The 56,110-nt window shown below is 64.4% G+C and carries 58 protein-coding genes (1 of these 58 cut by a window edge); 49 read left to right on the top strand and 9 right to left on the bottom strand.

Annotated features, from left to right (window positions below):
• The 39 genes from nusG to DI041_RS15040 all read left to right on the top strand — a co-directional run.
• Positions 1-66 carry the final stretch of a transcription termination/antitermination protein NusG gene (gene nusG, locus DI041_RS15240; protein ID WP_004145203.1) on the top strand. The gene continues 495 nt to the left of window position 1, outside the view, so the window shows 66 of its 561 coding nt (coding positions 496-561); its start codon lies off the left edge, out of view; its stop codon occupies positions 64-66.
• Positions 67-363: 297 nt separating this feature from the next.
• On the top strand, positions 364-792 hold the full coding sequence (gene rplK, locus DI041_RS15235; protein ID WP_004145248.1) for a 50S ribosomal protein L11: 429 nt from the start codon (positions 364-366) through the stop codon (positions 790-792).
• Between the two features lie 4 nt (positions 793-796).
• Positions 797-1,495, top strand: a complete 699-nt coding sequence (gene rplA, locus DI041_RS15230) for a 50S ribosomal protein L1 (RefSeq protein WP_004145250.1) — start codon at positions 797-799, stop codon at positions 1,493-1,495.
• Between the two features lie 384 nt (positions 1,496-1,879).
• Entirely contained in the window at positions 1,880-2,416 is a 537-nt protein-coding gene (gene rplJ / locus DI041_RS15220; protein WP_004145252.1) for a 50S ribosomal protein L10, read from the top strand.
• A 63-nt stretch (positions 2,417-2,479) separates the two neighbouring features.
• Entirely contained in the window at positions 2,480-2,848 is a 369-nt protein-coding gene (gene rplL, locus DI041_RS15215; RefSeq protein ID WP_004145253.1) for a 50S ribosomal protein L7/L12, read from the top strand.
• A gap of 364 nt (positions 2,849-3,212) precedes the next feature.
• Positions 3,213-7,367 (top strand): DNA-directed RNA polymerase subunit beta, encoded by a 4,155-nt coding sequence (rpoB, locus tag DI041_RS15210; RefSeq protein ID WP_046988086.1) that lies wholly within the window; start codon positions 3,213-3,215, stop codon positions 7,365-7,367.
• 87 nt (positions 7,368-7,454) lie between these two features.
• Positions 7,455-11,678 carry a DNA-directed RNA polymerase subunit beta' gene (rpoC, locus tag DI041_RS15205; RefSeq protein WP_046988087.1) on the top strand — a complete coding sequence of 1,408 codons (4,224 nt, stop codon included), beginning with the start codon at positions 7,455-7,457 and terminating at the stop codon, positions 11,676-11,678.
• A gap of 283 nt (positions 11,679-11,961) precedes the next feature.
• Complete coding sequence (gene rpsL, locus DI041_RS15200) at positions 11,962-12,336, top strand: 30S ribosomal protein S12 (RefSeq protein WP_004145320.1); 375 nt, start codon at positions 11,962-11,964, stop codon at positions 12,334-12,336.
• An 11-nt stretch (positions 12,337-12,347) separates the two neighbouring features.
• Entirely contained in the window at positions 12,348-12,821 is a 474-nt protein-coding gene (rpsG, locus tag DI041_RS15195) for a 30S ribosomal protein S7 (protein ID WP_004145321.1), read from the top strand.
• A gap of 138 nt (positions 12,822-12,959) precedes the next feature.
• Entirely contained in the window at positions 12,960-15,101 is a 2,142-nt protein-coding gene (gene fusA / locus DI041_RS15190) for an elongation factor G (protein WP_065722846.1), read from the top strand.
• Between the two features lie 51 nt (positions 15,102-15,152).
• Positions 15,153-16,343, top strand: coding sequence for an elongation factor Tu (gene tuf, locus DI041_RS15185; protein WP_012510154.1), 1,191 nt, complete (start codon positions 15,153-15,155; stop codon positions 16,341-16,343).
• A gap of 333 nt (positions 16,344-16,676) precedes the next feature.
• On the top strand, positions 16,677-16,988 hold the full coding sequence (gene rpsJ, locus DI041_RS15180; protein ID WP_005408208.1) for a 30S ribosomal protein S10: 312 nt from the start codon (positions 16,677-16,679) through the stop codon (positions 16,986-16,988).
• 11 nt (positions 16,989-16,999) lie between these two features.
• Entirely contained in the window at positions 17,000-17,650 is a 651-nt protein-coding gene (gene rplC, locus DI041_RS15175) for a 50S ribosomal protein L3 (protein ID WP_004145336.1), read from the top strand.
• Between the two features lie 12 nt (positions 17,651-17,662).
• Positions 17,663-18,268, top strand: coding sequence for a 50S ribosomal protein L4 (gene rplD, locus DI041_RS15170; protein WP_004145337.1), 606 nt, complete (start codon positions 17,663-17,665; stop codon positions 18,266-18,268).
• The gene (rplW, locus tag DI041_RS15165; RefSeq protein ID WP_004145338.1) at positions 18,265-18,564 is read left to right on the top strand and encodes a 50S ribosomal protein L23; all 300 of its coding nucleotides are present in this window, start codon (positions 18,265-18,267) and stop codon (positions 18,562-18,564) included. Before rplD ends, rplW begins: the two co-directional genes overlap by 4 nt.
• Positions 18,565-18,574: 10 nt before the next feature.
• Positions 18,575-19,402, top strand: coding sequence for a 50S ribosomal protein L2 (gene rplB, locus DI041_RS15160; RefSeq protein WP_004145339.1), 828 nt, complete (start codon positions 18,575-18,577; stop codon positions 19,400-19,402).
• 6 nt (positions 19,403-19,408) lie between these two features.
• Positions 19,409-19,678 (top strand): 30S ribosomal protein S19, encoded by a 270-nt coding sequence (gene rpsS / locus DI041_RS15155; RefSeq protein WP_004145340.1) that lies wholly within the window; start codon positions 19,409-19,411, stop codon positions 19,676-19,678.
• 12 nt (positions 19,679-19,690) lie between these two features.
• Positions 19,691-20,026 (top strand): 50S ribosomal protein L22, encoded by a 336-nt coding sequence (gene rplV, locus DI041_RS15150; RefSeq protein WP_004145348.1) that lies wholly within the window; start codon positions 19,691-19,693, stop codon positions 20,024-20,026.
• 18 nt (positions 20,027-20,044) lie between these two features.
• A complete protein-coding gene (gene rpsC / locus DI041_RS15145; protein WP_004145350.1) occupies positions 20,045-20,779 on the top strand; it encodes a 30S ribosomal protein S3 in 735 nt (244 codons plus the stop codon).
• Positions 20,780-20,784: 5 nt separating this feature from the next.
• Positions 20,785-21,198 carry a 50S ribosomal protein L16 gene (gene rplP, locus DI041_RS15140; protein ID WP_004145352.1) on the top strand — a complete coding sequence of 138 codons (414 nt, stop codon included), beginning with the start codon at positions 20,785-20,787 and terminating at the stop codon, positions 21,196-21,198.
• Positions 21,198-21,383: a 50S ribosomal protein L29 gene (rpmC, locus tag DI041_RS15135; protein WP_004145353.1), complete on the top strand. Its 186-nt coding sequence runs from the start codon at positions 21,198-21,200 to the stop codon at positions 21,381-21,383. The genes rplP and rpmC overlap by 1 nt, the downstream gene beginning before the upstream one ends.
• Positions 21,384-21,394: 11 nt before the next feature.
• The gene (gene rpsQ / locus DI041_RS15130; protein WP_004145355.1) at positions 21,395-21,664 is read left to right on the top strand and encodes a 30S ribosomal protein S17; all 270 of its coding nucleotides are present in this window, start codon (positions 21,395-21,397) and stop codon (positions 21,662-21,664) included.
• Positions 21,665-21,676: 12 nt separating this feature from the next.
• A complete protein-coding gene (gene rplN, locus DI041_RS15125; RefSeq protein ID WP_004145357.1) occupies positions 21,677-22,045 on the top strand; it encodes a 50S ribosomal protein L14 in 369 nt (122 codons plus the stop codon).
• A 16-nt stretch (positions 22,046-22,061) separates the two neighbouring features.
• Positions 22,062-22,379, top strand: coding sequence for a 50S ribosomal protein L24 (gene rplX / locus DI041_RS15120; protein WP_004145359.1), 318 nt, complete (start codon positions 22,062-22,064; stop codon positions 22,377-22,379).
• A gap of 11 nt (positions 22,380-22,390) precedes the next feature.
• A complete protein-coding gene (rplE, locus tag DI041_RS15115; protein ID WP_004145361.1) occupies positions 22,391-22,933 on the top strand; it encodes a 50S ribosomal protein L5 in 543 nt (180 codons plus the stop codon).
• Positions 22,934-22,951: 18 nt separating this feature from the next.
• Entirely contained in the window at positions 22,952-23,257 is a 306-nt protein-coding gene (gene rpsN, locus DI041_RS15110) for a 30S ribosomal protein S14 (protein ID WP_004145363.1), read from the top strand.
• Positions 23,258-23,515: 258 nt separating this feature from the next.
• A complete protein-coding gene (gene rpsH, locus DI041_RS15100; protein WP_004145387.1) occupies positions 23,516-23,914 on the top strand; it encodes a 30S ribosomal protein S8 in 399 nt (132 codons plus the stop codon).
• Between the two features lie 18 nt (positions 23,915-23,932).
• Positions 23,933-24,457 carry a 50S ribosomal protein L6 gene (gene rplF, locus DI041_RS15095; RefSeq protein WP_004145389.1) on the top strand — a complete coding sequence of 175 codons (525 nt, stop codon included), beginning with the start codon at positions 23,933-23,935 and terminating at the stop codon, positions 24,455-24,457.
• Positions 24,458-24,537: 80 nt separating this feature from the next.
• On the top strand, positions 24,538-24,897 hold the full coding sequence (rplR, locus tag DI041_RS15090; RefSeq protein ID WP_174238316.1) for a 50S ribosomal protein L18: 360 nt from the start codon (positions 24,538-24,540) through the stop codon (positions 24,895-24,897).
• Positions 24,898-25,058: 161 nt separating this feature from the next.
• Positions 25,059-25,601 carry a 30S ribosomal protein S5 gene (gene rpsE, locus DI041_RS15085; protein WP_004145411.1) on the top strand — a complete coding sequence of 181 codons (543 nt, stop codon included), beginning with the start codon at positions 25,059-25,061 and terminating at the stop codon, positions 25,599-25,601.
• Positions 25,594-25,785 (top strand): 50S ribosomal protein L30, encoded by a 192-nt coding sequence (rpmD, locus tag DI041_RS15080; RefSeq protein WP_004145412.1) that lies wholly within the window; start codon positions 25,594-25,596, stop codon positions 25,783-25,785. The genes rpsE and rpmD overlap by 8 nt, the downstream gene beginning before the upstream one ends.
• A 6-nt stretch (positions 25,786-25,791) precedes the next feature.
• Positions 25,792-26,235 carry a 50S ribosomal protein L15 gene (gene rplO / locus DI041_RS15075; RefSeq protein ID WP_004154498.1) on the top strand — a complete coding sequence of 148 codons (444 nt, stop codon included), beginning with the start codon at positions 25,792-25,794 and terminating at the stop codon, positions 26,233-26,235.
• A 7-nt stretch (positions 26,236-26,242) separates the two neighbouring features.
• Positions 26,243-27,610, top strand: coding sequence for a preprotein translocase subunit SecY (secY, locus tag DI041_RS15070; protein WP_004145436.1), 1,368 nt, complete (start codon positions 26,243-26,245; stop codon positions 27,608-27,610).
• Between the two features lie 347 nt (positions 27,611-27,957).
• Positions 27,958-28,314 (top strand): 30S ribosomal protein S13, encoded by a 357-nt coding sequence (gene rpsM / locus DI041_RS15065; protein ID WP_004145437.1) that lies wholly within the window; start codon positions 27,958-27,960, stop codon positions 28,312-28,314.
• Positions 28,315-28,325: 11 nt separating this feature from the next.
• Complete coding sequence (rpsK, locus tag DI041_RS15060; protein ID WP_004145443.1) at positions 28,326-28,715, top strand: 30S ribosomal protein S11; 390 nt, start codon at positions 28,326-28,328, stop codon at positions 28,713-28,715.
• A 15-nt stretch (positions 28,716-28,730) separates the two neighbouring features.
• Positions 28,731-29,360 carry a 30S ribosomal protein S4 gene (gene rpsD, locus DI041_RS15055; RefSeq protein ID WP_004145446.1) on the top strand — a complete coding sequence of 210 codons (630 nt, stop codon included), beginning with the start codon at positions 28,731-28,733 and terminating at the stop codon, positions 29,358-29,360.
• Positions 29,361-29,415: 55 nt separating this feature from the next.
• Positions 29,416-30,414, top strand: a complete 999-nt coding sequence (locus DI041_RS15050; RefSeq protein ID WP_004145453.1) for a DNA-directed RNA polymerase subunit alpha — start codon at positions 29,416-29,418, stop codon at positions 30,412-30,414.
• 197 nt (positions 30,415-30,611) lie between these two features.
• The gene (gene rplQ, locus DI041_RS15045) at positions 30,612-30,995 is read left to right on the top strand and encodes a 50S ribosomal protein L17 (protein ID WP_004145464.1); all 384 of its coding nucleotides are present in this window, start codon (positions 30,612-30,614) and stop codon (positions 30,993-30,995) included.
• A 260-nt stretch (positions 30,996-31,255) separates the two neighbouring features.
• Positions 31,256-31,768, top strand: a complete 513-nt coding sequence (locus DI041_RS15040) for a disulfide bond formation protein B (protein ID WP_136639354.1) — start codon at positions 31,256-31,258, stop codon at positions 31,766-31,768.
• Positions 31,769-31,833: 65 nt separating this feature from the next.
• On the opposite strand, the gene DI041_RS15035 is transcribed toward DI041_RS15040, so the two are convergent.
• Entirely contained in the window at positions 31,834-33,960 is a 2,127-nt protein-coding gene (locus tag DI041_RS15035) for a TonB-dependent receptor (protein WP_136639355.1), read from the bottom strand.
• A 221-nt stretch (positions 33,961-34,181) separates the two neighbouring features.
• On the opposite strand from DI041_RS15035, the gene DI041_RS15030 reads away from it, so the two are divergent.
• On the top strand, positions 34,182-35,573 hold the full coding sequence (locus tag DI041_RS15030) for a class II 3-deoxy-7-phosphoheptulonate synthase (RefSeq protein ID WP_046983715.1): 1,392 nt from the start codon (positions 34,182-34,184) through the stop codon (positions 35,571-35,573).
• 639 nt (positions 35,574-36,212) lie between these two features.
• On the top strand, positions 36,213-37,352 hold the full coding sequence (locus tag DI041_RS15015; RefSeq protein WP_136639357.1) for a mechanosensitive ion channel family protein: 1,140 nt from the start codon (positions 36,213-36,215) through the stop codon (positions 37,350-37,352).
• A 60-nt stretch (positions 37,353-37,412) separates the two neighbouring features.
• On the opposite strand, the gene DI041_RS15010 is transcribed toward DI041_RS15015, so the two are convergent.
• The 3 genes from DI041_RS15010 to typA are packed head-to-tail and all read right to left on the bottom strand — an operon-like array spanning position 37,413 to position 41,403.
• A complete protein-coding gene (locus tag DI041_RS15010) occupies positions 37,413-39,035 on the bottom strand; it encodes an amidase (protein WP_136639358.1) in 1,623 nt (540 codons plus the stop codon).
• Between the two features lie 41 nt (positions 39,036-39,076).
• The gene (locus DI041_RS15005) at positions 39,077-39,544 is read right to left on the bottom strand and encodes a DUF2127 domain-containing protein (RefSeq protein ID WP_012510161.1); all 468 of its coding nucleotides are present in this window, start codon (positions 39,542-39,544) and stop codon (positions 39,077-39,079) included.
• An 11-nt stretch (positions 39,545-39,555) separates the two neighbouring features.
• Complete coding sequence (gene typA, locus DI041_RS15000; RefSeq protein ID WP_012510162.1) at positions 39,556-41,403, bottom strand: translational GTPase TypA; 1,848 nt, start codon at positions 41,401-41,403, stop codon at positions 39,556-39,558.
• Positions 41,404-41,677: 274 nt separating this feature from the next.
• On the opposite strand from typA, the gene DI041_RS14995 reads away from it, so the two are divergent.
• The 6 genes from DI041_RS14995 to DI041_RS14970 all read left to right on the top strand — a co-directional run bounded on the left by DI041_RS14995 (position 41,678) and on the right by DI041_RS14970 (position 48,342).
• Positions 41,678-42,169, top strand: a complete 492-nt coding sequence (locus DI041_RS14995) for a peptidylprolyl isomerase (protein WP_136639359.1) — start codon at positions 41,678-41,680, stop codon at positions 42,167-42,169.
• A 118-nt stretch (positions 42,170-42,287) separates the two neighbouring features.
• Complete coding sequence (locus DI041_RS14990; protein WP_136639360.1) at positions 42,288-43,274, top strand: malate dehydrogenase; 987 nt, start codon at positions 42,288-42,290, stop codon at positions 43,272-43,274.
• Positions 43,275-43,366: 92 nt separating this feature from the next.
• Positions 43,367-43,981 (top strand): RluA family pseudouridine synthase, encoded by a 615-nt coding sequence (locus DI041_RS14985; RefSeq protein ID WP_136639361.1) that lies wholly within the window; start codon positions 43,367-43,369, stop codon positions 43,979-43,981.
• 653 nt (positions 43,982-44,634) lie between these two features.
• Positions 44,635-46,515 carry a propionate--CoA ligase gene (prpE, locus tag DI041_RS14980; protein WP_136640051.1) on the top strand — a complete coding sequence of 627 codons (1,881 nt, stop codon included), beginning with the start codon at positions 44,635-44,637 and terminating at the stop codon, positions 46,513-46,515.
• A 222-nt stretch (positions 46,516-46,737) separates the two neighbouring features.
• Positions 46,738-47,241, top strand: a complete 504-nt coding sequence (locus DI041_RS14975; protein WP_136640050.1) for a hypothetical protein — start codon at positions 46,738-46,740, stop codon at positions 47,239-47,241.
• 45 nt (positions 47,242-47,286) lie between these two features.
• Entirely contained in the window at positions 47,287-48,342 is a 1,056-nt protein-coding gene (locus tag DI041_RS14970; protein WP_136640049.1) for a suppressor of fused domain protein, read from the top strand.
• 119 nt (positions 48,343-48,461) lie between these two features.
• On the opposite strand, the gene DI041_RS14965 is transcribed toward DI041_RS14970, so the two are convergent.
• The 5 genes from DI041_RS14965 to DI041_RS14945 all read right to left on the bottom strand — a co-directional run bounded on the left by DI041_RS14965 (position 48,462) and on the right by DI041_RS14945 (position 53,876).
• A complete protein-coding gene (locus tag DI041_RS14965) occupies positions 48,462-49,073 on the bottom strand; it encodes a glutathione S-transferase N-terminal domain-containing protein (protein WP_136640048.1) in 612 nt (203 codons plus the stop codon).
• Positions 49,074-49,157: 84 nt separating this feature from the next.
• A complete protein-coding gene (locus tag DI041_RS14960; protein ID WP_004145661.1) occupies positions 49,158-49,616 on the bottom strand; it encodes a cell wall hydrolase in 459 nt (152 codons plus the stop codon).
• Between the two features lie 297 nt (positions 49,617-49,913).
• The gene (locus tag DI041_RS14955; RefSeq protein ID WP_136640047.1) at positions 49,914-51,944 is read right to left on the bottom strand and encodes an FAD-dependent oxidoreductase; all 2,031 of its coding nucleotides are present in this window, start codon (positions 51,942-51,944) and stop codon (positions 49,914-49,916) included.
• A gap of 106 nt (positions 51,945-52,050) precedes the next feature.
• Complete coding sequence (yczE, locus tag DI041_RS14950) at positions 52,051-52,680, bottom strand: membrane protein YczE (protein WP_136640046.1); 630 nt, start codon at positions 52,678-52,680, stop codon at positions 52,051-52,053.
• Positions 52,681-52,856: 176 nt separating this feature from the next.
• Positions 52,857-53,876, bottom strand: coding sequence for a zinc-binding alcohol dehydrogenase family protein (locus DI041_RS14945; protein ID WP_136640045.1), 1,020 nt, complete (start codon positions 53,874-53,876; stop codon positions 52,857-52,859).
• A 357-nt stretch (positions 53,877-54,233) separates the two neighbouring features.
• On the opposite strand from DI041_RS14945, the gene DI041_RS14940 reads away from it, so the two are divergent.
• Both DI041_RS14940 and DI041_RS14935 read left to right on the top strand, forming a co-directional pair.
• Positions 54,234-55,325 (top strand): OmpA family protein, encoded by a 1,092-nt coding sequence (locus tag DI041_RS14940; RefSeq protein WP_046988126.1) that lies wholly within the window; start codon positions 54,234-54,236, stop codon positions 55,323-55,325.
• Positions 55,326-55,554: 229 nt separating this feature from the next.
• Complete coding sequence (locus DI041_RS14935; protein ID WP_046988125.1) at positions 55,555-56,073, top strand: hypothetical protein; 519 nt, start codon at positions 55,555-55,557, stop codon at positions 56,071-56,073.
• The last annotated feature ends 37 nt before the right edge of the window (positions 56,074-56,110 follow it).

The raw sequence follows: 56,110 nt of genomic DNA, 5'->3' as shown, positions 1-56,110 counted from the left end.
GTGCTGATCTTCGGTCGTGCCACTCCGGTCGAGCTCGAGTTCGGCCAGGTCGAAAAGGCCGTCTGATCCGGCCGTAGAGTCGAGTCATGCTCGACTGCGGGGCCTGGATGGCGGTGCAGTCGAGCATGGCTCGACTCTACAGAAGGAACCGGGCCTTGCCCGGTTTCCTTCGTTTATGTGCCGCTTCAGGCATGTGAAGAAAAAACCTGATATAGTGCGCGGCTCCCCGCTGGGAAGCCAGCAGGACGAGGCCGCCGCAAGGTGGCCTTCAGCATGATTTCAAAACGCGATGCCGGGACGCGTGATTCCCGGTCCGATGGGGAGCCTGTTGTCGCAAGGCGCTAGCACCCGGAGAGCATACTCATGGCAAAGAAAGTTGTCGGTTACATCAAGCTGCAGGTGAAGGCCGGTCAGGCCAACCCCTCGCCGCCGGTCGGTCCTGCGCTGGGTCAGCGCGGCCTGAACATCATGGAATTCTGCAAGGCGTTCAACGCTGCCACGCAGAAGCTCGAGCCGGGTCTGCCGGTTCCGGTGATCATCACGGCCTACTCGGACCGTACGTTCACCTTCATCACCAAGAGCACCCCGGCCACCACTCTGCTGAAGAAGGCCGCTGGCATCTCGTCGGGCTCCAAGCGCCCGAACACCGAGAAGGTCGGCAAGGTCACCCGTAAGCAGCTGGAAGAGATCGCCAAGGCGAAGGAACCGGATCTGACTGCCGCCGACCTGGACGCCGCCGTGCGTACCATCGCTGGCTCTGCCCGTTCCATGGGCCTCGTGGTGGAGGGTTAAGAAGATGGCACAGACCAAGCGTGAGAAGGCCATCAAGGCCGCTGTCGTTCCGGGCAAGGCATACGCCTTCGAGGACGCGATCAACATCCTGAAGACCGCCACCAAGGCCAAGTTCGTCGAGTCGATCGACGTGTCCGTGCGCCTGGGCGTCGATGCGAAGAAGTCCGACCAGCAGGTCCGTGGCTCCACCGTGCTGCCGGCTGGTACCGGCAAGTCGGTCCGCGTCGCCGTGTTCGCTCCGGCCGGTGCCAAGGCTGACGAAGCCCTGGCCGCTGGCGCCGAAGCCGTCGGTATGGACGATCTGGCCGAGAAGATGCAGGCCGGCGATCTGAACTACGACGTCGTCATCGCGACCCCGGATGCCATGCGCGTTGTCGGTAAGCTGGGCACCGTGCTGGGCCCGCGCGGCCTGATGCCGAACCCGAAGGTCGGCACCGTTTCCCCGAACCCGGGTGAAGCCGTGAAGAATGCCAAGTCGGGTCAGGTGCGCTACCGCACCGACAAGGCCGGCATCATCCATTGCACCATCGGCAAGGCCGACTTCGCCGAAGACGCGCTGAAGTCGAACCTGACCGCGCTGCTGCTGGACCTGATCAAGGCCAAGCCGGCCACCTCGAAGGGCACCTACCTGCAGAAGGTTTCGGTCAGCTCGACGATGGGCCCGGGCGTCACCGTCGACCAGTCGTCGCTGACCCTGAAGTAATTGTTTCAAGCGGTCACGGTGCCCTGGGTGCCGTGACCGTGACATTTGAAGGCATCGCCGGCAGCACATCGCCGGTGGTAGCCGTCAAAGACCGCAGGCGCGGTCATGGCAATACCGGCGACGGGCACGGAAGCTCGAACTGGCAGGGAGTCGCCGCCGGAGCAGTCATGAGCGCTTAATCGATTCCCCGGAATCACCCTGCGTAGATGGTGCCCTTCTGGAGTTTTTCTGGTTCACGCATGTCTGGGATTTCCCTGATTGCCTCCAGGTCTGGAACGGCCCACCCCCCGGAGCATCATTCCGATGTTCCCGGCGTCCAGGACGGATGCTGCACAGGACCGCACACGGCAGGAGCCGTAAGCGGAGTTCAATAGGAGGAGTGCAATGGCTCTCAATCTGTCCCAGAAGCAAGAAGTAGTCGCCGAGCTGGCAGACATCGCCGCCAAGGCCCACTCCTTGATCGCAGCCGAATACGCTGGCACCACGGTCGCCCAGATGACCGCGATGCGCAAGCAGGCTCGTGAAACCGGTGTTTTCTTGAAGGTTGTCAAGAACACCCTGGCTTCGCGCGCCGTTGAAGGCACCGAGTTCGCAGTCGCCCAGGACCAGATGGTTGGTCCGCTGCTGTACGCGTTCTCGCTTGAGGAGCCCGGCGCAGCCGGTCGCCTGATCAAGGAAGCTGCCAAGGGCAACGACAAGCTGAAGGCTAAGGTCGTCGCCATCGGTGGTGAAGTGTTCCCGGCAAGCCATGTCGACGTGCTGGCCTCGCTGCCGACCCGCGACCAGGCCCTGGCAATGCTGGCCCGCGTCCTGACCGAGCCGGTCACGATGTTCGCCCGCGCCATCAAGGCAATTGGCGACAAGCAGAATGGTGGCGACGTCGCCGCCGACGCTGCTGAGCCGGCCGCCGAGACCGCCTGAGTTTCGACTTACCGTGGTTCCTGACGGAACCTCAACCCAGAAAATCATCCAAAGGTATTAATCATGTCCCTTACCAACGAACAGATCGTCGACGCCATCGCCGAGAAGTCCCTGATGGAAGTGATGGAGCTGGTCAAGGCCATCGAAGAGAAGTTCGGCGTCTCCGCCGCTGCTCCGGTTGCCGTGGCTGCTGCCGCTGGCCCGGCCGCTGCTGTTGAAGAGCAGACCGAGTTCACCGTCACCCTGAAGTCGGCCGGCGACAAGAAGGTCGAAGTCATCAAGGCCGTCCGCGCCATCACCGGCCTGGGCCTGAAGGAAGCGAAGGACCTGGCCGAAGCCGGTGGCGTCCTGAAGGATGCCGCTTCGAAGGACGAAGCCGAAAAGATGAAGAAGGACCTGGAAGCTGCTGGCGCGACTGTCGAAGTCAAGTAAGCACTTCCTTTGCATCGTCATCGATTCACGGCGATGCAGCCAAGGCTGGGGGCGTAAGCCCCCGGCCTTTGGTCGTTGTTGCGGTGCGGGTAGAGTCGACTGTTAGTCGACTGCTGTGAAAAAGGTCGACTAACAGTCGACTCTACCGTTCCAGATGCAGAAAAAAGCCCAACACGGGCTGCAGTCAAACCCCGGCAGGCCAGCGCGGAGCGCGGCAGCAGGGGCGTGGTAGCAGACGAGTTGGCAGTTGGAAGTAGCGGGAGAAGGCGTGCTGGTGCCGGCAATACCAGCGACTTCCAACTGACAATTTCAAGTTCCCTTCGGATCGTGGGCGCACGATCCGCACAACAAGGTGGAAGACCTCATGACGTCCTATTCGTTCACCGAAAAAAAGCGTATCCGCAAGGATTTCGGCAAGCAGCGTTCGATTCTCGAAGTGCCGTTCCTGCTCGCCATCCAGGTGGATTCCTACCGTGAATTCCTGCAGGAAAACGTCGATCCGGCCAAGCGCACGGACCACGGCCTGCACGCTGCGCTGAAGTCGGTCTTCCCGATCGCCAGCTACAGCGGCAATGCTGCCCTGGAATACGTCGGCTACAAGCTGGGCGAACCGGTCTTCGACGAGCGTGAGTGCCGCCAGCGTGGCATGAGCTACGGCGCGCCGCTGCGCGTGACCGTGCGCCTGGTGATCTACGACCGTGAGTCGTCGACCAAGGCCATCAAGTACGTGAAGGAGCAGGAGGTCTATCTGGGCGAAATCCCGCTGATGACCGAAAACGGCACCTTCATCGTCAACGGCACCGAGCGCGTCATCGTCTCGCAGCTGCACCGTTCGCCGGGCGTGTTCTTCGATCACGACCGTGGCAAGACCCACAGCTCGGGCAAGCTGCTGTACAGCGCCCGCATCATTCCTTACCGCGGCTCCTGGCTGGACTTCGAGTTCGACCCGAAGGACGCGCTGTTCACCCGTATCGACCGTCGCCGCAAGCTGCCGGTGTCGATCCTGCTGCGTGCGCTGGGCTACAGCAACGAAGAGATGCTGGCCGAGTTCTTCGAGATCAACACCTTCCACATCAACCCGGATGAAGGCGTCCAGCTGGAGCTGGTGCCGGAGCGCCTGCGCGGCGAAACCCTGGGCTTCGACCTCGCCGACGGCGACAAGGTCATCGTGGAAGCCGGCAAGCGCATCACCGCGCGCCACATCAAGCAGCTGGAAGCCTCGGGCATCGCCGCCCTGGCCGTGCCGGACGACTACATCGTCGGCCGCATCCTGTCGCACGACGTGGTCGATGCTTCGACCGGCGAACTGCTGGCCCAGGCCAACGACGAGATCACCGACGAGCAGCTGCAGGCCTTCCGCAAGGCCGGTGTGGATGCCGTGGGCACCCTGTGGGTGAACGATCTGGATCGTGGCCCGTACCTGTCCAACACCCTGCGCATCGACCCGACCAAGACCCAGCTGGAAGCCCTGGTCGAGATCTACCGCATGATGCGTCCGGGCGAACCGCCGACCAAGGACGCCGCGCAGAACCTGTTCCACAACCTGTTCTTCACCTTCGAGCGCTACGACCTGTCTGCGGTCGGCCGCATGAAGTTCAACCGTCGCGTGGGCCGCAAGGAAACCACCGGCGAAGCCGTGCTGTACGACCGCAAGTACTACGGCGAGCGCAACGACGAAGAGTCCAAGCGCCTGGTTGCCGCCCACGGCGACAGCTCGGACATCCTGGACGTGATCAAGGTCCTGACCGAGATCCGCAACGGTCGCGGCGTGGTCGATGACATCGATCACCTGGGCAACCGTCGCGTGCGTTCGGTCGGTGAAATGGCCGAGAACGTGTTCCGCGTGGGCCTGGTCCGCGTCGAGCGCGCGGTCAAGGAACGCCTGTCGATGGCGGAGTCGGAAGGCCTGACCCCGCAGGAGCTGATCAACGCCAAGCCGGTGGCTGCGGCGATCAAGGAATTCTTCGGCTCCTCGCAGCTGTCGCAGTTCATGGATCAGAACAACCCGCTGTCGGAAGTCACGCACAAGCGTCGCGTCTCGGCCCTGGGGCCGGGCGGTCTGACCCGTGAGCGCGCCGGCTTCGAAGTGCGCGACGTGCACCCGACCCATTACGGCCGCGTCTGCACCATCGAAACCCCGGAAGGCCCGAACATCGGCCTGATCAACTCGCTGGCCGTGTACGCCCGCACCAACCAGTACGGTTTCCTCGAGACCCCGTACCGCAAGGTCGTGGACGGCAAGGTCTATGACGAAGTCGAGTTCCTGTCGGCCATCGAAGAAAACGAATACGTCATTGCGCAGGCCAACGCGCTGACCAATGCCGACAGCGTGCTGACCGAACAGTTCGTTCCTTGCCGCTTCCAGGGCGAATCGCTGCTGAAGCCGCCGGCGGAAGTCCACTTCATGGACGTGTCGCCGATGCAGACCGTGTCGATCGCGGCCGCGCTGGTTCCGTTCCTGGAGCACGATGACGCCAACCGTGCACTGATGGGCGCCAACATGCAGCGTCAGGCCGTGCCGACCCTGCGTGCGCAGAAGCCGCTGGTCGGTACCGGCATCGAGCGCGCCGTGGCGCGTGACTCCGGTGTGACCGTGAACGCCCGTCGTGGTGGCGAGATCGTGCAGATCGATGCCGCCCGCATCGTGGTCAAGGTGGTCGAGGAAGAAATCGTCGGTGCCACCGACGCCGGCGTCGACATCTACAACCTGGTCAAGTACACCCGTTCGAACCAGAACACCTGCATCAACCAGCGTCCGCTGGTCCAGGTGGGTGACATCATCGCCCGCGGCGATGTGCTGGCCGACGGTCCGTCCACCGACATCGGCGAACTGGCTCTGGGCCAGAACATGCTGATCGCGTTCATGCCGTGGAACGGCTACAACTTCGAAGACTCCATCCTGCTTTCCGAGCGCGTGGTGGAAGAGGATCGCTACACCACGATCCACATCGAAGAGCTGACCTGCGTCGCGCGTGATACCAAGCTGGGGCCGGAGGAAATCTCCGCCGACATCCCGAACGTTTCCGAGCAGGCGCTGAACCGCCTGGACGAAAGCGGCGTGGTGTACATCGGTGCCGAAGTCCGCGCCGGCGACATCATGGTCGGCAAGGTCACCCCGAAGGGCGAAAGCCAGCTGACCCCGGAAGAGAAGCTGCTGCGCGCGATCTTCGGCGAGAAGGCGTCGGACGTGAAGGACAGCTCGCTGCGCGTGCCGCCGGGCATGGACGGCACCGTCATCGACGTGCAGGTCTTCACCCGCGACGGCATCGAGAAGGACAAGCGCGCCCGTCAGATCGAAGAGTCTGAAATCAAGCGCGTCAAGAAGGACTTCGACGACCAGTTCCGCATCCTGGAAGCGGCCATCTACATGCGTCTGCGTTCGCAGATCGTGGGCAAGGTGGTCAACGGTGGCGCCAGCCTGAAGAAGGGCGACGTCATCACCGACGCCTTCCTGGACGGCCTGAAGAAGGCTGACTGGTTCGCCCTGCGCATGAAGGACGAAGACGCTTCGGAAGCCATCGAGCGCGCCCAGAAGCAGATCCAGGCGCACGAGAAGGAATTCGAGCGTCGTTTCGCCGACAAGCGCGGCAAGATCACCGCTGGCGATGACCTCGCCCCGGGCGTGCTGAAGATGGTCAAGGTGTTCCTGGCCGTGAAGCGCCGCATCCAGCCGGGCGACAAGATGGCAGGCCGCCACGGCAACAAGGGTGTGGTGTCCAACGTGGTGCCGGTCGAGGACATGCCGTACATGGCCTCGGGCGAAACCGTGGACATCGTGCTGAACCCGCTGGGCGTGCCGTCGCGTATGAACATCGGCCAGATTCTGGAAGTGCACCTGGGCTGGGCAGCCAAGGGCCTGGGTCGCAAGATCCAGGCGATGATGGAAGCCCAGGCTGCGGTCGCCGACCTGCGCAAGTTCCTGGACGACATCTACAACCACGACGACACCAACGTGGCCAACCGTGTCGACCTGTCGCAGTTCAGCGACGAGGAGCTGCTGCGTCTGGCCCGTAACCTCACCGACGGCGTGCCGATGGCCACCCCGGTGTTCGACGGCGCCACCGAAGCGGAAATCAAGCGCATGCTGGAACTGGCCGACCTGCCGAGCAGTGGCCAGACCCAGCTGTACGACGGCCGCACCGGTGAAGCGTTCGATCGCCACACCACCGTCGGTTACATGCACTACCTGAAGCTGAACCACCTGGTCGACGACAAGATGCACGCGCGTTCGACCGGTCCGTACTCGCTCGTCACCCAGCAGCCGCTGGGCGGCAAGGCGCAGTTCGGCGGCCAGCGCTTCGGTGAAATGGAAGTCTGGGCGCTGGAAGCCTACGGCGCGGCCTACACCCTGCAGGAAATGCTGACGGTGAAGTCCGATGACGTGCAGGGCCGCAACCAGATGTACAAGAACATCGTCGACGGTGAGCACGAGATGGTCGCGGGCATGCCGGAATCCTTCAACGTGCTCGTGAAGGAAATCCGCTCGCTGGCCATCAACATGGAACTGGAAGACAACTGATCCATGCCGGCGCGGCGGTCCGCCGCCGCGCCGCTGGCAGTCAACTGAAAGCCCATCGACACAGCATTCCTCCTTCTGGAGAACACCATGAAAGACCTGCTCAACCTCTTCAACCAGCAGCGCCAGACGCTGGACTTCGACGCGATCAAGATCGCGCTGGCCTCGCCGGACCTGATCCGTTCGTGGTCCTTCGGCGAAGTGAAGAAGCCGGAAACCATCAACTACCGTACCTTCAAGCCGGAACGTGACGGCCTGTTCTGCGCCGCCATCTTCGGCCCGGTGAAGGACTACGAGTGCCTGTGCGGCAAGTACAAGCGCATGAAGCACCGTGGTGTCGTGTGCGAGAAGTGCGGCACCGAAGTGACCCTGGCCAAGGTGCGCCGCGAGCGCATGGGCCACATCGACCTGGCTTCGCCGGTCGCACACATCTGGTTCCTGAAGTCGCTGCCGTCGCGCATCGGCCTGATGCTGGACATGACCCTGCGCGACATCGAGCGCGTGCTGTACTTCGAAGCGTACGTGGTGACCGAGCCGGGCCTGACCGCCCTGGAGCGCCGCCAGCTGCTGACCGAAGAACAGTACCTCCAGGCCCGCCAGGAGCACGGTGACGACTTCGACGCCGCCATGGGCGCCGAGGCCGTGTACGAGCTGCTGCGCACCATCGACCTGCAGTCGGAAATGACCCGCCTGCGCGAAGAAATCGCCAGCACCGGTTCGGAAACCAAGCTCAAGCGCCTCACCAAGCGCATCAAGCTGATCGAAGCCTTCCTGGAATCGGGCAACCGTCCGGAGTGGATGGTCATGACCGTGCTGCCGGTGCTGCCGCCGGACCTGCGTCCGCTGGTTCCGCTGGATGGCGGCCGCTTCGCCACCTCCGACCTGAACGACCTGTACCGCCGCGTCATCAACCGTAACAACCGCCTGCGCCGCCTGCTCGAACTGAGCGCGCCGGACATCATCGTGCGCAATGAAAAGCGCATGCTGCAGGAATCGGTCGATGCGCTGCTGGACAACGGCCGTCGCGGCCGTGCCATCACCGGCACCAACAAGCGCCCGCTGAAGTCGCTGGCCGACATGATCAAGGGCAAGCAGGGCCGCTTCCGCCAGAACCTGCTCGGCAAGCGCGTCGACTACTCGGGCCGTTCGGTCATCGTGGTCGGTCCGTACCTGCGCCTGCACCAGTGCGGCCTGCCGAAGAAGATGGCGCTCGAACTGTTCAAGCCGTTCGTGTTCGCCAAGCTGCAGCGTCGTGGCCTGGCCACCACCATCAAGGCCGCCAAGAAGCTGGTCGAGCGCGAAGAAGCCGAAGTCTGGGACATCCTGGAAGAGGTCATCCGCGAACATCCGGTGATGCTGAACCGTGCGCCGACCCTGCACCGTCTGGGCATCCAGGCGTTCGAGCCGGTGCTGATCGAAGGCAAGGCCATCCAGCTGCACCCGCTGGTCTGCACCGCGTTCAACGCCGACTTCGACGGTGACCAGATGGCCGTCCACGTGCCGCTCTCGCTGGAAGCCCAGCTGGAAGCGCGTGCGCTGATGATGTCGACCAACAACATCCTGTCGCCGGCCAACGGCGAGCCGATCATCGTGCCGTCGCAGGACGTCGTGCTGGGTCTGTACTACATGACCCGCTCGCTGGAAAACAAGAAGGGCGAGGGCATGGCCTTCGCCAACATCGCCGAAGTCAAGCGCGCCTACGACAACCGCGTGGTGGAACTGCACGCACGCGTCAAGGTCCGCATCACCGAGGTGGTGACCGACGAAGACGGCATCAAGCAGAACAAGACCTCGATCGTGGACACCACGATCGGTCGCGCCCTGCTGGCTGAAATCCTCCCGGAAGGCCTGCCGTTCGCGCTGGCCAACACCGAGCTGACCAAGAAGAACATCAGCCGCCTGATCAACTCCAGCTACCGCCAGCTGGGCTTGAAGGACACGGTCGTGTTCGCCGACAAGCTGATGTACACCGGCTTCGCCTACGCGACCCGCGCCGGCGTCTCGATCGGCATCGACGACATGCTGATCCCGGACGAGAAGAAGGGCATCCTCACCGAGGCCGAAGCCGAAGTGCTGGAAATCCAGGAGCAGTACCAGTCGGGCCTGGTCACCGCTGGCGAGCGCTACAACAAGGTGGTCGACATCTGGTCGCGCACCAACGAGCGCATCGCCAAGGCGATGATGGACACCATCGGTACCGAGAAGGTCGTCAATGCCAAGGGCGAGACCATCGACCAGAAGTCGATGAACTCGCTGTACATCATGGCCGACTCCGGTGCCCGTGGTAGCCAGGCGCAGATTCGTCAGCTGGCCGGTATGCGCGGCCTGATGGCGCGTCCGGATGGCTCGATCATCGAGACGCCCATCAAGGCGAACTTCCGCGAAGGCCTGAACGTGCAGGAGTACTTCAACTCCACCCACGGTGCCCGTAAGGGTCTGGCCGATACCGCGCTGAAGACCGCGAACTCGGGTTACCTGACCCGTCGTCTGGTCGACGTGGCGCAGGACGTGGTGATCACCGAGGTGGATTGCGGTACCACCGAAGGCCTGATCATGACCCCGATCGTGGAAGGCGGCGACGTGGTCGAGCCGTTGAAGGATCGTGTGCTGGGTCGCGTGGTTGCCGAGGACGTGTTCCTGCCGGGCAACGACGAAGATCCCATCGTCACCCGCAACACCCTGCTCGACGAAGCCTGGGTGGCCAAGCTGGAAGATGCCGGCGTGCAGACCATCAAGGTCCGCTCGACCATCTCCTGCGAATCCGCCTTCGGCGTCTGCGGTCGCTGCTACGGCCGCGATCTGGCCCGTGGCCACATCGTCAACATCGGTGAAGCGGTCGGCGTCATCGCCGCACAGTCCATCGGTGAGCCGGGTACCCAGCTGACCATGCGTACGTTCCACATCGGTGGTGCGGCGTCGCGTGCGGCTGCGGTCGACAACATCACCGTCAAGACCACCGGCTCGGTCAAGTTCAGCAACCTCAAGTCGGTCGAGCATGCCAATGGCTCGCTGGTGGCAGTGTCGCGTTCGGGCGAAATCTCGGTGCTCGATGCTCACGGCCGTGAGCGTGAGCGCTACAAGCTGCCGTACGGCTCGATGATCGCCTCCAAGGATGGCGATGCAGTGAAGGCTGGCCAGACCGTGGCCAACTGGGATCCGCATAACCACCCGATCGTTTCGGAAGTGGCCGGTTTCATCCGCTTCATCGACTTCATCGACGGCGTCACCGTCATCGAGAAGACCGACGAGCTGACTGGCCTGGCCTCGCGCGAGATCACCGATCCGAAGCGCCGCGGCGCCCAGGCCAAGGATCTGCGCCCGATCGTCCGCATCGTCGACGCCAAGGGCAACGACCTGACCATTCCGGGTACCGATCTGCCGGCGCAGTACCTGCTGCCGCCGCGCTCGATCGTCAACCTGCAGGACGGCGCCGCTGTCGGCGTGGGCGACGTGGTTGCCAAGATCCCGCAGGAAGCCTCCAAGACCCGTGACATCACCGGTGGTCTGCCGCGCGTGGCCGATCTGTTCGAAGCGCGCAAGCCGAAGGATCCGGCGGTGCTGGCCGAGCGTTCGGGCATCATCAGCTTCGGCAAGGACACCAAGGGCAAGCAGCGCCTGATCATCAAGGACACCGATGGTTCGGAGCACGAAGAGCTGATTCCGAAGTACCGCCAGGTGATCGTGTTCGAAGGTGAACACGTGACCAAGGGCGAAACCATCGTGGACGGCGAGCCGAGCCCGCAGGACATCCTGCGCCTGCTGGGTGTCGAGCCGCTGGCTGCCTACCTGGTCAAGGAAATCCAGGACGTGTACCGCCTGCAGGGCGTGAAGATCAACGACAAGCACATCGAGGTGATCACCCGCCAGATGCTGCGCAAGGTCGAGATCACCGATCAGGGCAGCAGCAAGTTCCTGAACGGCGAACAGGTCGAACGCCAGCGCGTTATCGAGGAGAATGCACGCCTCGGTGCCCGCAACGAGCTGATCGCCCGCTTCGATCCGGTGCTGCTGGGTATCACCAAGGCCTCGCTGGCTACCGAGTCGTTCATCTCGGCGGCCTCCTTCCAGGAGACCACCCGCGTGCTGACCGAGGCTGCCGTCCGCGGCACCAAGGACAACCTGCGCGGCCTGAAGGAAAACGTGATCGTCGGCCGCCTGATCCCGGCCGGTACCGGTCTGTCGTACCACAGCAACCGCCGCCGCGGCGCTTCGGGTCTGACCGACTCGGAGATGCAGGCCCTGACCGGCACCCCGGCTGCAGTCGAGGCGCCGGCCGTTGAAGCCGAAGCTGAACAGGCGTCTGGCGAAGAATGAGGTATCAGGTCCGGCCGAGAGGCCGGACCACCCCATCGGTTCATCGATGGGATTGGGAAAGGGCAGGGGGGATCGTCCGCGATCCACCCTGCCAACCTGAACGGGGTACATGGAGGCCCCCCAGTAACGTTCCAGGATCAGGAACGGGCTTGACAGGAGGCGTTTGACTGCTTTCCTGGCAGGTTGCTACAATCGTCTGTCTCAGCAGGCCAGAATTTTGGCCTGCTTTAACATTTCCGCATCTCTGGCCGGATTTCCGGCCACCAATCAGAAGAACCTACTGATGGCGACGATCAACCAGCTGGTCCGCAAGCCGCGGCAAGCTACTACGTACAAGAGTGCCTCGCCGGCGCTCGACAAGTGCCCGCAGCGCCGTGGCGTCTGCACCCGCGTTTACACCACCACTCCGAAGAAGCCGAACTCGGCTCTGCGCAAGGTTGCCAAGGTTCGCCTGACCAACCAGGAAGAGGTGATCTCCTACATCGGTGGTGAAGGCCACAACCTGCAGGAGCACTCCGTGGTCCTGATCCGTGGCGGTCGCGTCAAGGATCTGCCGGGTGTGCGTTACCACACCGTTCGTGGCTCGCTCGACGCCGCCGGCGTCGCCAAGCGTCGCCAGGCCCGTTCCAAGTACGGCGCCAAGCGTCCGAAGGCCTAAGGAGAGAGCATATGTCGCGTAAGGGTAATACTCCGCAGCGTTCCGTCCTGCCCGATCCGAAGCACGGAAGCGAAACCATCGCCCGCTTCATCAACATGGTCATGCAGAGCGGCAAGAAGTCCGTCGCCGAAAAGATCGTGTACGGCGCCATGGACGTGATCACCGAGAAGAACAGCAGCGCCAACGCCATTGAACTGGTGCAGAAGGCGCTGGACAACGTTGCTCCGGCGGTCGAAGTGAAGTCGCGTCGCGTCGGCGGCGCCACCTATCAGGTGCCGGTCGAAGTGCGTTCGTCGCGCAAGATGGCCCTGGCCATGCGCTGGCTGATCGACTCCGCGCGCAAGCGTGGTGAGAACACCATGCCGAAGAAGCTGGCTGCTGAACTGATCGACGCCTCGGAAAACCGTGGCGGCGCCATCAAGAAGCGCGAAGAAACCCACCGCATGGCCGAAGCCAACAAGGCATTCGCCCACTACCGCTGGTGAGTTTGACGGCCTTGTAAAACAGGCAGGGCAGCACCATTACGGTGCTGCCTCGCGGTCCCGGAAGGACTGCGCCAATCCGAAGGCCGCCGCAAGGCGGCGTTCGGCCATCCGAAATCCAAGAAATCTGAGAGGCTCCCCGTGGCCCGTTCCACTCCCATCGAGCGTTACCGTAACTTCGGCATCATGGCCCACATCGATGCCGGCAAGACCACCACGTCCGAGCGCATCCTGTTCTACACCGGCAAGAGCCACAAGATCGGTGAAGTGCACGACGGCGCCGCCACCATGGACTGGATGGAGCAGGAGCAGGAGCGTGGCATCACGATCCAGTCCGCTGCGACCACCGCGTTCTGGAAGGGCATGGACAAGTCCCTGCCGGAGCACCGTTTCAACATCATCGACACCCCCGGGCACGTTGACTTCACCATCGAAGTCGAGCGTTCGCTGCGCGTGCTCGACGGTGCGGTGTTCGTGCTGTGTGCCGTCGGTGGCGTGCAGCCGCAGTCGGAAACCGTGTGGCGCCAGGCCAACCGTTACAAGGTGCCGCGCATCGCGTTCGTCAACAAGATGGACCGCACCGGTGCCAACTTCTACAAGGTCCGTGACCAGCTGAAGGCAAAGCTCGGCGCCGTCGCCGTGCCGATGCAGCTGCCGATCGGCGCTGAAGAGGGCTTCAAGGGCGTTGTCGACCTGCTGAAGATGAAGGCCATCCATTGGGATGAAGCCTCGCAGGGCATGAAGTTCGAATACGGCGACATCCCGGCCGACCTGCAGGAAAAGGCTGAAGAAGCCCGTACCTTCATGATCGAAGCCGCGGCTGAAGCCAACGAAGAGCTGATGGAAAAGTACCTGGGCGGCGAAGAGCTGGCCGAGGCTGAAATCATCAATGCGCTGCGTACCCGCACCCTGGCCACCGAGATCGTGCCGATGTACTGCGGCTCGGCGTTCAAGAACAAGGGCGTGCAGGCCATGCTCGACGGCGTGATCCAGCTGCTGCCGTCGCCGGTCGACGTGCCGGACGTGACCGGTACCGACGTGGACGACGAAAACGTCGCCATGAGCCGCAAGTCGGACGACAAGGCTCCGTTCTCGTCGCTGGCCTTCAAGATCATCACCGATCCGTTCGTCGGCGCGCTGACCTTCTTCCGCGTCTACTCGGGCACCCTGAACGGTGGCGACACCGTGCTGAACTCGGTGAAGGGCAAGAAGGAGCGCATCGGCCGCATCCTGCAGATGCATTCGAACAACCGCGAAGAGATCAAGGAAGTTCTGGCCGGTGACATCGCCGCTGCCGTGGGCCTGAAGGACACCACCACCGGTGACACCCTGTGCTCGATCGACCAGCCGATCATCCTGGAGCGCATGACGTTCCCGGAGCCGGTGATCTCGATGGCTGTCGAGCCGAAGACCAAGTCGGACCAGGAAAAGATGGGTCTGGCTCTGGGTCGCCTGGCGCAGGAAGATCCGTCGTTCCGCGTCAAGACCGACGAAGAATCCGGCCAGACCATCATCTCGGGCATGGGCGAGCTGCACCTGGACATCATCGTCGACCGCCTGAAGCGCGAGTTCAACGTTGAAGCCAACGTCGGCGCGCCGCAGGTGGCCTACCGCGAAACCATCACCCTGGCCGACGTCAAGTCGGACTACAAGCACGCCAAGCAGTCCGGTGGTAAGGGTCAGTACGGTCACGTCGTGATCGAGCTGTCGCCGCTGACCGCTGCAGACCGTGCCGATGCCAAGCTGGCCCCGGCGATCAAGGATGACTTCCTGTTCGTCAATGACATCACCGGCGGCGTGATCCCGAAGGAATTCATTCCTTCGATCGAAAAGGGCCTGCGCGAAACCATCACCAGCGGTCCGCTGGCTGGCTTCCCGGTGGTGGATGTCAAGGTCAAGCTGGTGTTCGGCTCGTACCACGACGTCGACTCCTCGGAAATGGCGTTCAAGCTCGCTTCGTCGATGGCCTTCAAGCAGGGCTTCGCCAAGGCCAAGCCGGTTCTGCTGGAGCCGATCATGAAGGTCGAGATCGTGACCCCGGAGGATTACCAGGGTGACGTGATGGGCGACGTCAGCCGTCGTCGCGGCGTGCTGCAGGGTTCCGACACCACCGGTGACGGTTCGGCCAGCATCATCAACGCGATGATCCCGCTGGGTGAAATGTTCGGCTACGCCACTGCGCTGCGTTCGCAGACCCAGGGCCGTGCCACCTTCACCATGGAATTCGATCACTACGAGCCGGCGCCGAACAACATCGCCGAAGCCGTCATGAAGAAGGGCTGAGCCTCGCTCAGCCTCTCCTGAAAACCACTTACAAAATCAAGGTATACAACAATGGCAAAGGGTAAGTTCGAGCGCACCAAGCCGCACGTCAACGTCGGCACCATCGGTCACGTCGATCACGGCAAGACCACGCTGACCGCCGCACTGACCAAGATCGGTGCCGAGCGCTTCGGTGGCGAGTTCAAGGACTACTCCTCGATCGACGCCGCGCCGGAAGAAAAGGCTCGTGGTATCACGATCTCGACCGCGCACGTCGAATACGAATCCGAGAAGCGTCACTACGCCCACGTCGATTGCCCGGGCCACGCTGACTACGTCAAGAACATGATCACCGGTGCTGCCCAGATGGACGGCGCGATCCTGGTCTGCTCGGCCGCTGACGGCCCGATGCCGCAGACCCGCGAGCACATCCTGCTGTCGCGTCAGGTCGGCGTGCCGTACATCGTCGTGTTCCTGAACAAGGCCGACATGGTCGACGACGCCGAGCTGCTCGAGCTGGTCGAAATGGAAGTGCGCGAGCTGCTGAGCAAGTACGACTTCCCGGGCGACGACACCCCGATCATCGCGGGTTCGGCCCGTCTGGCGCTGGAAGGCGACCAGAGCGACATCGGCGTGCCGGCCATCCTGAAGCTGGTCGACGCCCTGGACAGCTGGATTCCGGAGCCGGAGCGTGCGATCGACAAGCCGTTCCTGATGCCGGTGGAAGACGTGTTCTCGATCTCGGGCCGCGGCACCGTGGTGACCGGTCGTATCGAGCGCGGCATCATCAAGGTCGGCGACGAAATCGAAATCGTCGGTATCCGTCCGGTGCAGAAGACCACCGTGACCGGCGTTGAAATGTTCCGCAAGCTGCTGGACCAGGGTCAGGCAGGCGACAACGCTGGCCTGCTGCTGCGCGGCACCAAGCGTGACGACGTCGAGCGTGGCCAGGTTCTGGCCAAGCCGGGTTCGATCAAGCCGCACACCAAGTTCGAAGGCGAAGTGTACGTGCTGTCGAAGGATGAGGGCGGCCGTCACACCCCGTTCTTCAACGGTTACCGTCCGCAGTTCTACTTCCGCACCACCGACATCACCGGTGCAGCCCAGCTGCCGGAAGGCGTCGAAATGGTGATGCCGGGTGACAACGTCAAGATGGTCGTCACCCTGATCAACCCGGTGGCAATGGACGAAGGCCTGCGCTTCGCCATCCGCGAAGGCGGCCGTACCGTCGGCGCCGGCGTGGTCTCGAAGATCATCGAGTAATCTGGTAGTATCTGCGCCCCGATGTTGCCTGGGTAGGGCATCGGGGCGTATCAAAATGGGAAAGCAGGCACAGGATGTGCCTTGTGTTCCCCGGACCAGGAAGGGTCAATGCCATTCAGGCGGCGTCAACAGGAGACTGTTGACAGCTGCCTTGCGTGCCATTATGCTTCTACGTCTGGGCAGACCGGGAAACGGGTCTGCCTACGTTTTTGAGGTCCATGGATTGACCTTGTCGGCCTGCAGGAGTGCGGGCCGTCTGTATTCAGGAATTTCATGGGACAAAGCAACCCAGAGGCTTTGTCTGTCGCTCTTTTAACGAAGGAACCTACCGCCATGGCGGACCAAAAGATCCGGATCCGGCTGAAAGCGTTCGATCATCGTCTGATCGACCGTTCGGCCAGCGAGATCGTTGAGACGGCCAAGCGGACCGGCGCGCAAGTGCGTGGCCCGATCCCGCTGCCGACCAAGATCGAGCGTTATACCGTTCTCGTCTCCCCGCACGTCGACAAGGACGCGCGTGACCAGTACGAGACCCGCACGCACAAGCGCGTGCTCGATATCGTTGACCCGAATGACAAGACCGTGGACGCGCTGATGAAGCTCGAACTGGCTGCCGGCGTCGACGTTCAGATCAAGCTGACCTGAGGACTACGACCATGACGAAGAAGTATTCGTTGGGCTTCGTGGGCCGCAAGGCTGGCATGAGCCGCGTGTTCACCGAAGATGGTCGTTCCATCCCGGTGACCCTGATCGAAGCAACCCCGAACCGCATCGCGCAGATCAAGACCGTCGAAACCGACGGCTACAGCGCCGTGCAGGTGACCGTCGGCGCGCGTCGCGCTGCCCTGGTCAACAAGCCGGAAGCCGGCCACTTCGCCAAGGCGAAGGTGGAAGCGGGCCGTGGCCTGTGGGAATTCCGCGTTGAAGACGCGCAGCTCGGCGATTTCGCCGTTGGCGGCGAAGTCAAGGCGGACATCTTCGAAGTCGGCCAGATCGTCGACGTCCAGGGTGTCACCAAGGGCAAGGGTTTCCAGGGCACCATCAAGCGCCACAACTTCCGTATGGGCGATGCAACCCACGGTAACTCGCTGTCGCATCGCGCGCCGGGTTCGCTGGGTCAGCGCCAGACCCCGGGTCGCGTTTTCCCGGGCAAGAAGATGTCGGGCCACATGGGCGCGGTGCAGCAGAGCACCCAGAACCTGGAAGTGGTCAAGGTCGACGTGGAGCGCGGTCTGATCGCGGTTCGCGGCGCCGTTCCGGGCGCGGCGGGTGGCGATGTGATCGTCCGTCCGGCGAGCAAGGCATAAGGAGAGATGACGATGGAACTCGTTATCACGGGTAGCAACAACAAGGTCTCGGTCTCCGACGCCGTGTTCGGTCGCGATTTCAGCGAAGATCTGGTCCACCAGGTCGTCGTTGCTTACCGCAACGCCGGTCGCGCCGGCACCAAGGCGCAGAAGACTCGCTCCGAAGTGGCAGGTACCACCAAGAAGTCGAAGAAGCAGAAGGGCGGCGGCGCGCGTCATGGCGCACTGACGGCTCCGATCTTCGTCGGCGGCGGTGTCACCTTCGCGGCAAAGCCGCGCAGCTTCGAGCAGAAGGTCAATCGTAAGCAGTACCGTGCCGCCATGTGCGCGATCCTGTCCGAGCTGAACCGTCAAGGCCGTCTGACCATCGTGGAGTCCTTCGATGTCGAAGTGACCAACACGAAGGGTCTGATCGCCAAGCTGGCCGGCCTGGAAGTGGGCAAGCGCCCGCTGATCGTCACTGAAGAAGCCTCCGAGCACCTGTACCTGTCCGCCCGCAATCTGCCGTACGTGCAGGTGCGTGACGTCCAGGGCCTGGATCCGGTGTCGCTGGTCGGTGCCGACACGGTCGTCATCACCGCTGACGCGGTCAAGAAGGTCGAGGAGTGGCTGGCATGAACAGCAACGAAAAAATCTTCAGCGTGCTGCGTGCCCCGCGTGTCTCCGAAAAGACCGCGCGCCTGCAGGAACTCTCCAACCAGTATGTCTTCGAAGTTTCGAACGAAGCCACCAAGGCCGATGTAAAGGCCGCGGTTGAGCAGCTGTTCGACGTCAAGGTCGAAGCAGTCAACGTGGTCAACGTCAAGGGCAAGAACAAGTCCTTCCGTAACCGTGCTGGCCGCCGCGGCGATTGGCGCAAGGCGTACGTTCGCCTGGCCGACGGCCAGTCGATCGATGTAACGGCCAAGGCCTGAGGTACATCCCATGCCATTGATGAAATTCAAGCCCACTTCCCCCGGCCGCCGTTCGGCCGTGCGCGTGGTCACTCCCGACCTGCACAAGGGTGCTCCGCACGCCGCGCTGGTCGAGTCGCAGAGCCGCTCGGGTGGTCGTAACCACCATGGCCGCATCACCGTGCGTCACGTCGGTGGTGGTGCCAAGCAGCACTACCGCATCATCGACTTCAAGCGCAACAAGCTGGGCATCCCGGCGCGTGTGGAACGCATCGAATACGATCCGAACCGCACCGCCCACATCGCCCTGCTGTGCTACGTCGACGGCGAGCGTCGCTACATCATCGCCCCGAAGGGTCTGAAGGCGGGTGATCAGGTGATCGCCGGTTCGGACGCCCCGATCAAGGCGGGCAACACCCTGCCGCTGCGCAACATCCCGGTTGGTACCACCATCCACTGCATCGAACTGAAGCCCGGCAAGGGCGCTCAGATCGCTCGCGCCGCTGGTGCGGCCGTGCAGCTGGTGGCTCGTGAAGGCATCTACGCCACCCTGCGCCTGCGCTCGGGTGAAATGCGCAAGGTTCCGGTCGAGTGCTGCGCAACCATCGGCGAAGTCGGCAACGACGAGCACAGCCTGGAAAAGCTGGGCAAGGCCGGTGCCAAGCGCTGGCGCGGCGTCCGCCCGACCGTTCGTGGTGCAGCCATGAACCCGGTTGACCACCCGCACGGTGGTGGTGAGGCGAAGGCCGGCCAGGGTAACCCGCATCCGGTCACCCCGTGGGGTGTCCCGACCAAGGGTTACAAGACGCGCCATAACAAGCGCACTCAGCAGTTCATCGTCCGCGATCGTAGGGGCTAATCGACCATGGCACGTTCACTCAAGAAGGGCCCGTTTGTCGATCACCACCTGGTTGCTAAGGTGGCTGCCGCTGCGGGTAGCAAGCGTCCGATCAAGACCTGGTCGCGTCGTTCGATGATCCTGCCTGACATGGTAGGCGTCACCATTGCCGTGCATAACGGCAAGAACCACATCCCGGTTCTCGTCAACGAGAACATGGTCGGCCACAAGCTCGGCGAATTTGCCATCACCCGGACCTTCAAGGGTCACGGTGGTGACAAGAAGTCGGGCAAGTAAGGAGAGATGACAATGGAAGCGAAAGCCATCCTGCGCACTGCGCGCATCTCCCCGCAGAAGGCTCGTCTGGTCGCTGACCAGGTGCGCGGTCTGCCGGCCGAGCGTGCGGTCAACCTGCTGAAGTTCTCGGACAAGAAGGCTGCCCACCTGATCAAGAAGGTGGTGGAGTCGGCTATTGCAAATGCCGAGAACAACCAGGGCGCCGACGTCGACGAGCTGAAGGTTCAGACCATCATGGTTGATGAAGGTCCGACCCTGAAGCGTTTCATGGCGCGGGCGAAAGGCCGCGGTACCCGCATCCTCAAGCGCACCAGCCACATCACTGTGGTTGTGGGCGCCGCCAAGTAAGCGGATAAGGAAAAGACCATGGGTCATAAAGTTCATCCGATTGGTATCCGCCTCGGCATTTCCAAGGACTGGAACTCCAAGTGGTACGCCAACAAGGCCGAGTTCGCTGGTTACCTGGCAGCCGACCTGAAAGTTCGCGAAATGCTGCGCAAGAAGCTGGCTCAGGCCGGCATCAGCAAGATCCTGATCGAGCGTCCGGCCAAGACCGCTCGCGTGACGATCCACACCGCCCGTCCGGGCGTGGTGATCGGCAAGCGCGGTGAGGACATCGAGAAGCTGCGCAAGGAAGTGAGCGAGATGATGGGCGTCCCGGCGCACATCAACGTCACCGAAGTGCGCAAGCCGGAGCTGGACGCACAGCTGGTTGCCGAATCGATCGCCCAGCAGCTGGAGCGTCGCATCATGTTCCGCCGCGCCATGAAGCGCTCGGTGGGCAACGCGATGCGCCTGGGTGCCCTGGGCATCAAGGTCAACGTTGGTGGCCGCCTCAACGGTGCAGAAATCGCCCGTTCGGAGTGGTACCGCGAAGGCCGCGTGCCGCTGCACACCCTGCGTGCCGACATCGACTATGGCTTCGCTGAAGCCAAGACGACCTACGGCATCATCGGCATCAAGGTCTGGATCTACAAGGGCGAAGTCTTCGATTTCTCCCAGGTTGGCCAGGAAAAGCAGGACGACACCCCGTCGCGCAACGATCGTCACGATCGCGGCGACCGTGGTGACCGTCAGCGCCCGGCCCGTGAAGCGAGGTAACGACAATGTTGCAACCCAAGCGAACCAAGTACCGCAAGGTACACAAGGGCCGTAACGAAGGCCTGAGCTGGAGCGCCAACGCTGTCAGCTTCGGCGAATACGGCCTGAAGGCAACCGCCCACGGTCAGCTGACCGCGCGTCAGATCGAAGCGGCCCGCCGCTCGATCAGCCGCTACGTGAAGCGCGGCGGCAAGATGTGGATCCGCGTGTTCCCCGACAAGCCCATCACCAAGAAGCCCATCGAAGTTCGAATGGGTTCGGGTAAGGGCAACGTGGAATACTGGGTGGCCCAGATCCAGCCCGGCCGCATGATCTATGAAATCGAGGGTGTTACCGAAGACGTGGCACGCGAGGCATTCCGCCTGGCCGCCGCCAAGCTCTCGGTCACCACCACTTTCGTGACCCGGACGGTGCGCTGATGGAACTCAAAACTCTCCGTGAAAAGTCGGCTGACGAACTCAAGGCCCACCTGATCGACCTGCGTAAGGAACAGTTCTCTGTCCGTATGCAGCAGGTCACCGGCCAGCTGCCGAAGACACACGACATCCGCCGGGTCCGTCGCGAGATTGCTCGCGTCAAGACCCTGCTCGGCAGCACGAAGTAAGGATGGCCGCTATGAGCGACAATACTGAAAACAAGGCGCTGCGCACGGTCGAAGGCCGTGTCGTCAGCAACAAGATGGACAAGACGGTTACCGTCCTGGTTGAGCGTCAGGTCAAGCACGCGCTGTACGGCAAGTACATCAAGCGCTCGACCAAGCTGCACGCCCACGATGCCGACAACGCCTGCAAGGAAGGCGATGTCGTCCGCGTGACCGAGATTGCTCCGATGTCCAAGACCAAGAACTGGCGCGTGGTGGAAGTCATCACGCGTGCGGCTGAATAAGGAGTCTGAATCATGATCCAGATGCAGAGCTACCTTGACGTCGCGGACAATTCGGGTGCCAAGCAGGTGATGTGCTTCAAGGTGCTGGGTGGTTCCAAGCGCCGTTACGCCGGTATCGGCGACATCATCAAGGTCACCGTGAAGGATGCAATTCCGCGCGGCAAGGTCAAGAAGGGTGAAGTGTATGACGCCGTCGTGGTGCGTACCCGCAAGGGTGTGCGTCGCGCCGATGGCTCGCTGATCCGCTTCGACGGCAACGCTGCCGTTCTGCTGAACAGCAAGCAGGAGCCGATCGGTACCCGTATCTTCGGGCCGGTGACGCGTGAACTTCGTTCGGAGAAGTTCATGAAGATCGTCTCGCTCGCTCCCGAAGTGCTGTGAGCGACAGGAGATAATCATGGCTAACCGTATCAAGAAGGGCGACCAGGTTGTCGTCAACGCCGGCAAGGACAAGGGCAAGCAGGGCGAAATCGTCCGCGTCGACGGCGACCGTGTGGTCGTCGCCAACGTGAACATCGTCAAGCGCCACACCAAGCCGAACCCGCAGGCAGGTGTTGCCGGCGGCGTGGTCGAGCGTGAAGCGTCGATCCATATCTCCAACGTGAATGTGCTGAACCCGGCTTCGGGCAAGGGCGAACGCGTTGGCTTCAAGGTGCTGGAGGATGGACGCAAACTGCGTGTGTTCCGCTCCAGCGGTGAGGCGCTCGACGCCTGAGGAATGTGAAGATGACTTCCCGTCTCGAAAAGTTTTACAAGGAAGAAGTGGTGCCGGCGCTGATGAAGCAGTTCGGCTACACCAATCCGATGGAAGTGCCGAAGCTGGTCAAGGTCACCCTGAACATGGGTGTCGGCGAAGCGGCCACCAACAAGAAGATCCTGGAAAACGCCGTCGGCGACATGACCAAGATTTCCGGCCAGAAGCCGGTTGTCACCAAGTCGCGTATCTCGGTTGCGTCGTTCAAGATCCGTGATGGTTGGCCGATCGGCTGCAAGACCACGCTGCGTCGCCACAAGATGTACGAGTTCCTGGACCGCCTGATCAACATCTCGCTGCCGCGCGTGCGCGACTTCCGTGGTGTTTCCGGTCGTTCCTTCGACGGTCGCGGCAACTTCAACATGGGTGTGAAGGAACAGATCATCTTCCCGGAAATCGACTTCGACGCTGTCGACGCGATCCGCGGCATGGATATCGCCATCACCACCACTGCGAAGACCGACGCGGAAGCGAAGGCGCTGCTGGCAGCGTTCAAGTTCCCGTTCCGTAACTGATCCGTCGAGGAAACCGAAATGGCAAAGACCTCCATGGTCAACCGCGACATCAAGCGGAAGAAGCTGGCTGAAAAGTACGCTGTCAAGCGTGCGGCTCTGAAGAAGATCGTGTCCTCGCAGGACGCGACCTACGAAGAGAAGATCGAGGCCGCCACCAAGCTGTCGAAGCTGCCGCGCGATTCGTCGCCGAGCCGCCACCGCAGCCGTTGCGAACTGTCTGGCCGCCCGCGTGGCGTGTACAGCAAGTTCGGCCTGGGTCGCAACAAGCTGCGCGAAGCCACCATGCGTGGCGACGTTCCGGGCCTGCGCAAGGCCAGCTGGTAATCCCAGCCGGTCCTGCGATCAGGGGCCCCTCGGGGGCTCCTGAACCGGGAAGGGAAGGCGTTCAGCTTTCCCTCTGCGAAAAAACCCGAAGAGCCCGACGCAAGTCGGGCTCTTTTGGCGTATACTCCCGCGTCTTGCCCTGCGCAAACGGGGATGTAGGGGTGGGCTTCCGGCCCACTGCATGAAGGGACCTGGCCCGTTTCCAGGAGACAACAGATTTTCGCGAAAGCGGATATCGGTGCACTCAAAGGTACTCATATGAGCATGACTGATCCCATCGCCGACCTGCTGGTCCGCATCAAGAATGCGGCCGCGGTTGGCAAGCAGACGGTGAAAGCCCCGTCGTCCAAGATCAAGGTTGCGATCGCCCAGGTCCTGAAGGACGAGGGTTACATCACCGACCTGCGCGTGACCGCGCTCGAGAACAACAAGTCCGAGCTGGAAATCGTGCTGAAGTATTTCGAAGGCAAGCCGGTCATCGCGACCCTGAAGCGCTTCTCGCGTTCGGGCCTGCGCCAGTACCGCGGCAAGAGCGAGCTGCCGAAGGTCATGAACGGCCTGGGTATCTCCATCATTTCCACCTCCAAGGGCATCATGACTGATGCGCAGGCGCGCCAGCTGGGCGTCGGCGGCGAAGTCCTGTGCTTCGTGGCCTAAGGCGAAAGGAGTAGAACTATGTCCCGCGTAGCCAAGAAGCCGATCGACCTGGGTAAGGTTGAACTGAACGTCCAGAACGACAACGTCACCGCCAAGGGCCCGAAGGGCACCCTGTCGCTGGCCAAGCCGGCTGGTATTGCCATCAACGTCGAGAACGGCGTTGCCACCCTGAGCACCGAAAGCGTCGATCTGATCCCGCTGACCGGTACCGTCCGCGCCATCCTGTCCAACATGGTCAAGGGTGTTTCCGAAGGCTTCGAGCGCAAGCTGGAGCTGGTCGGCGTGGGTTACCGTGCCGCCATGCAGGGCAAGGACCTCAGCCTGTCGCTGGGCTTCTCGCACCCGATCGTGTTCGTGGCGCCGGAAGGCATCACCATCACCACCCCGACCCAGACCGAAATCCTGGTGCAGGGCGCTGACAAGCAGGTCGTCGGTGAAGTTGCCGCCAAGATCCGTGCGTTCCGCAAGCCGGAACCGTACAAGGGCAAGGGCGTGAAGTACTCCGACGAAGTCATCATCCGTAAGGAAGCCAAGAAGGCGTAAGTGCGAGTCCCTTGCAAGAGCCCGCACATCCCTGTGCGGACTCCTCAGGGAAAAGCCCATCCTTCAGCTTTCAAGGAATAATCAAAATGAACAAGAACATCGCCCGCCTGCGTCGCGCCAAGTCGACCCGCGCCCACATCCGTGAGCTCGGTGTCGCCCGCCTGTCGGTGCTGCGCACCGGTCAGCACCTGTACGCCCAGGTCTTCACCGCCGACGGCTCCAAGGTGCTGGCTGCTGCCAACACCACCCAGGCCGACATCAAGGACGGCCTGAAGAACGGCAAGAACGCTGATGCTGCTGCCAAGGTTGGCCGTATCGTTGCCGAGCGCGCCAAGGCCGCCGGCGTCGAGAAGGTTGCCTTCGATCGTTCGGGCTACCGCTACCACGGCCGCATCAAGGCCCTGGCAGAAGCCGCCCGCGAAGCCGGCCTGCAGTTCTAAGGGACAAGGGCAGGGGGCCTCTGGTCTCCTGCCCGCCTGCTCGCCAGCCTGAATGAGGCTGGACGGCGCCGCTCTTCTGCAGCGGCCCACCGGTACAACGCGCCACTCCACAACCATAAGCGGCCTCGAGCCGTACATACCCAAACAACCAAGGAATCAAGATGGCAGAAGAACGTCAGCAGCGGGGTCGCGATCGCGACCGTAACCGCGAAGAGAAAGTCGACGACGGCATGATCGAAAAGCTGGTCGCGGTCAACCGCGTCAGCAAGACCGTCAAGGGTGGCCGCCAGTTCACCTTCACCGCCCTGACTGTTGTCGGCGACGGCGAAGGCAAGGTCGGTTTCGGTTATGGCAAGGCCCGCGAAGTGCCGGTCGCCATCCAGAAGTCGATGGAGCAGGCTCGCAAGAACCTGGTCAGCGTTGACCTGAACAACGGCACCCTGTGGCACACCATCAAGGATGGTCACGGCGCAGCCCGCGTGTTCATGCAGCCGGCTTCCGAAGGTACCGGCGTCATCGCCGGCGGTGCCATGCGCGCCGTGCTGGAAGCGGTTGGCGTGAAGAACGTGCTGGCCAAGGCCACCGGTTCGCGCAACCCGATCAACCTGGTGCGTGCCACCGTGAAGGGCCTGTCTGCTGCGCAGTCGCCGGCTCGCATCGCGGCCAAGCGCGGCAAGAAGGTGGAGGAACTCAACCATGGCTAATGAGTCCAACAAGACTGTGAAGGTGCGCCTGGTGCGTGGCCTGCGTGGTGCTCAGTCGCGTCACCGCCTGTCGGTGCGTGCTCTGGGCCTGAACAAGCTGAACGATGTGCGTGAACTGAAGGACAGCCCGCAGGTTCGCGGCCTGATCAACACCGTTCACTACCTCGTCAAGGTTGAGGAGTAATCGATCATGACTCTGCGTCTCAATGAACTGAGCCCGGCACCGGGCGCCCGCACCGAGCGCACCCGCGTCGGTCGCGGTATCGGCTCGGGCCTGGGCAAGACTGCCGGCCGCGGCCACAAGGGTTCGTTCGCCCGTAAGGGTGGCGGCAAGATCAAGGCTGGCTTCGAAGGCGGCCAGACCCCCATGCAGCGTCGTCTGCCGAAGATCGGCTTCCGTTCGCCGATCGCCAAGGACACCGCTGAAGTGCTGCTGTACGCGCTGGACAAGCTGCCGGCCGGTGAGATCGACTTCGCCGCCCTGCGTGCTGCCAAGCTGGTCCCGAGCACTGCAAAGAAGGCCAAGGTCGTCGTCAAGGGCGAAGTGACCAAGGCGTTCACCCTGAAGGGTATCGCTGCCACGGCTGGTGCCAAGGCCGCGATCGAAGCTGCCGGCGGCAGCGTAACGGAGTAAGAAAATCATGGCGCAAGCTGGCATCGGTAACCTCGCGGGCGGAATGGGCAAGTTCACTGAACTTCGCCAACGTTTGCTGTTCGTCGTCGGGGCTTTGATCGTCTATCGCATCGGCTGCTATGTGCCGGTGCCGGGCGTCAATCCCGATGCCATGCTTGCCATGATGCAACAGCAGGGCGGCGGCATCGTGGACATGTTCAACATGTTCTCGGGCGGCGCCCTGCACCGTTTCAGCATCTTCGCGCTGAACGTGATGCCGTACATCTCGGCATCGATCGTGATGCAGTTGGCCGTGCACATCTTCCCCGCCCTGAAGGCGATGCAGAAGGAAGGTGAGTCCGGTCGCCGCAAGATCACCCAGTATTCGCGCATCGGCGCCGTGCTGCTGGCAGTGGTGCAGGGCGGTTCGATCGCGCTGGCCCTGCAGGGCCAGGTCTCGCCGTCGGGCGCTCCGGTCGTGTACGCACCAGGCATGGGCTTCGTGCTCACCGCCGTGGTCGCGCTGACCGCCGGCACCATGTTCCTGATGTGGGTCGGTGAGCAGGTCACCGAGCGCGGCATCGGCAACGGCGTGTCGCTGATCATCTTCGCCGGTATCGTGGCGGGCCTGCCGGGTGCGGTCATCCACACCTTCGACGCCTACCGCGACGGCAACATCCAGTTCATCCAGCTGCTGCTGATCGCCATCGTCGTGCTCGCCTTCACCTTCTTCGTGGTGTTCGTCGAGCGTGGCCAGCGCCGGATCACGGTGAACTACGCGCGCCGCCAGGGCGGTCGCAACGCGTACATGAACCAGACCTCGTTCCTGCCGCTGAAGCTCAACATGGCCGGCGTCATCCCGGCGATCTTCGCCTCGAGCCTGCTGGCCTTCCCGGCCACCCTGGCGATGTGGTCCGGCCAGGCTGCGAACCAGAGCAGCACCGGCCAGATCCTGCAGAAGGTGGCCAACGCCCTCGGTCCGGGCGAGCCGCTGCACATGATCGTGTTCGCCGCTCTGATCACCGGTTTCGCGTTCTTCTACACCGCGCTGGTGTTCAACTCGCAGGAAACCGCCGACAACCTGAAGAAGTCGGGTGCGCTGATTCCGGGCATCCGTCCGGGCAAGGCCACTGCTGATTACATCGATGGCGTGCTGACCCGCCTGACCGCGGCCGGCTCGGCTTACCTGGTGATCGTCTGCCTGCTGCCGGAACTGATGCGCACGCAGCTGAACGCCTCGTTCTACTTCGGCGGCACGTCGCTGCTGATCGTGGTGGTGGTGGTGATGGACTTCATTGCCCAGGTGCAGGCGCACCTGATGTCGCACCAGTACGAGAGCCTGTTGAAGAAGGCCAACCTGAAGGGCGGCAACCGCGGCGGTTTTGCCCGCGGCTGATTGGCCTGTTATACTTTCGTCTTCCTGACGTGATGGTCCCTCCGCTTCGCGGACTCCGGCCACACAAACGAAGGGCGGCCCCCGCAGCGGTTCCGGGTGGGGGTGTGATGAGGTGGTCCCGCGCTGGAGTAGCGCGGGCGACCCCGGGGGAAACCCCAGGATCAACCCCATCCGGCGCCGGAGCCTGGGCACACTCCCCAGGCCGGGTTCATGAAACCAATGGTTTCACGGGCTTCCATGTAAACCGGAACCTTGTTAGTATCGCTAGTTCACTTTTTTGATCCATCCTGCCGGATTGGCGTGCCCGAGGCGCGCTGTCGGCCATCACTCAGCTGGAGAACCGCGTCATGGCGCGTATTGCAGGCGTCAACCTGCCAGCCCAGAAGCACGTCTGGGTCGGGTTGCAAAGCATTTACGGCATCGGCCGTACCCGTTCGAAGAAGGTCTGCGAAGTCGCAGGCGTTGCTTCGACCACCAAGATCCGCGATCTGTCGGAGCCGGAAATCGAGCGCCTGCGCGCCGAAGTCGGCAAGTACATCGTGGAAGGCGATCTGCGCCGTGAAATCGGCATCGCGATCAAGCGCCTGATGGACCTGGGCTGCTACCGCGGCCTGCGTCACCGTCGCGGCCTGCCGCTGCGTGGCCAGCGCACCCGTACCAACGCCCGCACCCGCAAGGGCCCGCGCAAGGCGATCAGGAAGTAAGGGACCTATAAATGGCTAAGCCCGCTGCTAAAACCAAGAAGAAGATCAAGCGCGTCGTCACCGACGGCGTCGCCCACGTCCACGCTTCGTTCAACAACACCATCGTGACCATCACCGACCGCCAGGGCAATGCTCTGTCGTGGGCGACCTCCGGTGGCGCTGGCTTCCGCGGTTCGCGCAAGTCGACCCCGTTCGCTGCCCAGGTGGCTGCCGAAAAGGCCGGTCGTGCTGCGCTGGACTACGGCGTGAAGTCGCTGGAAGTCCGCATCAAGGGTCCGGGTCCGGGCCGTGAGTCGGCCGTGCGTTCGTTGAACAACGTCGGCTACAAGATCACCAACATCATCGACGTGACGCCCATCCCGCACAACGGGTGCCGTCCGCCGAAGAAGCGTCGCGTCTAAAGGGAGCGATAAGAAATGGCTCGTTATATCGGTCCTACCTGTAAGCTCGCCCGTCGCGAAGGCGCCGACCTGTCCCTGAAGAGCCCGGCGCGTGCGCTGGACTCCAAGTGCAAGCTGGAGCAGAAGCCCGGCCAGCACGGCGCCACTGCCCGCAAGGGCAAGCTGTCCGACTACGCCACCCAGCTGCGTGAAAAGCAGAAGGTCAAGCGTATCTACGGCCTGCTGGAGCGTCAGTTCCGCAACTACTACAAGAAGGCCTCGACCAAGAAGGGCAACACCGGCGAGAACCTCCTGCAGCTGCTGGAAACCCGCCTGGACAATGTCGTCTACCGCATGGGCTTCGCCGTGACCCGTCCGGCTGCCCGTCAGCTGGTGTCGCACCGCGGCGTCACCGTGAATGGCAAGTCGGTCAACCTGGCTTCGTACCAGGTCAAGGCTGGCGACGCCATCGCCCTGTCTGAAAAGGCTGCCAAGCAGCTGCGCGTCCAGGAAGCCCTGACCGTCGCCGCCCAGCATGACCTGAGCCCGTCGTGGGTTGAAGTGGATTCCGGTAAGTTCACCGGCATCTTCAAGGCTGTTCCGGATCGTTCGGATCTGCCTGCGGACATCAACGAAGCGCTGATCGTCGAGCTGTATTCGAAGTAATTCACATTGGAGAGCCCCCGGCGACGGCCGGGGGTTCACTAGGAGAACCCGCAACATGACGGTTACCGCCAACCAGGTTCTGCGTCCTCGCGGTCCGCAGATCGAACGCCTTACCGACACCCGTGCAAAGGTCGTTATCGAACCTTTGGAGCGGGGTTACGGGCATACGCTGGGTAATGCCCTGCGTCGCGTGCTGCTGTCGTCCATCCCGGGCTTCGCCATCACGGAAGTCGAAATCGACGGCGTGTTGCATGAGTACACCACGGTCGAGGGTCTGCAGGAGGACGTGCTCGAAGTCCTGCTGAACCTGAAGGACGTGGCCATCCGTATGCACTCCGGCGACAGCGCCACCCTGTCCCTGTCCAAGCAGGGCCCGGGCGTTGTCACCGCTGCCGATATCAAGGTCGACCACAATGTGGAGATCCTGAACGGCGACCATGTCATCTGCCACCTGACCAAGGACACGGCAGTCAACATGCGTCTGAAGATCGAACGTGGTTTCGGCTACCAGCCGGCTGCCGCGCGTCGTCGTCCGGACGAAGAAACCCGTGCCATCGGCCGTCTGGTCCTGGATGCCTCGTTCTCGCCGGTTCGCCGCGTCGCCTATGCCGTGGAAGCGGCCCGCGTCGAGCAGCGTACCGACCTGGACAAGCTGGTCATCGATATCGAGACCAACGGCACCATCGATGCCGAGGAAGCCGTGCGCACCGCCGCCGACATCCTCAGCGACCAGCTGTCGGTGTTCGGTGACTTCACCCACCGCGACCGCGGTGCGGCGAAGCCGGCCAACAACGGCGTGGATCCGGTGCTGCTGCGCCCGATCGACGATCTGGAGCTGACCGTGCGTTCGGCCAACTGCCTGAAGGCCGAAAGCATCTACTACATCGGCGATCTGATCCAGAAGACCGAAGTGGAGCTGCTGAAGACCCCGAACCTGGGCAAGAAGTCGCTCACCGAAATCAAGGAAGTGCTGGCCCAGCGTGGCCTGTCACTCGGCATGAAGCTGGAGAACTGGCCGCCGGCCGGCGTCGCCAGCCACGGCATGCTGGGCTGATAACGCCTTTCTGCAAGACCGCATGGCCCCGTCGGCAACGGCGGGGCCATTGCACCCAGGCAACACCGCCACGACGAACGAAGGTTCGCGGGCAGGTCGTCCAGGATGGATGGCCAGGACCAACCGCAGTCCGCGCAGCAACGCCATGAAGGCGACAACGATCCGCACAGCCACATCATTAACCAAGGAATATCACCATGCGTCACCAGAAGTCTGGCCGTAAGTTCAGCCGTACCAGCGCCCACCGCGAAGCGATGTTCAAGAACATGGCCGCCTCGCTGTTCAAGCACGAGCTGATCAAGACCACCCTGCCGAAGGCCAAGGAACTGCGCCGCGTTGCCGAGCCGCTGATCACCCTGGCCAAGGTCGACTCCGTCGCCAACCGCCGTCTGGCCTTCGCCCGTCTGCGCGACAACGAAGCCGTGGGCAACCTGTTCACCATCCTGGGCCCGCGCTACGCGAACCGTCCGGGCGGCTACCTGCGCCTGCTGAAGTGCGGCTTCCGCGCCGGCGACAACGCGCCGATGGCCTACGTCGAGCTGGTTGACCGTCCGGTCGTGGCCGAGGCAGTGGCCGAGTAATCGGACCGCTCCAACGCGACACAGCGAAAGCCCGGCCTCTGCCGGGCTTTTGCGTTTCCAGGGGTCGGATCTCTTCCAGGGGGCGGATCCCTTTCCGCAGGAAAGGGCTCTGACCCCATGCCCGTAGCACAGCGGGTCCGGGCCCTTTGCGTTCGCAAAGAGCGTCTGACCCATACCGTTCCGACAGGCGTCACCTGCAGCGGTTCGAATGGCGCGCACTCTCGGTTACGCTTGGCGCCTGATCCGTTTGAGCGTTGACGATGAATCCATTGCGCTGGCCCTTCCGCGCCCAGTTCTTCCTGGGCTTCCTGATCTGTGCGGGCCTGCTTGGCTACGCGATCTTCCTGCAGCTGAAGATGGGGCTGGAGCCGTGTCCGCTGTGCATCTTCCAACGCCTGGCGTTCGCCGCACTCGGCCTGCTGTTCCTGATCGGTGCACTGCACGGGCCCGGGCCGTCCAACCGCGCTGGCCGCGCGACCTATGGCGTGCTGGCTTTCATTGCCGCGGCGGTGGGCGTCGGCATCGCTGCCCGCCACGTCTACGTGCAGATGCTGCCGCCGGAAATGGGCGCCACCTGTGGCCCGCCGCTGAGCTTTCTGAGCGAGACCATGGGGCCGCTGGAAGTGTTCCGCACGGTGCTGACCGGTACCGGCAACTGCGGCAACATCGACTGGACCTTCCTGGGCCTGACCATGCCGATGTGGTCGGGCGTGTGGTTCGTGCTGCTGGCGCTGTGGGCACTGGTGGTGTCGCTGCGCAAGGTCAAGCGCTGAAAGCAGGTTAGTGCCGGCCGCTGGCCGGCACACCGTGGGAATGCCGGCCAGCGGCCGGCACTACCTCAGAAGTCCTGCTGCAGGCTCAGGTAGGCGCCGCGGCGCGGCCCCCACTGTGGTGCGAAGACGCCCACGCCACCGCCATCGCGCAGCTGGTAGCTGCGGTCCAGTGCGTTGATCACCGCCAGCTGCACGTGCAGTGGATGGCCGCTGTCGGCATTGAAGTCATGTCCTGCACTGAGGTTCACCTGCAGGTATGACGGCAGCTCTCCACCGTTGGGGACGCCCTCGACATCCGAACGCAACCCGCTGCCGAACACGTAGTTGGCACCGATCCGGTTGTGGCCGGCGAAGGCGTAGCTGAAGCCGCCTGACGACGTCAGCTTCTGGTCGTGGTCCAGGTGGATCCAGTGGTTGGCCACGTAGGCCAGCGCCTCGGGATCGAGGTTGTACTGGCCGGTGATGACGTCGGTGCCGATCGCCTTGCTCAGGGCGGCATTGACGTAGGCGCTGAACGGGCCGTTGCTGTAGTCGGCACTGAACTCCAGGCCACGGATGTGGCCGCGGCGGTAGTTGAACGTCGAATAGATGTACGCGGCGCCGAACTGGCCTTCATCCTGCAGCCGCGCAACACGGCGGTCGTACGCGTCCAGGCCCAGGGTCAGGTGCTCGCCCAGCTGCTGGGAGACGCCGATGTCGTAGTAGTCGCTGCGTTCGGCCAGTGGCGTGCTGTTGCCTGCGCTGGACTGCTGGTTGCTGGTGCCGTCGTACAGGGCGATGTCGCTGCTGGCGATCAGTTCACTGGCCGGTGGCGTGAAGTAGCGCGAGTAGCCGGCGTGCACGGTGGTGCTGCTGCTGGCATTCCAGACCACACCCACGCGTGGGCTGAGCTGGCCCTCGGTGTGGCCAAAGGCCTTGTAGTGGTCGCCACGCAGCCCGTAGTTCACGGTCCAGTCGTCGCCGATCTTCCATTCGTCCTGCACGTACAGCGCCAGCGTACTGGCGTGGAACGCGCTGCGATCGGGAATCAGCCGTGGCGTGGTGCTGGACTGCTGGCCGTCGGCGCCGACCGGGAACACCCAGCTGTCGTTGCTGGCCCGCGCGTTCTCGTAGTTGCCGTACAGGCCGTAGCGCAGGGTGTGGTTGTCGCCCAGTGGCGTCGAGAAATCGGCCTGCAGGGTGTTGGCGCGGTTGCTGCGCTGGACCTGCGAGGCGACGCCACTGAACACCAGGTCGCCGGCCACGTCGGGATTGAAGCCGACATCGCTGTAGCGCTGGCCGGCGGACAGCTGGTAGGCGGTGCTGCCCAACGTGCCTTGCAGCACCAGCATGCCGAAGCGGGTGGTCTCGCGCTGGGTCTCATCCAGCTGGCTGGAGTCGAAGGTGGTGGTGTCCAGGTAGCCGAACTGTGGCGTCTGGCCGGGGTTGACCGGAATCTGGAAACGGTTGTTGGCGAAGCCGGCGAACACGCTCAGGCGGGTGTTCTCGTTGACCAGATAAGTGAGGTCGGCGAACGCCTTGCCCTGGTGGGTGTCGTCGTGGAGCGGCCTGCGTGAGTTGGTCGGGTTCTCCAGGCCGACCTCGTTCTGGTCGTAGTTGCCGGTCAGGAACCAGCTCCAGCGCCCCTGTGAGCCCCACCAGGAGGCATTCGGATTGACCTTGCCGAATGAGCCCGCGGTCAGCCCGGCGCTGCCGCCGTTGCCCAGCTCGGCGCCACTGCGGGTAGTGATGTCGACCACCGCAGCAGTACGCTCACCAAACTGCGCCGGCAGCGCGCCGTCCATCAGGCGGATGCTCTTGATGGTGCGCGCATCCAGGGTCTGGCCGAAGCCGGAGATCGATTCGGGCAGCAGTACGCCGTTGATGCGGTACTGCAGGTTGGCGTGGTCGCCGCGCACGTGCACGCCGCCGTAGGAGTCCTGGACCACGCCCGGGGCCTGCAGCAGCACTTGGCTGAGCGGGGCGGAAGCGCCCAGCGGCTGCTTCTGGATGTCCTCGGCGGTGATCTGGTACTGGCTGCTGCCGATGTCCGGTGACAGGGCGTTGCGGGCCTGGTCGAGCTGAGCACTGACGGTGACCGTATCCAGGTCCTTGACCGAGGTTCTGTCGTCATCGGTGGAGGCCGCGAAGGCGGGCAGGCTGGCCAGGGCCAGGGCGAAGGTGATGCCGGTAGCGAGGGGCGAGGGCTTCATGATGGGAAGAGTGATGGCAGGGCGTGGAAGGGGCCGATCCATGACATGAGAGTGTTACTCCGTAACAAATCATGCGCTTGTCCCGGGCGGCTGACCATGCTCGATCTGGCTGCTCGCGTCGGCCTTTCTCTGCCGTTCAGGCGGCCGCGCCGGACCGGTTGGGCCTTTGCGGCAGCAGCTGGCGATGCGACCATGGCGGCCCCCCACCCCGGAAGTCTGCAATGAGCCTGTCCGCCGTTCCGCCCGTCCCCGAACCCGCTGCGACCGCCGCTGGCGCTGCCTGGTCGCCGGAGAGCTGGCGTGGCAAGACCGCGCTGCAGATGCCAACCTATCCCGATCCGGTGGCGCTGGACGCGGCCCTGCACGAGCTGAAGCGGCTGCCGCCGCTGGTGACCTCCTGGGAGATCCTGGCGCTGAAGCAGCAGCTGGCCGACGCCCAGGAGGGCAAGCGCTTCCTGCTGCAGGGCGGGGACTGCGCCGAGAATTTCAGCGACTGCGAGTCGGGAACCATCTCCAACCGGTTGAAGGTGCTGTTGCAGATGAGCCTGGTGCTGGTGCACGGCCTGCGCCAGCCGGTTATCCGCGTCGGCCGCTTTGCCGGCCAGTACGCCAAGCCGCGTTCGGCCGATACCGAAACCCGTGATGGCATGACCCTGCCCAGCTATCGCGGTGATGTCATCAACGCGCCGGCCTTCACCGAAGCGGCGCGGCTGCCGGATCCGAAGCGGATGCTGCAGGCCCACGCGCACTCGGCGATGACCATGAACTTCGTGCGTGCGCTGATCGACGGCGGTTTCGCCGACCTGCACCACCCCGAGTACTGGAACCTGGAATGGGTGAGCCATTCGCCGCTGGCCGCCGAGTACCAGAAGATGGTGGCGTCGATCGGTGATGCGGTGCACTTCATGGAGACCCTGGCCGGGGCCCGCGTGCACAACCTCAACCGCATCGATTTCTACACCTCGCACGAAGCGTTGCTGCTGCCCTACGAGCAGGCGCTGACCCGCCAGGTGCCGCGCCAGCAGGGCTGGTTGAACCTGAGCACGCACTATCCGTGGATCGGCATGCGAACGGCCGCACTCGATGGCGCGCACGTGGAATACCTGCGTGGCGTGCGCAACCCGATTGCGATCAAGGTGGGCCCGTCGGTAACCCCGGACCAGCTGCTGCGCCTGATCGACGTGCTCAATCCGCATGACGAGCCGGGCCGCCTGAGCTTCATCCATCGCATGGGGGCGTCGCAGATCGCGCAGAAGCTGCCGCCGCTGCTGGATGCGGTCAAGCGCGACGGTCGTCGCGTGCTGTGGGTGTGCGATGCGATGCATGGCAACACCGAGAGCACCGCCAACGGCTTCAAGACGCGGCGCTTCGACAACGTGCGTGGCGAAGTGGAGATGTCGTTCGATCTGCATGCGGCCGCAGGCACGCGCCTGGGCGGCGTGCACCTGGAGCTGACCGGCGAAGACGTGACCGAGTGCACCGGTGGCGCGCGTGAGCTGACCGAGCGTGACCTGGAGCGCGCCTATCGTTCGACGGTGGACCCGCGGTTGAACTACGAGCAGTCGCTGGAGATCGCGATGGCGATCGTGCGCAAGCAGGAGCAGGTGCGGTAAGTGTGTTTCGGCAGGGCTGCGCCCTGCACCTGCCGAATCAACGTCAACATCAAAGTCAACGTCAAAAGCGGGCTATCCGTGGGTTGGCGGGGCGGTGTCGGAGTGCGGGGACGCCGCAAGTACGTCCCTGTAGGCTTGGCCGCGGCATCCATGCTGCGGACACCCCGCAATCCGACACCGCCCCGCCTTCGACAGTTGTCCGGTGTCTGAAGGATTCACGCCATGCGTGGATGAATCTCCATCGGAATCGAATATTTCGAATTGAATTTGAAGAGCATCCACGCATGGCGTGGATCTACGTGTCGACCAAGGTCGACACCCACCAACAGCGGCGGGAAATTGTCGAAGGCGGGGTGGGGCCGGTTGCGGGGGTGTAAGCGCCATGGATGGCGCGCCCAAGCCTCCAGGGACGGATTCACGGCGTCCCCCGCAACCGGCCCCACCCTGCCATCCCGCAGTAAACCGGCTTTTGCTGTTGCTGTTGCTGTTGAGGTTGCCGGCCAGCGGCCGGCACTACCGCGGGTGCAGGGCGCAGCCCTGCCGAACACCCCCGCCTACATTCTGCTTACGAACGGCTGACATCGCGCTCATGGTGCATGCGCCACGCTGGCTCCTTGATGCAGACAGCGAGAATGCGCAGTGATATGGCAACACCTGCAGCAGTATCTGTGGCCGATCGGAACCGCTTTGGTGGTCGGTGGCCTGGGCGCTTGGGTCGTACTGGCACTGTACCGCCGCCTGCGCGGGCGTGACCGGCGCCGCGCGCGCATTGGCCGGGTGATCGGACCGCCGCTGGCCCTTGCACTGCCCCTGCTGTTGCTGGTGCCGGCGCTGCAGGCCACGCCATTGCCGGAACACACGCTCGATCAACTGCTGCGCGTGCTGCACATCGCCCTGACTGCCTGCTTCATCTGGTTGCTGGTTCGGGGCGTTGCGGCGGGCGAGCGCGCGATCCTGCGCAGCCATCCCATCGATGTCTCCGACAACCTGGAGGCGCGCCGCATCCAGACCCAGACGCGGGTGCTCAGCCGTGTGCTGATGGGCGGCATCATCGTGCTGGGCGCGTCGCTGGTACTGCTGACGTTCCCGATGGTGCAGAAGATCGGCACCGCGCTGCTGGCATCGGCAGGCCTGATCGGCCTGGTGGCCGGCATCGCGGCCAAGCCGGTGTTCGGCAACCTGATCGCTGGCCTGCAGATTGCGGTGACGCAGCCGATCCGGCTGGATGACGTGGTGATCGTCGAAGGCGAGTGGGGCCGTATCGAGGAGATCGGCAGCAGCTACGTCGTGGTCCGCATCTGGGATGAGCGACGCATGGTGGTGCCGCTGACCTGGTTCATCGAGAACCCGTTCCAGAATTGGACGCGGCGCAGCGCCGATCTGCTCGGCACGGCGTTCCTGTGGCTGGACTACCGCGCCCCGATCGCGGCGATCCGCACCGAGCTGGAGCGCATCTGCCGTGGTGAGGCGCTGTGGGATGGGCGGGTCTGCGTGACCCAGGTAACCGAAACCAGCGAACGGGCAATCCAGGTCCGCCTGCTGGTCAGCGCACGCAGTTCCGGTGATGCCTTCGACCTGCGCTGCCTGGTACGAGAGCGGATGCTGGATTTCCTGGCGCGCGAGCATCCGCAGTCGTTGCCGCAGGTGCGTGCGCGCGTGCAGCACGAAGACGAACTGGACATGCCGCGAGGACCTCGCGCACGCACCGCGGATGTACGGTCGCCGGGTGCGGAAGATGGTGAGGCGGCGATCGTGCCGGAGGAGCCTGCGGATCGGTAGTGCCGGCCGCTGGCCGGCGCCCCGGGATCTGCTGGCCAGCGGCCGGCACTACCACGCCGATCAAGGCTCGCCAGCGTCGATCAGCGCGTCAGTATCGAAGTGCGGCGGCCGTCGTGCGCGGGTGCGCTGTTCGTAGGCATAGGCCATCTCGATCAGCTTCGGTTCGCTCCAGGCGGTACCCATGAACAGCAGGCCGACCGGAAGGCGATCGATCTGCCCCATCGGCACGCTGAGGCTGGGATAGCCGGCTACGGCGGCAACGCTGTAGCTCTCGCCAGGGAAGTCGTCGCCGTCACTGCGGATCGGCCACGCCACGCCCGTGGTCGGTGCCACCAGTGCATCGAGCTGATGGGCGGCGAGGGCGGCATCGATGCCTTCCGGGCCGGCCAGGCGGCGCGCATCGGTCCGCGCGCGGATGTAGGCCGGGTCGGCCAGGCCGGCGGTGGCATCTGCCTCAACCAGCAGTTCCTGGCCGAACAGGCCCAGTTCCTGCTTGCTGTGTGCCTGGTTGAAGGCGATCAGTTCGGCAAGGCTGCGCAGCGGCGCGCGATGGGTGCTGAGGTAGCGCTCCAGGCCGGCCTTGAACTCGTACAGCAGCACGCTGCGTTCGGCCTCGGCCCAGGCGCCCTGGTTGGGCAGTTCCACCGGCACCACCACTGCGCCGGCGCGGCGCAGCTCGGTGGTGGCCTGTTCGATCAGTGGCGGCATGCCGCGGTACTTCAGCAGGGGCGTCTGCAGCAGGCCGATGCGCTTGCCACGCAGGCCCTGCGGGTCCAGGCGCGCGGTGTAGTCGTAGACCGCGCGGCCAGGCATGGTTGCGGTGGCAGGGTCGGCGTCATCGCGACCGGCAATGGCGGTCAGCACGGCGGCGGCATCGGCGACGCTGCGTGTCATCGGCCCGGCGGTGTCCTGGCTGAAGGAAATCGGGATGATGCCGTCGCGGCTGACCAGGCCGACCGTCGGCTTCAGGCCGACCACGCCATTGACCGCAGCCGGGCAGACGATGCTGCCGTCGGTTTCGGTGCCGATCGCCACGCTGGCGAGGTTGGCGGCTACGGCCACTGCGCTGCCGCTGCTGGAGCCGCAGGGCGAATGGCTGAGGCGGTAGGGATTGCGGGTCTGGCCGCCGCGCGCGCTCCAGCCGGACACCGAATCATTGCCGCGGAAATTGGCCCATTCGCTGAGGTTGGTCTTGCCCAGCACCACGGCACCGGCCTCGCGCAGGCGACGTACCAGATAGGCGTCGTCCGGGCGGAAGCCCTGCAGCGCCAGCGAGCCGGCCGTGGTGGCCATCGGCGCGGCGTTGATGTTGTCCTTCAGCACGACTGGGATGCCGTGCAGCGGGCCGCGCAGGCGACCGTCACGACGCTCGCGATCGCGTTCGGCGGCTTCCTTCAGTGCATCCGGGTTGAGTTCGATCACCGCGCGCAGTCGGGGGCCGGCACGGTCCAGCGCGGCGATGCGCTGCAGGTAGGCCTGGGTGAGGGTGGTGCTGTCCAGTTCGCCGGCGGTCATCCGCGCCTGCAGGTCGGCGACATCGGTTTCGGCGTAGGGGAATGGCACGTTGCGGCTGGCAGGTTCGGCGGCGTGGGCGCTGGGCGTGGCCGGGCTGCAGGCAGCGACAAGCAGCGCAGGCAGCGCAGCGAGCAGGCAGATCAGGAGGGGCGGCAAGGACGGGCGCATGGGGCGGCTTGGTCGGCTCCAATCCCCAGTGTAGCCGGAGCTCAGCGGCGGCGCTTGCGCAGGTCGCGGGCCAGCACGTAGACCACGATCAGGTTGATCGCCAGGATCGTCCACGAGGGCCAGCCAGGATGGCGGATGATCGCGAAGATATCGAACGGCAGGTACAGCGAAGCGGTCAGGCAGCCCAGCCAGGAGGCCCAGGCCTTGGCACGCCACAGGCCCCAGGCTTCAACCAGATGCAGCAGGCCGTAACCGATCATCCCCGCCGCGGCCAGGTGCACCGCGTCGGGGCTGATCATGTGCAGCAGCGAGGGCAGGGTGCCATGGTCCGGATCCAGGCTGAAGCGCCGGATCAGGGCCATGATGCCGTGCCGCAGCGGCTGCGGTCCGAGCACTTCCAGCCCGGTTGCGGCCAACAGCGCCAGCATCGCCTTGCTCGCTTCGAGCAAGGCGATGACGTGCAGACCCGGATGCCGGTGTGGATCCGGGTTGTAGCCGCTCTGGTTCACGGGGTGCTGGCTCAGCCGCCGCGCGAAGCCTTCTTGCGGTCGCTTTCGGTCAGGAACTTCTTGCGCAGGCGGATCTCCTTGGGGGTGATCTCGACCAGCTCGTCGTCTTCGATGAAGTCCAGGGCCTGTTCCAGCGAGTACTTGATCGCCGGGGTCAGCTGGATCGCATCGTCCTTGCCCGAAGCGCGCATGTTGGTCAGCGGCTTGGTCTTGATCGCGTTGACGGTCAGGTCGTTGTCCTTGGAGTGGATACCGACCAGCTGGCCTTCATACACGTTGTCGCCTTCAGCGGCGAAGAGCTTGCCGCGCTCCTGCAGCGGGCCCAGCGAGTAGGCCGGCGTGGCGCCCGGCGCATTGGCGATCATCACGCCGTTGATGCGCTTGGCGATCGCGCCCTGCTCCTTCGGACCGTAGTGGTCGAAGACATGGAACAGCAGGCCCGAACCCTGGGTGAGGGTCTTGAACTCGTTCTGGAAACCGATCAGGCCACGGGCCGGGATCTGGTACTCAAGGCGCACACGGCCCTTGCCGTCCGATTCCATGTTCTTCAGCTGGCCCTTGCGGGTGCCCAGCTTTTCCATCACGCCGCCCTGGTGGATTTCTTCGATGTCCACCACCAGCTGCTCGATCGGCTCCATGGCCTGGCCGTCGATCTGCTTGATGATCACTTCCGGGCGCGACACGGCCAGCTCGTAGCCTTCACGACGCATGTTCTCGATCAGCACCGACAGGTGCAGTTCGCCACGGCCGGAGACCAGGAACTTGTCGGCATCTTCCAGCTGTTCAACCTTCAGCGCGACGTTGTGGACCTTTTCACGGTCCAGACGGTCCTTGATCTGGCGGCTGGTCAGGAACTTGCCACCGGACAGGTCCTTGTTACCGGCGAACGGCGAGTTGTTGACCTGGAAGGTCATCGAGATGGTCGGCTCGTCGACGGTCAGTGCCGGCAGCGCTTCCGGGGTGTCCGGGGCGCACAGGGTGTCGGAGATGGTCAGCTCCTGGATGCCCGAGATGGCGACGATGTCACCGGCCTCGGCCGAATCCTGCTCGATGCGCTCCAGGCCCAGGAAGCCCAGCACCTGCAGCACCTTGCCGTTGCGCTTCTTGCCTTCACGGTCGATGACCGCGACCTGCATGTTCTTCTTCAGGGTGCCGCGCTGGATGCGGCCGATGCCGATCACGCCCACGAAGTTGTTGTAGTCCAGCTGGCTGATGCGCATCTGGAACGGGCCTTCCGGATCGACTTCCGGCTTCGGCGCGTGCTGCATGATTGCTTCATACAGCGGGGTCATGTCGCCGTCGCGCACGGTGTCTTCCAGGCCAGCGTAGCCGTTCAGGGCCGAGGCGTAGACGATCGGGAAGTCGAGCTGCTCATTGGTGGCGCCGAGCTTGTCGAACAGGTCGAACACCTGGTCGATCACCCACTCCGGACGCGAGCCCGGGCGGTCGACCTTGTTGACCACGACGATCGGCTTGAAGCCCATCGCGAAGGCCTTCTGGGTGACGAAGCGGGTCTGCGGCATCGGGCCGTCCATCGCGTCGACGAGGATCAGCACGGTGTCGACCATCGACAGCACGCGCTCGACCTCACCGCCGAAGTCGGCGTGTCCGGGGGTGTCGACGATGTTGATCCGGTTCTTGATACCGGTCTTCTTGTCTTCCCAGGTGATGGCCGTGTTCTTGGCCAGGATGGTGATGCCGCGTTCCTTTTCCTGGTCGTTGCTGTCCATCACGCGCTCGGCGAGGACGGTACGCTCGGACAGGGTGCCGGACTGCTTCAGCAGCTGGTCGACCAGGGTGGTCTTGCCATGGTCGACGTGGGCGACGATGGCGATGTTGCGAAGATTTTCGATGGACATACGAAAGGGGGCCAGTCGGCGCCGGATTTGGAAAAAGAAGTCCAACATTATACGTCGAAGTTGACGATTGGCGAAAACCCGGATTTCACATCGGTCATGGTGCCCATTCAGCTGGGTGTCCCCCAAGCTGGGCCGGGGCCTGGGGGCCGTAGGTCTGGCCTCCCCCTTCCGGAGGCTGAAGCAGGGATCTGCGCCCATGGTCGAAGCCGCCGTCGCCACGAGGCGGGTGTAAACTAGGTGGCTAGACGCATTCCCCTCTGCATCAAGGATCTTCATGTCCCTCATCGCCACTTTCGACACCACCCAGGGCCCGATCAAGGTCGAGCTGTTCGCTGACAAGGCGCCGCTGACCGTTGCCAACTTCGTGAACCTGGTCAAGCACGGCTTCTATGACGGCCTGATCTTCCACCGCGTGATCGCCGACTTCATGATCCAGGGCGGTTGCCCGCAGGGTCGTGGCACCGGTGGCCCGGGCTACAAGTTCGAGGACGAGAAGAACGGCGTGAAGCACGAAGTCGGCTCGCTGTCGATGGCCAACGCCGGCCCGAACACCAACGGCAGCCAGTTCTTCATCACCCACATCAAGACCGATTGGCTGGACGGCCGCCACACCGTGTTCGGCAAGGTCCTGGAAGGCCAGGCCATCGTCGATTCGGTCAAGCAGGGTGACGTGATCCATTCGATCACCCTGGAAGGCGATACCGACGCCGTGCTCGCCGCACAGGCCGACCGCGTCGCGGAGTGGAACAAGCTCCTCGCCGCCTGATCCCCCTTCGAAACGGCCACCCATCGGTGGCCGTTTCCCTGTTCCCCGCCGCCCGCCAGGCCTGCTCGGCCACGCCCGCGGCGTTCCATCAAACGCTTGCAAGCAAGAGGAAACCCCCATGAAAGCACCCGTTCGTGTTGCCGTGACCGGCGCCGCCGGCCAGATCGGTTATGCCCTGCTGTTCCGCATCGCCTCCGGCGAAATGCTGGGCAAGGACCAGCCGGTCATCCTGCAGCTGCTGGAACTGCCGGTCGACAAGGCCCAGGCCGCCCTGAAGGGCGTGATGATGGAGCTGGAAGACTGCGCTTTCCCGCTGCTGGCCGGCATGGTCGGTACCGACGACGCCGAAGTGGCCTTCAAGGACGCTGACATCGCCCTGCTGGTTGGCGCGCGTCCGCGCGGCCCGGGCATGGAGCGCAAGGACCTGCTGCTGGAAAACGCCAAGATCTTCACCGCCCAGGGCGCGGCGCTGAACAAGGTCGCCAGCCGTGACGTGAAGGTGCTGGTGGTAGGCAACCCGGCCAACACCAATGCCTACATCGCCATGAAGTCGGCCCCGGACCTGAAGCCGGAAAACTTCACCGCCATGCTGCGCCTGGACCACAACCGCGCCCTGAGCCAGCTGTCGGCCAAGCTGGGCAAGCCGGTCGGTGGCATGGAAAAGCTGGTCGTGTGGGGCAACCACAGCCCGACCATGTACCCGGACTACCGTTTCGCCACCGCCGATGGTGCGTCGATCGCCGATGCGATCAATGACCAGGAATGGAACGCCAACACCTTCATCCCGACCGTGGGCAAGCGCGGCGCGGCGATCATCGAAGCCCGTGGCTCGTCCTCGGCGGCTTCGGCGGCCAACGCAGCCATCGACCACGTGCGTGACTGGGTGCTGGGCAGCAACGGCAAGTGGGTCACCATGGGCGTGCCGTCCGACGGTTCCTACGGTATTCCGGAAGGCGTGATCTTCGGCTTCGCGGTGACCACCGAGAACGGCAAGTACACCCTGGTCAAGGATCTGCCGATCGACGACTTCAGCCAGAAGTACATCGACAAGACCCTGGCCGAGCTGGAAGAAGAGCGCTCCGGCGTCGCCCACCTGCTGGGCTGATGCGGTCTGTGCCGGCAGCTTGCCGGCACTGCCTGAAATGAAACGGGGAGGCTTCGGCTTCCCCGTTTTCGTATGGAGCACCTGGCAACGACATGATCCATCTGCATTACATCGACGACACGCTGCTGGTGGCCGAGAAGCCGGCCGGACTGCTGTCCGTGCCCGGTCGCAGCGCCGAGAACCAGGACTGCGTGATCGCACGGCTGCAGGCGCTGTACCTGGACGCGCTGACCGTGCACCGCCTGGACCAGGTGACCTCGGGCCTGCTGCTGCATGCGCGTGGCAAGGACATGCAGGCGGCGTTGTCGATGCAGTTCGAACAGCGCCAGGTCGGCAAGCGCTACGAAGCGATCGTGCAGGGGGAGCTGGACGCCGAAGCCGGTGAGGTGGATCTGCCGCTGATCGTGGACTGGCCGAACCGGCCGAAGCAGATGGTCGACCACGAACGCGGCAAGCCGGCGCTGACACGCTGGCGTGTACTTGCCCGTGATGTTGAAGCGCAGCGCACCCGCGTGGAGTTGGAACCGATCACTGGCCGCAGCCATCAGCTGCGCCTGCACATGGCCAGTCTCGGCCATCCCATCGTTGGTGACGTGCTGTATGGCGCAGAGGCAGCGCAGCGCGTGTGCCTGCATGCACGGAAGCTGCAGTTCACTCATCCGGTGACAGGCGAGGTGCTCGCGTTCGAGTCTGCGACTCCGTTCTAGAAGGGTAGGGTGTTCGGCAGGGCTGCGCCCTGCACCCTGCTACGAACCGAAGCAATGCCAAAAGCCAAGGCAGCTCTGGTTTTCTGCGTGTTGGGCGGGGCGGTGTGGGTTGGCAGGACACGCCGTTAACCCATCCATGGGGGCTCGATGGCGCCATCCATGGCGCCAACGGTCCTGCCAACCCGCACCGCCCCGCCTTCGACAGATCTCCGGTGACGGAGGTCTGTCCGCGCTTTGCGTGGATCAAATCCATCGGAATCGAATATTTCGACAATTCATCGAAAAGCATCCACGCATGGCGTGGATCTACGTGTCGACCAAGGTCGACAGCTACCAACAGCAGCCCAACAGCAGCGGGAAATTGTCGGAGGCGGGGAGGGGGCAGATGGCGGGGGCGTGAGCGCCATGGATGGCGCGACCGAGCTTACAGGGACGTACTTGCAGCGTCCCCCGCCATCTGCCCCCTCCCCGCCAAACCCGGAATCTGCCATTGCTGTTGCTTCGGCTGTTGCAGTTGCCATTGCCGTTGCCGTTGCTTCGGCGGGTGCAGGGCGCAGCCCTGCCGGCAACACACCCCCTACCAAGGTAGGGCGGCCCGCGCGGCAGCGCCGGACTATCCTCGAACCCATGACTTTGTCTGGGAGGGCTGCGTCATGAACTACGAGGAAACCTACCGTCGCTCGATCGACGAGCCGGAGGCCTTCTGGGGCGAGGAAGCCAAGCGCATCCATTGGCACAAACCGCCGCAGCAGGTGCTCGACTACAGCAATCCGCCGTTCCGGCGCTGGTTCGTCGGTGGCGAAACCAATCTCTGCTACAACGCCGTCGACCGCCACCTGGCCGACCGCGCCGACCAGCTGGCGTTGGTCGCCATCTCCACCGAGACCAACAGCACCCGCGAGATCACCTATCGCCAGCTGTATCGCGAAGTGAACGACTTCGCCGCCGTGCTCAGGCACCTGGGCGTCGGTCACGGTGACCGCGTGGTGATCTACATGCCGAACATGGCCGAAGCGGTATTTGCCATGCTCGCCTGCGCGCGCATCGGTGCGGTGCACTCGGTGGTGTTCGGCGGCTTCGCCGCGCACAACCTGGCGCTGCGCATCGACGATGCCAAGCCCAAACTGCTGATCGCCGCCGATGCCGGCATGCGCGGCGGCAAGCTGATTCCGTACAAGGCGATGGTCGACGCGGCCTGTGCCGAGGCCAGTAATCCGCCGCCACATGTGTTGATCGTGTCGCGTGGGCTGGACCCGGCAGAACCGCGTGTGGCGGGGCGCGATGTGGAATACGCCACCCTGCATGCGCAACTCGGCGAAACCGATGTGCCGGTACAGTGGCTGGAATCAAGCGAGCCGAGCTACCTGCTGTACACCTCCGGCACCACCGGCAAGCCGAAGGGCGTGCAACGCGATGTCGGCGGCTATGCGGTGGCGATGGCGCAGTCGATGGAGACCGTGTTCGACTGCCGGCCAGGGCAGGTGATGTTCTCCACCTCCGATGTCGGCTGGGCGGTCGGCCATTCCTACAACGTGTACGGCCCGCTGATCGGTGGCTGCACCTCGCTGCTGTACGAAGGGCTGCCGACCAACCCGGATCCGGGCATCTGGTGGGCGCTGTGCGAGCAGTACAACGTGCGCACGATGTTCTCTTCGCCCACCGCCATCCGCGTGCTGAAGAAGCACGACGCGGACTTCATCCATCGCCACGACCTGGGCGCACTGAAGTACCTGTTCCTGGCCGGCGAGCCGCTGGATGAACCGACCGCGCACTGGATCAGCGAGGCGCTTGGCAAGCCGATCATCGACAACTACTGGCAGACCGAAACCGGCTGGCCGGCGCTGACCCTGCTGCCGGGCCTGGAGATGAAGCCGGTCCGGTTCGGTTCGCCGGGCTTCCCCAATCTCGGTTACCGCATGAAGGTGATCGACGAGAACACCGGCGAAGAAGTGGCGCCGGGGCAGAAGGGCGTGCTGGTGATGACCCCTCCATTGCCGCCGGGCTGCATGAGCACGGTGTGGAACGACGACAGCCGCTTCCTGCAGAGCTATTTCAGCCACTTCAAGGAGCTGCTGTACAGCTCACTGGACTGGGCGATCCGCGATGACGATGGCTACACCTTCATCCTCGGCCGCACCGACGATGTGATCAACGTGGCCGGTCACCGGTTGGGTACGCGCGAGATTGAAGAAGCCATCTCCAGCCATCCGCGTGTGGCCGAGGCCGCCGTGATCGGGGTCAAGGATGAGCTGAAGGGGCAGGTGCCGCTGGTGTTCGTCACCCTCAAGCAGGGCCTCGATGGTGAGGATCCGGCGCCGGTGGTGGCCGAGATGATGGCCACGGTGACCGCATCGCTCGGTGCGGTTGCACGCCCGGCGCATGTGCACGTGGTCAACGCGTTGCCCAAGACCCGCTCGGGCAAGCTGCTGCGGCGTTCGCTGCAGGCGCTGGCCGAGCAGCGCGACCCGGGCGACCTGTCGACGCTGGATGACCCCGGAGCGCTGGAGGAGATCCGCCGCGCGCTGGGCCGCTGATCCGGTAGTGCCGGGCGCTGGCCGGCAACCTCGGGAATCATGGGGTTGCCGGCCAGCGGCCGGCACTACCCTCCGCGCCCAGAACATGCGCTAAGCTCGGACTGTCATCGACCTGCAACACGCGGCGCGCGCCGGGGAAGGCGCGCCCCGTCCGGGGATGGCACACAGGGGGGCGTGCCCGCAAGGGTGCGCCGGCATTGCGCATCGAGGGAGGGGGAGGCAATGGCATTGCTGCACGCCAAGACGGCTGCTGGCCGTCAGGAAATAGAGGACCGTGGCCGGCGCCTGCCGGCGGCACTGCGTTCGATCCTGCTGATGGTTGACGGCCATCGCGATGACACCGAACTGCGCGGCCTGTTCGAAGGCCTGCGCGCACCACCCGATGCACTGGAGCAGCTGGCCGCACAGGGCCTGATCGAAGTGATCGGCGGAAGTGCCGAGGTGACACCGCTGCGTGGCATCAGCACCGGGCGCGAACAGGATCCGGCGCTGTACCAGCAGCTGTACGACGCGATGAGCGAGGCCGTGCGCCGCCACCTGGGCCTGAAGGGCTACTTCATGCAGTTGAAGATAGAACGCTGCACCGATGCGCTGGCGCTGGAGCGCTTGTGCCCGGAACTGCTGGCGGCGGTGGGCAAGGCGCGCAGCCCGGCGCTGGCCCAGCGCTGGTGGCAGGAAACCCAGGCGGCCGTGGTGAATGACGGTGGCGAGGTCGTGCAGGCCTGAGCCACCGCGTAAAGTGACCGGTTCACTTCCCACAAGGAGTCTCCCGTGCAGGACGACCACGACGACACCGACACCCCAGGCTGGGACGCGATCAACGCCGCGCTTGCGCCGTTGCATGCCGGCCAGGAACCGCGGCATTACGGCACTGCATTGCCATACACGCTGGGTGGCCAGGATCCCCTCGATGGCATCAGCGTGTACTGGGCGGATGCGCCGGTCCCGCACTGGCACTACATCACCTATGGATTCTCCGAGCTGTACGCCAAGGAGAGCAGCGATGCCGCCAACAGCGGTTATGGCTTCGAACTGACGTTCCGCCTGGCTGCGAGCACCGGCGAGACCACAGGCAGTGAGCCGCCGGTGTGGCCGATGAACCTGCTGCAGAACCTGGCGCGCTATGTGTTCGGCAGCGGCAATGTGTTCGAGGACGGTCACCACCTCAATGCCAATGGTCCGATTGCGCTGGAGACCGACACGCGGTTGTGCCACCTCGCCTTCATCGCCGACCCGCAGCTTCCCGCGCGTGATACCGCCAATGGTCATCTGCAGTTCCTGCAGCTGGTCGGGTTGACCGACGAAGAAATGGAGGCGGTCAAACGCTGGTCGACGCGCGGTGTGCTGCAGGTGCTGCAGCCGGCGATGCCGCTGTGGATCAGCGACCTGCACCGCGGCAACCTGCTGGACGATGCGGGGTTGGCGCAGCAGGTGAGGGCCGGCAGCGAGCGCGAGGGCTCCAGTACCGGCATGTTGTTCATCGAGACACTGGATTGGCGGCAGGAGGCGGGCATCACTACCCTGGTGCTGGGGGCCGGCCAGGTCGCCAGCGTGTGCGAACTGCTGCCGCTGCGCCTGCGCCATGGCAAATCGCTGGAACTGGTCAGCCGCGAGCGGCAGTGGGAATTCATTCCGGCCGGGCGCAGTGACGTCGGCGACGTGTCCGCCGACAGCGCGCGCTGGGCACTGGACGAGCCGGGACTGCAGGCGCTGGCGGGCGTGCGTGCCGAGCGCGGTATCTACCCGGTGGCGGCGGCGCTGCGCATCGAAGTGGTGCCGACCTACCTGCGCGATGCCAAGGGCGAAGTGATCCGCCAGATCGGCTGATCGGGTCGATGGAGCCGATGGGTCAGAGCCGCCTGCTGCGCAGACGGTTCCGACCCCGCCTCGGGGCCTCTGGGGCCGGATCCGCTCGCCACGCGAACGGCTCTGACCCCTGACCAGGGTCAGGCCAGGCCTTCGGCCTTCAGCACGGCCTGCACGCCCGGATCGGCATCCATGCGCGCTTTGTAGGCGGCAAGGTTGTCCAGGCCGGACAGATCGACCTTGGTACCGGCGGCCCAGCGCAGGGTGATGTAGAAGTACGGATCGGCGAAGCTGCGGAAGCCGGCGAGCCACGGCTTGTCGGACAGCTGCTTGTCGGCGGTCTCGAACAGGCCACGCAGGCGCTTGTGTGCGGCGGCGCGGATCGCATCGAACTGGCTTTCGTCGGCAATGAACTTGCCCGGCGCGAACAGCGGCGAGAACGCCGGATGCACATCGGAGTTGACGAAGGCGAGCCAGCGGGTGGCTTCGGCGCGCTGGCGCGGACTACCGTCGCCGCCGAGGCCGGCCTGCGGGAAGCTGTCAGCGATGTAGCCCATGATTGCCGCGTTCTGCAGCAGCACGAAGTCGCCATCGACCAGCGCGGGTACCGCGCCGGCCGGATTGATCTTGAGGAATTCCGGACCCTTCAGGGTGTCCTTGTTCAGCAGTTCAACCTCGAACGGCTGGCCGGTCCATTGCAGGGCGATGTGGTCGGCGGTGGAACAGGCACCGGGCTTGCTGTACAGCTTCATGGGAACTCCAGGTGATGCGTGCGGGAAGCACCCACTATCCCAGAGCCTGGCGGCGGGCGGCAACGCTGCCGCCAGCACGGATCGTTACGACTGCCGTGGCTTGAGGTTCTGCACCTTATAGAAGGTGTGATCGCCGATGGTGGCCACCTGGTAGGCGTTGCGCCAGTTCGGGCTGGCGATGGCCAGCGCGGCGAAGTGACTGGCACCGGGCACGATCTCGCGGCGCTCGCCGGCCGGCAGCGCCCAGTTGCGCTCGGCGTCGAAGGCCACGTTCATCGCCTCGCTCCAGGCCGCGTCGTTCCCCAGCTGGGTGCCGGGGGAGACGATGGTCGGTGCGAACTGCTTGCGCGCGGTCACCACCTGGCACATCGAGTCACCCCACAGGCCGCTGTCGAGGCGGCGCAGGGCAACCTCGGCCACGGCCTGTTGGCCACGCAGGGTCTGGTCGCGGGCTTCCAGGTACACGGTGGTGCTCAAACACAATGAATCAGCGGCCGGCTGCGGCAACAACTGCGACAGCCAGAGAATCCAGGCCAGTTTCATATAACTCCTTGCTCCGTATGGGCCGCACGCTCCGGTTCCGGCCGCGGGCGCGACAGGAGGCGGGGTACGACTTGGCGTCATGGGGAGGCGGCCATCGGGGCCGCCCCGTGGGCAGCCCCAAAAGAACGATCAGTACCGATCGAGGGGGCCGCGCCGGCTCACCGGAAACTGGCTGGTGAGCGGAAAGATGGCGCAAGGTAGGGGGGGATAGCCGAACGCATCGTGAATCGCCCGGCTTGACATTCAGGTTCGGCAGGGGTGACGGAAATCACATTCCGCCCCCCATTCAGGTGCTCATCAAAGCGCAGCGGCGACCCGGCTGCCCTGGTCGATCGCCCGCTTCGCATCCAGTTCGGCGGCCACATCGGCGCCGCCGATCAACTGTGCGTTGATGCCGGCGGCCTGCAGTTCGGCCTGCAGCGTGCGGTTCGGTTCCTGGCCGGCGCAGATCACCACGTGATCGACCGGCAGCAGTTGTTCGCTGCCTTCAACGCGGATGCGCAGGCCTTCGTCGTCCACGCCCAGGTACTCGACGCCGCCGAGCATGCGTACGCCCTTGGCCTTCAGTGTGGCCCGGTGGATCCAGCCGGTGGTCTTGCCCAGCCGCGCGCCGGGCTTGCCCGGGCTGCGCTGCAGCAGCCACAACCGGCGCGGCGACGCCTCGGCCTGCGGCCGCGCCAGCGAGCCGCGGGTCTCGAAGGTGGCGTCCACGCCCCATTCGGCCATCCAGCGCTGCGGGTCCAGCGACGGCGACTCGCCCGAATGGCTGAGGAACTCGCCGACGTCGAAGCCGATGCCGCCGGCGCCGATGATCGCCGCATTGGCGCCGACTTCGACACGGCCCAGCAGCACGTCCAGGTAGTTCACCACCTTGGCGTGGTCGGCACCGGGGAAGTCGACCCTGCGCGGGGTGATTCCCGTGGCCAGCACCACCTCGTCGAAGCCGGCCAGATTGGCGGCATCGGCGCGGGTGCCGAGGCGCAGCTGCACGCCGGTCTCGCCCAGCGTGTGGCGGAAATAGCGCAGGGTCTCGTGGAATTCTTCCTTGCCCGGGATGCGCTTGGCCACGTTGAACTGGCCGCCGATCTCGTCATTGGCATCGAACAGGGTCACCTGGTGGCCGCGCTGGGCAGCGACGGTGGCGCAGGCCAGGCCGGCCGGGCCGGCGCCGACCACGGCGATCTTCTTCGGCGCGGCAGTGGGGTGGTAGACCAGCTCGGTCTCGTGTGCGGCACGCGGATTGACCAGGCAGCTGGCCAGCTTGTTCTCGAACACATGGTCCAGGCAGGCCTGGTTGCAAGCGATGCAGGTGTTGATCGCCTCGGCACGGCCGGCACGCGCCTTGTTCGGCCACTGCGGGTCGGCCAGCAGCGGCCGCGCCAGCGACACCATGTCGGCGCCGCCGCCGGCCAGGATGCGCTCGGCCACGTCGGGCATGTTGATGCGGTTGGTCGCCACCAGCGGCAGCTTTACGTGCGGCTTGAGCTTGGCGGTAACCCCGGCGAAGGCCGCGCGCGGTACCGAGGTGGCGATGGTCGGAATGCGCGCTTCGTGCCAGCCGATGCCGGAGTTGATGATGGTCGCACCGGCAGCCTCGATGGCCTGCGCCTGCTGCACGATCTCGTCCCAGTTGCTGCCGTCTTCCACCAGGTCGACCAGCGACAGGCGGTAGATGATGATGAAGTCCGGGCCGCAGGCTTCGCGGATGCGGCGCACGATTTCCACCGCGAAGCGCATGCGCTGGCGTGCGTCGCCGCCCCATTGATCAGCGCGCTTGTTGGTACGCGGTGCGATGAACTCGTTGATGAGGTAACCCTCCGAGCCCATCACTTCGACGCCGTCATAGCCGGCCTCGCGGGCCAGCTTCGCGCTGCGTGCGTAGTCGGCGATATGGCGTTCGACACCACCGGCCGACAGTGCGCGCGGGGTGAACGGGTTGATCGGCGCCTTCAGCTTCGACGGCGCCACCGACAGCGGGTGGTAGGCATAGCGGCCGGCATGCAGCAGCTGCAGGCAGATCTTCGCGCCGTGCTGGTGCGCGGCGGCGGTCAGCTGGCGGTGCGGCCGCACTTCCCAAGGCCAGGAGAGCTTGCCGCCGAATGGCTTCAGCCAGCCGACCACGTTCGGGGCGAAGCCACCAGTGACGATCAGGCCGACACCGCCCTCGGCGCGCTCGGCGAAGTAGGCCGCCAGCCGCGGGAAGTCGCGGGCGCGATCTTCCAGGCCGGTGTGCATCGAGCCCATCAATACGCGGTTGCGCAGCTGGGTGAAGCCCAGGTCCAGCGGGGCGAACAGGTGGGGATAGGCGCTTTCGTTGGCTGGCGACATGGTCGATACGCTTGCGTACGGAAGCGCGAAGGGTGCCGCGAAACGGCGGCCGGGGCAAGGGCCGGCCTTTGGGTAGTGCCGGCCGCTGGCCGGCATTCGGGGTAGCTCAGGGGGACTGCGGCTGCCGGCCAGCGGCCGGCACTACCGCGGGACGACCAATCCCGAACCAGCCCAGCGTCACCCCGCACAGCGGGCCGATCAGCAGGGCGAAGGCCAGCGTACCCAGGCCGACATTGCCGCCCAGCCACCAGCCCAGCAGCAGCACGCTGCCCTCGATCAGGCTGCGCACCTTCCAGATCGGCCAGCCAGTGCGGGCGTGCAGGCCGGTCATCAGGCCATCGCGCGGGCCCGGGCCGAGCTTGGCACCGATGTACAGGCCGGTGGCCAGCGCGACCAGCAGCATGCCGGCGCAGAACATCGCGAGCTGCCAGCCGAGGCCGACTGCTGGCGGCAGCAGCCACAGCCCGAACTGGGCCGAGGGACCGATCAGCATTACGTTGAGCACAGTTCCCACGCCCGGCTTCTGCCGCAGCGGCCACCACAGCAGCAGCACCAGTGCGCCGATCACGTTGGTGGCCAGGCCGAAGGACAGCGGCGTCTGCGCGGCGATGCCCTGCGACAGTACATCCCAGGGCGCCACGCCGATGGCGGCGCGGATCATCAGCGAGGCACCGAAGCCGTACAGGAACAGGCCGATGATCAGTTGCAGCAGGCGCAGGGGCAGAGCGGTGGGCATGGCGGTCTCGGGGGGGGAGGGGAATCTGTTTCCACCGTAATCCCGATTCCGTTGATTCAATAGATACAGATGCAGGCCAATCCACCGCCACAGGCGGGCCGCACAGCCGAGCATGGGCTCGGCTCTACATCAGCATTCGAGCCAAGCCGAGTGTGGACGCGTTCCTACCCGACCGCTCACTCGCCCCAGCCCACCAGTGCCAGCTTGCCGAGCGTGCGTCCGCTGGCCAGGCGCTGATGCGCGATGTCCAGATTCGCCGCATTGATCGTGCCCAGCGTCTCGCTGAGCGTGCCACGCAGCTGGCCGGCATCGATCATGCTGGCTGCGCGGCTGAGGATGCGGTGCTGCTCGATGCGGTCGGCCGTGGCGAAGCGCGAGCGCGCGAACATGAATTCCCAGTGGATGCCGATGCACTTGGCTTTGTAGGGATCGCCGATACGCAGCGGGCCGCGCGGTTCGACGATGAGGCCGACATGTCCCTGCGGTGCCAGCAGCAGGCCCAGTTCGTCCCAATAGTGATCAGTGTCGGCCAGGTTGAGTGCGACCTGCACCGCATCGATTCCCAGCGCCTGCAGTTGTGGCAGCAGCGGTTGCCGGTGGTCGATCACGTGCTGGGCACCCATTCGCCGGCACCAGTCGATCGAGGCGTCGCGGGATGCGGTGGCGATCACCTCGAAGCCTGCGTGACGGGCCAGCTGGATCGCCATCGAGCCGACGCCACCTGCGCCGCCGATCACCAGCAGGTGCTGGCCGGATTGGCGACGGTCATCCAGCCGCAGGGGCATCCGCTCGAACAGCAGTTCCCATGCGGTGAGGGTGGTCAGTGGCAATGCGGCGGCCTCGGCGAAGTCGAGGGTGGTCGGCTTGCGTGCGACCAGGCGCTCATCCACCAGCTGGTACTGCGCGTTGCAGCCGGGGCGGGTGACATCACCGGCGTAGTAGACCTCGTCACCGGAGGCGAACAGGCTGGCCTCGTCGCCGAGCGCCTCGACCACGCCGGCGGCGTCCCAGCCGAGGACGCGGGGGGCGTCGAGCGTGGCCGGATCGGTGGCGGCGCGCTGCTTGCTGTCGACGGGGTTGACCGAGACCGCCTCGACCCGCACCAACAGGTCGCGGCCGCCCGGAGGCAGCGGTGGAGGCAGATGAATATCGTGCAGGGCGGGGGCGGATTCACGACTCAGGGCGACGGCTTTCATCTCGGCTCCGGCTGGGTTCGTATCTGCATCATAAGGTTCCTCACCTTTCCGCAAACGCGCTGAATCGCGTGATGCAGTGTGTGGCGAAGAATGTCGCTTTTCGCACTTAAACCCCGTCAAACCCTTGCAGCGTGAGGGTCTTGCGGATTTTCATCATCCTGTATAGGGTTTCAACGTCGGACCGGTGGAGGGTCGGGCACAACACTTCACATGTTACGGGACTGTTAACATGACCTTCACCCGCCTGAGCATAATGTTCGCGGCGGTGGCGTGCTGAATCGGCTGTCGAGCTTCGACGCAGTAGTGCTGGCCCATGCCTCTACCGGTTTCATACCCCCGAAATAGGAGCTGTACTCAATGAACAAGAAGATCCTTACTGCCGCGCTGCTGGGCGGTCTGGCTTTCGCCCAGGCTGCTTCCGCGCAGGAGTTCGATGACCGCTGGTACCTGACCGGTTCGGCCGGCTTCAACTTCCAGGACAGCGACCGTCTGACCAATGACGCTCCGTTCGTGACCCTGGGCCTGGGCAAGTTCATCAGCCCGAACTGGTCGCTGGACGGTGAGCTGAACTATCAGAACCCGAACTTCGATTCGAACAAGGACCTGAACTGGTCGCAGTACGGCGTCTCGCTGGATCTGCGTCGCCACTTCATCAAGGAAGGCCGCGGCTGGAACCCGTACATCGTCGGTGGCCTGGGCTACCAGAAGTCGGAAGAAGAGTACCCGGCGCTGAATGCCAATGGTCCGCGCCAGCGTAAGGACGGCAACGTTGCCGCCAAGCTGGGCGTCGGCCTGCAGACCACCTTCGAGAAGCGCGTTGCTGTCCGCGCCGAAGTGGCCTACCGCGCTGACTTCGACGACCAGAGCGTTGCCGCTCCGAAGGAAGACTGGTTCGGTGACGTGCTGGCTTCGGTCGGCGTCGTGATCCCGCTGGGCCCGGCCCCGGTGGCAGCTGTGCCGGCTCCGGCTCCGGTTGCCCCGAGCTGCGCCGACCTGGATGACGACGGTGACGGCGTCAACAACTGCGACGACAAGTGCCCGAACTCGCAGCCGGGTCAGACCATCGGTCCGGACGGTTGCCCGGTGCCGGTCTCCATCGACCTGAAGGGCGTCAACTTCGACTTCGACAAGTCGAACCTGCGTCCGGACGCCGTGGCGATCCTGAGCGAAGCCACCGAGATCCTGAAGCGTTACCCGGATCTGCGCGTTGAAGTCGCCGGTCACACCGACTCGAAGGGTACCGACGCTTACAACCAGAAGCTGTCGGAGCGTCGTGCTACCGCCGTGTACAACTACCTGACCAAGAACGGCGTTGACGCCGGTCGCCTGGTCGGCCCGATCGGCTACGGCGAGAGCCGTCCGATTGCCCCGAACACCAACCCGGATGGTTCGGACAACCCGGAAGGTCGCGCCAAGAACCGTCGTACCGAGCTGAACGTCCAGAACTAAGTTCTGACGCTCTGCCAGTAGGACACAGCAGGACCCGGCTTCGGCCGGGTCTTGTTGTTTCTGCGGCCTGGACTGTCCGGCCCCCCCGGAGTCGCCCGCTGACGGCCAACCGTTCGTCGGTAATTTTCTTCTAGAACCAATGAGTTGCCGTATTCATTGAAAGTGGCGCTTGAAAGCTGTCGCGGCATTGCTAAACTCGCCGCGTCACTTCCTTTCCTGGATGCCCTTCATGCTGCGCTCTGCATCGGCCGCCGTCCTGGCGCTGGCCCTGGTTCCCGCCGCCCACGCTGCGGTCGATTGCTCGGTCAACACCAGCGCCTCGCCGCTGCCGTTGCCGGCCACGACCATCGCACCGGTGGCTGACGAGCTGTACATCCGTGGCAACCAGCTGGGCATGCCGGCCGGCGTGCTGAGCGGCAACTACGATCCGTCGCAGTCGCTGGACCAGGTGCTGCAGCGTCTGCGCATTGATGGTTGCCAGAACATCGCCAAGGCCATTCCGAGTGCACCAGCGGTGAAGCCGAACGATCCGGCCGCCTACAAGCCGCAGACCGAGTTCGACAATACGCCGTGGCGCTTCGACATGAGCCAGAACGGCAAGCGCATGACCGCCGAGGAGTTCGACGCCTGGATGAAGGCGCGTGGTGTGCGCGTGGTCAAGGCGCGTCCGGCTCCGGCAGCGACCCCGGCAGCCACCCCGGCCGCAGCCGAAGTACCGGCTGAGACCAAGCCGGTCGACAAGAAGTAAGCGACGCGGGGAGCAGAGGCTTGCGCACGCGCCGCCC

The sequence above is a fragment of the Stenotrophomonas maltophilia genome (assembly GCF_004920835.1).
GTDB classification, from domain to species: Bacteria; Pseudomonadota; Gammaproteobacteria; order Xanthomonadales; family Xanthomonadaceae; genus Stenotrophomonas; species Stenotrophomonas maltophilia_AQ.
Note: the sequence above shows the minus strand (reverse complement) of the source record. Positions and strands in the feature narration are given on the sequence as shown.

Bases quoted from the DNA above. Each gene is read 5' to 3' on its own strand.
- rplK (WP_004145248.1), top strand. From the start codon at position 364: ATGGCAAAGAAAGTTGTCGGTTACATCAAGCTGCAGGTGAAGGCCGGT.
- rplA (WP_004145250.1), top strand. From the start codon at position 797: ATGGCACAGACCAAGCGTGAGAAGGCCATCAAGGCCGCTGTCGTTCCG.
- rplJ (WP_004145252.1), top strand. From the start codon at position 1,880: ATGGCTCTCAATCTGTCCCAGAAGCAAGAAGTAGTCGCCGAGCTGGCA.
- rplL (WP_004145253.1), top strand. From the start codon at position 2,480: ATGTCCCTTACCAACGAACAGATCGTCGACGCCATCGCCGAGAAGTCC.
- rpoB (WP_046988086.1), top strand. From the start codon at position 3,213: ATGACGTCCTATTCGTTCACCGAAAAAAAGCGTATCCGCAAGGATTTC.
- rpoC (WP_046988087.1), top strand. From the start codon at position 7,455: ATGAAAGACCTGCTCAACCTCTTCAACCAGCAGCGCCAGACGCTGGAC.
- rpsL (WP_004145320.1), top strand. From the start codon at position 11,962: ATGGCGACGATCAACCAGCTGGTCCGCAAGCCGCGGCAAGCTACTACG.
- rpsG (WP_004145321.1), top strand. From the start codon at position 12,348: ATGTCGCGTAAGGGTAATACTCCGCAGCGTTCCGTCCTGCCCGATCCG.
- tuf (WP_012510154.1), top strand. From the start codon at position 15,153: ATGGCAAAGGGTAAGTTCGAGCGCACCAAGCCGCACGTCAACGTCGGC.
- rpsJ (WP_005408208.1), top strand. From the start codon at position 16,677: ATGGCGGACCAAAAGATCCGGATCCGGCTGAAAGCGTTCGATCATCGT.
- rplC (WP_004145336.1), top strand. From the start codon at position 17,000: ATGACGAAGAAGTATTCGTTGGGCTTCGTGGGCCGCAAGGCTGGCATG.
- rplD (WP_004145337.1), top strand. From the start codon at position 17,663: ATGGAACTCGTTATCACGGGTAGCAACAACAAGGTCTCGGTCTCCGAC.
- rplW (WP_004145338.1), top strand. From the start codon at position 18,265: ATGAACAGCAACGAAAAAATCTTCAGCGTGCTGCGTGCCCCGCGTGTC.
- rplB (WP_004145339.1), top strand. From the start codon at position 18,575: ATGCCATTGATGAAATTCAAGCCCACTTCCCCCGGCCGCCGTTCGGCC.
- rpsS (WP_004145340.1), top strand. From the start codon at position 19,409: ATGGCACGTTCACTCAAGAAGGGCCCGTTTGTCGATCACCACCTGGTT.
- rplV (WP_004145348.1), top strand. From the start codon at position 19,691: ATGGAAGCGAAAGCCATCCTGCGCACTGCGCGCATCTCCCCGCAGAAG.
- rpsC (WP_004145350.1), top strand. From the start codon at position 20,045: ATGGGTCATAAAGTTCATCCGATTGGTATCCGCCTCGGCATTTCCAAG.
- rplP (WP_004145352.1), top strand. From the start codon at position 20,785: ATGTTGCAACCCAAGCGAACCAAGTACCGCAAGGTACACAAGGGCCGT.
- rpmC (WP_004145353.1), top strand. From the start codon at position 21,198: ATGGAACTCAAAACTCTCCGTGAAAAGTCGGCTGACGAACTCAAGGCC.
- rpsQ (WP_004145355.1), top strand. From the start codon at position 21,395: ATGAGCGACAATACTGAAAACAAGGCGCTGCGCACGGTCGAAGGCCGT.
- rplN (WP_004145357.1), top strand. From the start codon at position 21,677: ATGATCCAGATGCAGAGCTACCTTGACGTCGCGGACAATTCGGGTGCC.
- rplX (WP_004145359.1), top strand. From the start codon at position 22,062: ATGGCTAACCGTATCAAGAAGGGCGACCAGGTTGTCGTCAACGCCGGC.
- rplE (WP_004145361.1), top strand. From the start codon at position 22,391: ATGACTTCCCGTCTCGAAAAGTTTTACAAGGAAGAAGTGGTGCCGGCG.
- rpsN (WP_004145363.1), top strand. From the start codon at position 22,952: ATGGCAAAGACCTCCATGGTCAACCGCGACATCAAGCGGAAGAAGCTG.
- rpsH (WP_004145387.1), top strand. From the start codon at position 23,516: ATGAGCATGACTGATCCCATCGCCGACCTGCTGGTCCGCATCAAGAAT.
- rplF (WP_004145389.1), top strand. From the start codon at position 23,933: ATGTCCCGCGTAGCCAAGAAGCCGATCGACCTGGGTAAGGTTGAACTG.
- rpsE (WP_004145411.1), top strand. From the start codon at position 25,059: ATGGCAGAAGAACGTCAGCAGCGGGGTCGCGATCGCGACCGTAACCGC.
- rpmD (WP_004145412.1), top strand. From the start codon at position 25,594: ATGGCTAATGAGTCCAACAAGACTGTGAAGGTGCGCCTGGTGCGTGGC.
- rplO (WP_004154498.1), top strand. From the start codon at position 25,792: ATGACTCTGCGTCTCAATGAACTGAGCCCGGCACCGGGCGCCCGCACC.
- secY (WP_004145436.1), top strand. From the start codon at position 26,243: ATGGCGCAAGCTGGCATCGGTAACCTCGCGGGCGGAATGGGCAAGTTC.
- rpsM (WP_004145437.1), top strand. From the start codon at position 27,958: ATGGCGCGTATTGCAGGCGTCAACCTGCCAGCCCAGAAGCACGTCTGG.
- rpsK (WP_004145443.1), top strand. From the start codon at position 28,326: ATGGCTAAGCCCGCTGCTAAAACCAAGAAGAAGATCAAGCGCGTCGTC.
- rpsD (WP_004145446.1), top strand. From the start codon at position 28,731: ATGGCTCGTTATATCGGTCCTACCTGTAAGCTCGCCCGTCGCGAAGGC.
- DI041_RS15050 (WP_004145453.1), top strand. From the start codon at position 29,416: ATGACGGTTACCGCCAACCAGGTTCTGCGTCCTCGCGGTCCGCAGATC.
- rplQ (WP_004145464.1), top strand. From the start codon at position 30,612: ATGCGTCACCAGAAGTCTGGCCGTAAGTTCAGCCGTACCAGCGCCCAC.
- DI041_RS15040 (WP_136639354.1), top strand. From the start codon at position 31,256: ATGAATCCATTGCGCTGGCCCTTCCGCGCCCAGTTCTTCCTGGGCTTC.
- DI041_RS15035 (WP_136639355.1), bottom strand. From the start codon at position 33,960: ATGAAGCCCTCGCCCCTCGCTACCGGCATCACCTTCGCCCTGGCCCTG.
- DI041_RS15030 (WP_046983715.1), top strand. From the start codon at position 34,182: ATGAGCCTGTCCGCCGTTCCGCCCGTCCCCGAACCCGCTGCGACCGCC.
- DI041_RS15010 (WP_136639358.1), bottom strand. From the start codon at position 39,035: ATGCGCCCGTCCTTGCCGCCCCTCCTGATCTGCCTGCTCGCTGCGCTG.
- typA (WP_012510162.1), bottom strand. From the start codon at position 41,403: ATGTCCATCGAAAATCTTCGCAACATCGCCATCGTCGCCCACGTCGAC.
- DI041_RS14995 (WP_136639359.1), top strand. From the start codon at position 41,678: ATGTCCCTCATCGCCACTTTCGACACCACCCAGGGCCCGATCAAGGTC.
- DI041_RS14990 (WP_136639360.1), top strand. From the start codon at position 42,288: ATGAAAGCACCCGTTCGTGTTGCCGTGACCGGCGCCGCCGGCCAGATC.
- DI041_RS14985 (WP_136639361.1), top strand. From the start codon at position 43,367: ATGATCCATCTGCATTACATCGACGACACGCTGCTGGTGGCCGAGAAG.
- prpE (WP_136640051.1), top strand. From the start codon at position 44,635: ATGAACTACGAGGAAACCTACCGTCGCTCGATCGACGAGCCGGAGGCC.
- DI041_RS14975 (WP_136640050.1), top strand. From the start codon at position 46,738: ATGGCATTGCTGCACGCCAAGACGGCTGCTGGCCGTCAGGAAATAGAG.
- DI041_RS14965 (WP_136640048.1), bottom strand. From the start codon at position 49,073: ATGAAGCTGTACAGCAAGCCCGGTGCCTGTTCCACCGCCGACCACATC.
- DI041_RS14960 (WP_004145661.1), bottom strand. From the start codon at position 49,616: ATGAAACTGGCCTGGATTCTCTGGCTGTCGCAGTTGTTGCCGCAGCCG.
- DI041_RS14955 (WP_136640047.1), bottom strand. From the start codon at position 51,944: ATGTCGCCAGCCAACGAAAGCGCCTATCCCCACCTGTTCGCCCCGCTG.
- yczE (WP_136640046.1), bottom strand. From the start codon at position 52,680: ATGCCCACCGCTCTGCCCCTGCGCCTGCTGCAACTGATCATCGGCCTG.
- DI041_RS14945 (WP_136640045.1), bottom strand. From the start codon at position 53,876: ATGAAAGCCGTCGCCCTGAGTCGTGAATCCGCCCCCGCCCTGCACGAT.
- DI041_RS14940 (WP_046988126.1), top strand. From the start codon at position 54,234: ATGAACAAGAAGATCCTTACTGCCGCGCTGCTGGGCGGTCTGGCTTTC.
- DI041_RS14935 (WP_046988125.1), top strand. From the start codon at position 55,555: ATGCTGCGCTCTGCATCGGCCGCCGTCCTGGCGCTGGCCCTGGTTCCC.